At 62.2% G+C, this 56,422-nt stretch carries 50 protein-coding genes, 4 tRNA genes and 3 pseudogenes (2 of these 57 only partly in view); 44 read left to right on the forward strand and 13 right to left on the reverse strand.

Annotated elements, in window-relative coordinates; translation table 11 throughout:
- Both htpG and M1E16_RS07470 read left to right on the forward strand, forming a co-directional pair.
- On the forward strand, nt 1-1,810 hold the 3' portion of the coding sequence (gene htpG, locus M1E16_RS07465) for a molecular chaperone HtpG (RefSeq protein ID WP_458129551.1). Its footprint begins 95 nt before the window's first position; only the last 1,810 of its 1,905 coding nucleotides appear in the window; the start codon falls outside the window, past its left edge; it ends in the stop codon at nt 1,808-1,810.
- Nucleotides 1,811-1,880: 70 nt separating this feature from the next.
- Nucleotides 1,881-2,609 carry a dienelactone hydrolase family protein gene (locus M1E16_RS07470; protein ID WP_458129552.1) on the forward strand — a complete coding sequence of 243 codons (729 nt, stop codon included), beginning with the start codon at nt 1,881-1,883 and terminating at the stop codon, nt 2,607-2,609.
- A 142-nt stretch (nt 2,610-2,751) separates the two neighbouring features.
- Here M1E16_RS07470 and M1E16_RS07475 read toward each other — a convergent pair whose 3' ends face one another.
- Complete coding sequence (locus M1E16_RS07475) at nt 2,752-3,612, reverse strand: pirin family protein (protein ID WP_434653251.1); 861 nt, start codon at nt 3,610-3,612, stop codon at nt 2,752-2,754.
- Between the two features lie 119 nt (nt 3,613-3,731).
- Here M1E16_RS07475 and M1E16_RS07480 point away from each other — a divergent pair, with 119 nt between their 5' ends.
- A complete protein-coding gene (locus tag M1E16_RS07480) occupies nt 3,732-4,748 on the forward strand; it encodes an amidohydrolase family protein (RefSeq protein ID WP_458130288.1) in 1,017 nt (338 codons plus the stop codon).
- A 209-nt stretch (nt 4,749-4,957) separates the two neighbouring features.
- Nucleotides 4,958-5,422, forward strand: coding sequence for a DUF3859 domain-containing protein (locus M1E16_RS07485; protein ID WP_018610122.1), 465 nt, complete (start codon nt 4,958-4,960; stop codon nt 5,420-5,422).
- Nucleotides 5,423-5,615: 193 nt separating this feature from the next.
- Here the strand turns inward: M1E16_RS07485 and fabB are convergent, their stop codons facing one another.
- From fabB to M1E16_RS07510, 5 genes and pseudogenes are all read right to left on the reverse strand, one after another.
- The gene (gene fabB / locus M1E16_RS07490) at nt 5,616-6,836 is read right to left on the reverse strand and encodes a beta-ketoacyl-ACP synthase I (RefSeq protein ID WP_434569400.1); all 1,221 of its coding nucleotides are present in this window, start codon (nt 6,834-6,836) and stop codon (nt 5,616-5,618) included.
- Between the two features lie 11 nt (nt 6,837-6,847).
- Nucleotides 6,848-7,363, reverse strand: coding sequence for a 3-hydroxyacyl-[acyl-carrier-protein] dehydratase FabA (gene fabA, locus M1E16_RS07495; RefSeq protein WP_030138344.1), 516 nt, complete (start codon nt 7,361-7,363; stop codon nt 6,848-6,850).
- A 249-nt stretch (nt 7,364-7,612) separates the two neighbouring features.
- Complete coding sequence (locus M1E16_RS07500; RefSeq protein ID WP_434569399.1) at nt 7,613-9,514, reverse strand: ATP-binding protein; 1,902 nt, start codon at nt 9,512-9,514, stop codon at nt 7,613-7,615.
- Nucleotides 9,511-10,444, reverse strand: a pseudogene (locus M1E16_RS07505) (ABC transporter substrate-binding protein). The gene M1E16_RS07500 and the pseudogene M1E16_RS07505 overlap by 4 nt, the downstream one beginning before the upstream one ends.
- The gene (locus M1E16_RS07510) at nt 10,445-12,604 is read right to left on the reverse strand and encodes a TonB-dependent receptor plug domain-containing protein (RefSeq protein ID WP_434695523.1); all 2,160 of its coding nucleotides are present in this window, start codon (nt 12,602-12,604) and stop codon (nt 10,445-10,447) included. It abuts the pseudogene before it with no gap.
- Between the two features lie 164 nt (nt 12,605-12,768).
- On the opposite strand from M1E16_RS07510, the gene M1E16_RS07515 reads away from it, so the two are divergent.
- The 9 genes and pseudogenes from M1E16_RS07515 to pyrF all read left to right on the forward strand — a co-directional run bounded on the left by M1E16_RS07515 (nt 12,769) and on the right by pyrF (nt 19,932).
- Nucleotides 12,769-13,794: an NAD(P)H-dependent glycerol-3-phosphate dehydrogenase gene (locus M1E16_RS07515; RefSeq protein WP_434625219.1), complete on the forward strand. Its 1,026-nt coding sequence runs from the start codon at nt 12,769-12,771 to the stop codon at nt 13,792-13,794.
- 30 nt (nt 13,795-13,824) lie between these two features.
- The gene (locus M1E16_RS07520; RefSeq protein ID WP_434569395.1) at nt 13,825-14,172 is read left to right on the forward strand and encodes a DUF4389 domain-containing protein; all 348 of its coding nucleotides are present in this window, start codon (nt 13,825-13,827) and stop codon (nt 14,170-14,172) included.
- Nucleotides 14,169-14,621, forward strand: coding sequence for a phosphohistidine phosphatase SixA (gene sixA / locus M1E16_RS07525; protein WP_458129553.1), 453 nt, complete (start codon nt 14,169-14,171; stop codon nt 14,619-14,621). Before M1E16_RS07520 ends, sixA begins: the two co-directional genes overlap by 4 nt.
- 47 nt (nt 14,622-14,668) lie before the next feature.
- Complete coding sequence (locus M1E16_RS07530) at nt 14,669-15,112, forward strand: hotdog fold thioesterase (RefSeq protein WP_198798373.1); 444 nt, start codon at nt 14,669-14,671, stop codon at nt 15,110-15,112.
- A gap of 275 nt (nt 15,113-15,387) precedes the next feature.
- Nucleotides 15,388-16,183 (forward strand): annotated as a pseudogene (locus M1E16_RS07535) (alpha/beta fold hydrolase).
- Complete coding sequence (locus tag M1E16_RS07540) at nt 16,180-17,031, forward strand: alpha/beta hydrolase (RefSeq protein WP_434569391.1); 852 nt, start codon at nt 16,180-16,182, stop codon at nt 17,029-17,031. Before M1E16_RS07535 ends, M1E16_RS07540 begins: the two are co-directional and overlap by 4 nt.
- A gap of 147 nt (nt 17,032-17,178) precedes the next feature.
- Nucleotides 17,179-17,985: a DUF4892 domain-containing protein gene (locus tag M1E16_RS07545; protein WP_458129554.1), complete on the forward strand. Its 807-nt coding sequence runs from the start codon at nt 17,179-17,181 to the stop codon at nt 17,983-17,985.
- Nucleotides 17,986-18,045: 60 nt separating this feature from the next.
- Complete coding sequence (locus tag M1E16_RS07550) at nt 18,046-19,089, forward strand: AI-2E family transporter (protein WP_458129555.1); 1,044 nt, start codon at nt 18,046-18,048, stop codon at nt 19,087-19,089.
- A gap of 144 nt (nt 19,090-19,233) precedes the next feature.
- Nucleotides 19,234-19,932 carry an orotidine-5'-phosphate decarboxylase gene (pyrF, locus tag M1E16_RS07555; RefSeq protein WP_458129556.1) on the forward strand — a complete coding sequence of 233 codons (699 nt, stop codon included), beginning with the start codon at nt 19,234-19,236 and terminating at the stop codon, nt 19,930-19,932.
- 134 nt (nt 19,933-20,066) lie between these two features.
- On the opposite strand, the gene M1E16_RS07560 is transcribed toward pyrF, so the two are convergent.
- Nucleotides 20,067-21,071, reverse strand: a complete 1,005-nt coding sequence (locus M1E16_RS07560; RefSeq protein WP_458129557.1) for an NADP-dependent oxidoreductase — start codon at nt 21,069-21,071, stop codon at nt 20,067-20,069.
- A 224-nt stretch (nt 21,072-21,295) separates the two neighbouring features.
- Between M1E16_RS07560 and M1E16_RS07565 the strand changes: the two genes are divergently transcribed.
- The 4 genes and pseudogenes from M1E16_RS07565 to M1E16_RS07580 all read left to right on the forward strand — a co-directional run bounded on the left by M1E16_RS07565 (nt 21,296) and on the right by M1E16_RS07580 (nt 25,742).
- Complete coding sequence (locus tag M1E16_RS07565; protein ID WP_434625203.1) at nt 21,296-22,057, forward strand: SDR family oxidoreductase; 762 nt, start codon at nt 21,296-21,298, stop codon at nt 22,055-22,057.
- A gap of 209 nt (nt 22,058-22,266) precedes the next feature.
- Complete coding sequence (locus M1E16_RS07570) at nt 22,267-23,664, forward strand: aminotransferase-like domain-containing protein (RefSeq protein ID WP_458129558.1); 1,398 nt, start codon at nt 22,267-22,269, stop codon at nt 23,662-23,664.
- 1,022 nt (nt 23,665-24,686) lie between these two features.
- Nucleotides 24,687-24,833, forward strand: a pseudogene (locus M1E16_RS07575) (HAMP domain-containing protein); the annotation flags it as partial.
- A 204-nt stretch (nt 24,834-25,037) separates the two neighbouring features.
- Entirely contained in the window at nt 25,038-25,742 is a 705-nt protein-coding gene (locus M1E16_RS07580; RefSeq protein WP_458130289.1) for a methyl-accepting chemotaxis protein, read from the forward strand.
- A gap of 231 nt (nt 25,743-25,973) precedes the next feature.
- On the opposite strand, the gene M1E16_RS07585 is transcribed toward M1E16_RS07580, so the two are convergent.
- Nucleotides 25,974-26,732 carry a hypothetical protein gene (locus M1E16_RS07585; protein WP_305496076.1) on the reverse strand — a complete coding sequence of 253 codons (759 nt, stop codon included), beginning with the start codon at nt 26,730-26,732 and terminating at the stop codon, nt 25,974-25,976.
- A gap of 371 nt (nt 26,733-27,103) precedes the next feature.
- Between M1E16_RS07585 and M1E16_RS07590 the strand changes: the two genes are divergently transcribed.
- From M1E16_RS07590 to M1E16_RS07605, 4 genes are all read left to right on the forward strand, one after another.
- Nucleotides 27,104-27,179: transfer RNA gene (locus M1E16_RS07590), tRNA-Glu, on the forward strand.
- 2 nt (nt 27,180-27,181) lie between these two features.
- Nucleotides 27,182-27,257: transfer RNA gene (locus M1E16_RS07595), tRNA-Gly, on the forward strand.
- A 105-nt stretch (nt 27,258-27,362) separates the two neighbouring features.
- Nucleotides 27,363-27,438 (forward strand) — tRNA-Glu (locus tag M1E16_RS07600).
- 3 nt (nt 27,439-27,441) lie between these two features.
- Nucleotides 27,442-27,517 (forward strand) — tRNA-Gly (locus M1E16_RS07605).
- Nucleotides 27,518-27,690: 173 nt separating this feature from the next.
- Here the strand turns inward: M1E16_RS07605 and M1E16_RS07610 are convergent.
- Nucleotides 27,691-28,098, reverse strand: coding sequence for a PA2817 family protein (locus tag M1E16_RS07610; RefSeq protein ID WP_305496075.1), 408 nt, complete (start codon nt 28,096-28,098; stop codon nt 27,691-27,693).
- Nucleotides 28,099-28,186: 88 nt separating this feature from the next.
- Nucleotides 28,187-30,634, reverse strand: coding sequence for an acyl-CoA dehydrogenase (locus tag M1E16_RS07615; RefSeq protein ID WP_458129559.1), 2,448 nt, complete (start codon nt 30,632-30,634; stop codon nt 28,187-28,189).
- Nucleotides 30,635-30,911: 277 nt separating this feature from the next.
- Here M1E16_RS07615 and M1E16_RS07620 point away from each other — a divergent pair, with 277 nt between their 5' ends.
- The 3 genes from M1E16_RS07620 to M1E16_RS07630 all read left to right on the forward strand — a co-directional run bounded on the left by M1E16_RS07620 (nt 30,912) and on the right by M1E16_RS07630 (nt 33,384).
- Complete coding sequence (locus tag M1E16_RS07620; protein ID WP_434695515.1) at nt 30,912-31,535, forward strand: glutathione S-transferase family protein; 624 nt, start codon at nt 30,912-30,914, stop codon at nt 31,533-31,535.
- Between the two features lie 134 nt (nt 31,536-31,669).
- Nucleotides 31,670-32,602 (forward strand): ABC transporter ATP-binding protein, encoded by a 933-nt coding sequence (locus M1E16_RS07625; RefSeq protein ID WP_305496072.1) that lies wholly within the window; start codon nt 31,670-31,672, stop codon nt 32,600-32,602.
- Between the two features lie 2 nt (nt 32,603-32,604).
- The gene (locus M1E16_RS07630; RefSeq protein ID WP_434698036.1) at nt 32,605-33,384 is read left to right on the forward strand and encodes an ABC transporter permease; all 780 of its coding nucleotides are present in this window, start codon (nt 32,605-32,607) and stop codon (nt 33,382-33,384) included.
- 164 nt (nt 33,385-33,548) lie between these two features.
- On the opposite strand, the gene M1E16_RS07635 is transcribed toward M1E16_RS07630, so the two are convergent.
- Nucleotides 33,549-34,079 (reverse strand): DUF2062 domain-containing protein, encoded by a 531-nt coding sequence (locus tag M1E16_RS07635; protein WP_434569369.1) that lies wholly within the window; start codon nt 34,077-34,079, stop codon nt 33,549-33,551.
- Nucleotides 34,080-34,223: 144 nt separating this feature from the next.
- On the opposite strand from M1E16_RS07635, the gene M1E16_RS07640 reads away from it, so the two are divergent.
- The 12 genes from M1E16_RS07640 (at nt 34,224) to M1E16_RS07695 (ending at nt 45,715) form a co-directional block, all read left to right on the forward strand.
- Entirely contained in the window at nt 34,224-36,470 is a 2,247-nt protein-coding gene (locus tag M1E16_RS07640; protein WP_458129560.1) for a DNA internalization-related competence protein ComEC/Rec2, read from the forward strand.
- 95 nt (nt 36,471-36,565) lie between these two features.
- Nucleotides 36,566-37,201 carry a MotA/TolQ/ExbB proton channel family protein gene (locus M1E16_RS07645; RefSeq protein ID WP_305496069.1) on the forward strand — a complete coding sequence of 212 codons (636 nt, stop codon included), beginning with the start codon at nt 36,566-36,568 and terminating at the stop codon, nt 37,199-37,201.
- Complete coding sequence (locus tag M1E16_RS07650) at nt 37,198-37,626, forward strand: ExbD/TolR family protein (protein ID WP_434569368.1); 429 nt, start codon at nt 37,198-37,200, stop codon at nt 37,624-37,626. The genes M1E16_RS07645 and M1E16_RS07650 overlap by 4 nt, the downstream gene beginning before the upstream one ends.
- Complete coding sequence (gene lpxK / locus M1E16_RS07655) at nt 37,626-38,636, forward strand: tetraacyldisaccharide 4'-kinase (RefSeq protein ID WP_458129561.1); 1,011 nt, start codon at nt 37,626-37,628, stop codon at nt 38,634-38,636. The genes M1E16_RS07650 and lpxK overlap by 1 nt, the downstream gene beginning before the upstream one ends.
- A 23-nt stretch (nt 38,637-38,659) precedes the next feature.
- Entirely contained in the window at nt 38,660-38,845 is a 186-nt protein-coding gene (locus tag M1E16_RS07660) for a Trm112 family protein (RefSeq protein ID WP_003179363.1), read from the forward strand.
- Nucleotides 38,842-39,606: a 3-deoxy-manno-octulosonate cytidylyltransferase gene (kdsB, locus tag M1E16_RS07665; protein ID WP_458129562.1), complete on the forward strand. Its 765-nt coding sequence runs from the start codon at nt 38,842-38,844 to the stop codon at nt 39,604-39,606. Before M1E16_RS07660 ends, kdsB begins: the two co-directional genes overlap by 4 nt.
- On the forward strand, nt 39,606-40,070 hold the full coding sequence (locus M1E16_RS07670; protein ID WP_458129563.1) for a low molecular weight protein-tyrosine-phosphatase: 465 nt from the start codon (nt 39,606-39,608) through the stop codon (nt 40,068-40,070). The genes kdsB and M1E16_RS07670 overlap by 1 nt, the downstream gene beginning before the upstream one ends.
- On the forward strand, nt 40,067-41,086 hold the full coding sequence (gene murB / locus M1E16_RS07675) for a UDP-N-acetylmuramate dehydrogenase (protein WP_458129564.1): 1,020 nt from the start codon (nt 40,067-40,069) through the stop codon (nt 41,084-41,086). The genes M1E16_RS07670 and murB overlap by 4 nt, the downstream gene beginning before the upstream one ends.
- A gap of 268 nt (nt 41,087-41,354) precedes the next feature.
- Complete coding sequence (locus M1E16_RS07680) at nt 41,355-41,825, forward strand: (2Fe-2S)-binding protein (RefSeq protein WP_434574256.1); 471 nt, start codon at nt 41,355-41,357, stop codon at nt 41,823-41,825.
- Entirely contained in the window at nt 41,822-44,137 is a 2,316-nt protein-coding gene (locus M1E16_RS07685; RefSeq protein ID WP_458129565.1) for a molybdopterin cofactor-binding domain-containing protein, read from the forward strand. The genes M1E16_RS07680 and M1E16_RS07685 overlap by 4 nt, the downstream gene beginning before the upstream one ends.
- Nucleotides 44,137-45,108 carry an XdhC family protein gene (locus M1E16_RS07690; RefSeq protein ID WP_458129566.1) on the forward strand — a complete coding sequence of 324 codons (972 nt, stop codon included), beginning with the start codon at nt 44,137-44,139 and terminating at the stop codon, nt 45,106-45,108. The genes M1E16_RS07685 and M1E16_RS07690 overlap by 1 nt, the downstream gene beginning before the upstream one ends.
- A 16-nt stretch (nt 45,109-45,124) precedes the next feature.
- Nucleotides 45,125-45,715: a nucleotidyltransferase family protein gene (locus M1E16_RS07695; protein ID WP_458129567.1), complete on the forward strand. Its 591-nt coding sequence runs from the start codon at nt 45,125-45,127 to the stop codon at nt 45,713-45,715.
- A gap of 248 nt (nt 45,716-45,963) precedes the next feature.
- Here the strand turns inward: M1E16_RS07695 and rne are convergent, their stop codons facing one another.
- Entirely contained in the window at nt 45,964-49,173 is a 3,210-nt protein-coding gene (gene rne, locus M1E16_RS07700) for a ribonuclease E (protein WP_458129568.1), read from the reverse strand.
- 699 nt (nt 49,174-49,872) lie between these two features.
- On the opposite strand from rne, the gene rluC reads away from it, so the two are divergent.
- The 3 genes from rluC to M1E16_RS07715 are packed head-to-tail and all read left to right on the forward strand — an operon-like array spanning nt 49,873 to nt 52,492.
- Nucleotides 49,873-50,829, forward strand: a complete 957-nt coding sequence (gene rluC, locus M1E16_RS07705; protein WP_458129569.1) for a 23S rRNA pseudouridine(955/2504/2580) synthase RluC — start codon at nt 49,873-49,875, stop codon at nt 50,827-50,829.
- Entirely contained in the window at nt 50,819-51,481 is a 663-nt protein-coding gene (locus M1E16_RS07710) for an HAD-IIIA family hydrolase (RefSeq protein ID WP_458129570.1), read from the forward strand. Before rluC ends, M1E16_RS07710 begins: the two co-directional genes overlap by 11 nt.
- Before the next feature lie 21 nt (nt 51,482-51,502).
- On the forward strand, nt 51,503-52,492 hold the full coding sequence (locus M1E16_RS07715; protein ID WP_458129571.1) for a S49 family peptidase: 990 nt from the start codon (nt 51,503-51,505) through the stop codon (nt 52,490-52,492).
- Between the two features lie 126 nt (nt 52,493-52,618).
- On the opposite strand, the gene M1E16_RS07720 is transcribed toward M1E16_RS07715, so the two are convergent.
- Nucleotides 52,619-53,197 (reverse strand): Maf family protein, encoded by a 579-nt coding sequence (locus tag M1E16_RS07720; protein WP_434625169.1) that lies wholly within the window; start codon nt 53,195-53,197, stop codon nt 52,619-52,621.
- 105 nt (nt 53,198-53,302) lie between these two features.
- Here M1E16_RS07720 and M1E16_RS07725 point away from each other — a divergent pair, with 105 nt between their 5' ends.
- The 5 genes from M1E16_RS07725 to fabG all read left to right on the forward strand — a co-directional run.
- A complete protein-coding gene (locus M1E16_RS07725; protein ID WP_003204262.1) occupies nt 53,303-53,830 on the forward strand; it encodes a YceD family protein in 528 nt (175 codons plus the stop codon).
- A 13-nt stretch (nt 53,831-53,843) separates the two neighbouring features.
- A complete protein-coding gene (gene rpmF, locus M1E16_RS07730) occupies nt 53,844-54,026 on the forward strand; it encodes a 50S ribosomal protein L32 (protein ID WP_003179396.1) in 183 nt (60 codons plus the stop codon).
- A 4-nt stretch (nt 54,027-54,030) separates the two neighbouring features.
- A complete protein-coding gene (plsX, locus tag M1E16_RS07735) occupies nt 54,031-55,041 on the forward strand; it encodes a phosphate acyltransferase PlsX (RefSeq protein WP_458129572.1) in 1,011 nt (336 codons plus the stop codon).
- A 123-nt stretch (nt 55,042-55,164) separates the two neighbouring features.
- On the forward strand, nt 55,165-56,103 hold the full coding sequence (fabD, locus tag M1E16_RS07740; protein WP_434625165.1) for an ACP S-malonyltransferase: 939 nt from the start codon (nt 55,165-55,167) through the stop codon (nt 56,101-56,103).
- 15 nt (nt 56,104-56,118) lie between these two features.
- Nucleotides 56,119-56,422, forward strand: the beginning of a protein-coding gene (gene fabG, locus M1E16_RS07745; protein ID WP_018613558.1) for a 3-oxoacyl-ACP reductase FabG. The gene runs 440 nt beyond the window's last position; 304 of the gene's 744 nt are visible here — the first part of the coding sequence; its start codon is at nt 56,119-56,121; the stop codon falls past the right edge of the window.

Raw genomic sequence — 56,422 nt, forward strand, 5'->3', positions numbered from 1 at the left:
AATTTTTCTTCGCGAGCTGATCTCGAACGCCTCTGACGCAGTCGACAAATTACGTTTCGAAGCGCTGTCCAAGCCAGAACTGCTGGAAGGCGGCGCGGAGCTGAAAATCCGTGTGAGCTTCGACAAGGACGCGAAAACCGTCACCCTCGAAGACAACGGCATCGGCATGAGCCGCGACGAGGTGATCACGCACCTGGGCACCATCGCCAAGTCCGGTACCGCCGATTTCATGAAAAACCTGTCGGGCGACCAGAAGAAGGATTCCCATCTGATCGGTCAGTTCGGCGTCGGTTTTTATTCCGCGTTCATCGTTGCCGATCAGGTCGAAGTGTTCAGCCGCCGTGCCGGCCTCGCAGCGAGCGAAGGCGTGCACTGGTCCTCCAAGGGCGAAGGCGAATTTGAAGTCGCGACCATCGACAAGGCTGAGCGCGGTACCCGCATCGTCTTGCACCTGAAGTCCGGTGAAGAAGAGTTCGCCGATGGCTGGCGCCTGCGCAACATCATCAAGAAATACTCTGACCATATCGCGCTGCCGATCGAGTTGCCGAAGGAAGTCACCGCTGCCGAAGGCGAAGAAAAACCTGAAGTGGAATGGGAAACCGTCAACCGCGCCAGCGCCCTGTGGACCCGTCCTCGTACCGACATCAAGGACGAGGAATACCAGGAGTTCTACAAGCACATCGCCCACGACTACGAGAACCCGCTGAGCTGGAGCCATAACAAGGTCGAAGGCAAGCTGGAATACAGCTCGCTGCTGTACGTGCCGGCCCGTGCGCCATTCGACCTGTACCAGCGCGAAGCACCACGCGGGCTGAAGTTGTACGTGCAGCGCGTGTTCGTGATGGACCAGGCCGAATCGTTCCTGCCGCTGTACCTGCGCTTCATCAAGGGTGTGGTGGACTCCAACGACCTGTCGTTGAACGTTTCGCGGGAAATCCTGCAGAAAGATCCGATCATCGACTCCATGAAGTCGGCGCTGACCAAGCGCGTCCTCGACATGCTGGAAAAGCTGGCGAAGAGCGAGCCTGAGCAATACAAGAGCTTCTGGAAGAACTTCGGCCAGGTGATGAAAGAAGGCCCGGCCGAAGATTTCGCTAACAAAGAGAAGATCGCCGGCCTGCTGCGTTTCGCCTCGACCCAGAGTGACGACGGCGAGCAGAGCGTCAGCCTGGCCGATTACCTGGCCCGCGCCAAGGAAGGCCAGGACAAGATCTACTACCTGACCGGCGAAACCTATGCGCAGGTCAAGAACAGCCCGCACCTGGAAGTCTTCCGCAAGAAAGGCATCGAAGTGCTGCTGCTGACCGACCGCATCGACGAGTGGCTGATGAGCTACCTCAACGAGTTCGACGGCAAGAGCTTCGTCGATGTGGCCCGTGGCGACCTCGACCTTGGCAACCTGGATTCGGAAGAAGACAAGAAAGCCGCCGAAGAAGTCGCCAAGAGCAAGGAAGGCCTGGTCGAGCGGATCAAGACTGCGTTGGGCGATGCCGTCAGCGAAGTGCGTGTCTCGCACCGCCTGACCGACTCCCCGGCCATCCTGGCCATCGGCGAGCAGGACCTCGGCCTGCAGATGCGCCAGATCCTTGAGGCCAGCGGCCAGAAGGTGCCGGATTCCAAGCCGATCTTCGAATTCAACCCGGCTCACCCGCTGGTGGAAAAACTCGACAACGAGCAGAGCGAAGAGCGTTTTGGCGACCTCTCGCACATCTTGTTCGACCAGGCGGCCCTGGCGGCTGGCGACAGCCTGAAAGACCCGGCGGCCTATGTCCGGCGTTTGAACAAGCTGCTGGTTGAGCTGTCAGCTTGATCAAGTGAATACAAAACCCGCTCAGGCGGGTTTTGTCATTTCTGGTGTTCAGTCAATAAAGGAGTCCGTCATGAGTCAGGTTACGGTTCGTTCACTGGTGTATCAGATCGATGGGCAAAGCTATGAAGGTCGCCTGGCCTTCGACGTCAACCAGCAGGGCCCGCGTCCGGGGTTGCTGATGGCGCCGAACTGGATGGGCGTGGGGGCGGGGGCCGAGGACATTGCCAGGTTGGTGGCCGCCAACGGCTACGTGGTGCTGATCGCCGACCTGTACGGGCAGACGCTGCGCCCGAGCAACGCCGACGAGGCGGGAGCGGCAATGATGCCGCTCAAGAACGACCGGGCCTTGTTGCGCAAGCGCATGCAGGTAGCGCTGGAGCAATTGCAGAACCAGGGCGAAGCGCAGGTCGACACGGCCAAACTGGCCACGTTCGGCTTCTGCTTCGGTGGTTGCTGTTCACTGGAGCTGGCTCGCAGCGGCGCACCGCTCAAGGCTGCGATCTCGTTCCACGGGACCCTGGATACGCCGAACCCGGCCGATGCGCAGAATATCCAGGGCGCCGTCCTGGTGATGCATGGCGCTTCCGATCCGCTGGTGCCGAAAGAACAGTTGCCGGCTTTCGAGGAGGAGATGAACGCCGCTGGGGTGGACTGGCAATTGCTGAGTTATGGCGGCGCGGTGCATTCCTTCACCGATCCACAGGCCAATGTGCCGGGCAAGATGATGTACAACGCCAAGATCGCCGGGCGGGCGTTCCGGTCGATGCATAATTTGCTGGATGAGGTGTTCAAGGGCTGATTGCCCTGGCTTCTGTCATATTGCTTTCGCGAGCAGGCTCGCTCCCACATTGAACCGAGTTGTACGCGAGACCTGCGAACCGCGCCGATCCAGTGTGGGAGCGAGCCTGCTCGCGATGGCTGCATATGAGACACCCCTGAAATCAGGGCAATTCGATCCGCTCGCTTTCCCCCGGCACAGTCGGCCAGTCCCCGGCCGCCCAGCGCCGGCGGGCTTCATCGATACGGGCCGGGTCGCTGGCGACGAAATTCCAGTTCATCCGCCGTGGCCCGTCCAGCGGTGCCCCGCCGAACAGCACGGCATGGCAGTCGCTGCTGGCGAACAGGGCCATCTCTTCGCCGGCCGGCAGGATGACCAGCGAGTGAGGCTCCAGCGGCTCACCGTCCAGTTGCGCCTCGCCGCTCAATACATACAGTGCACGCTCTTCATGTTCGGTGGGAATCAACAATGTCGTCGCGGTTTGCAGGGTCAGTTCGGCATACAACGTAGGCGAGAGCACCGGTACCGGCGATTCCAGGCAAAAGCCTGACCCGGCAATCATGCGGATGCTGACGCCCAGGTTCTCGCTGACCGGCAGGGTCGGTGCCGGATGATGGCTGTAGTGCCCGGGCCCCTGCTCATGAGACTGGGGCGAGGCCAGCCAGACTTGCAGGCCATGCATCACAAAAGCGCTGCCCAGCAGCGATTGCGGAGTGCGCTCGACATGGGCGATCGCGCTGCCCGCCGTCATCCAGCTGACATCCCCGGCATCCACTACCTGGTCGGAACCCAGGCTGTCCTTGTGCTGGAGTTTTCCTTCGAACAGGTAGGTGAGGGTGGATAACCCGATGTGCGGGTGCTGGCGGATGTTCATGCCTTTGCCTGCCGGGTAGGTGGTTTGCAACATATGGTCGAAAAACACGAAAGGCCCGACGCTGCGGCATTTGGCGGACGGCAGCGGGCGAAGAATCGGCTGGCCCTCCACGTCTTCTGCGCGGGGACGAACGATCAGGGGAGCGGTCATGATGTCTTCCAGGTTGAACGACGAATGCGCAAAGCATAACCCGAGGCTACAGCGGACGGCAGCGCTGGCTGAACCCAGGCGGGACGGATGGGTCTATGCTGCTTATGGCTTTTCGGAGACTGCCTGTGCCTTTGACCCGTTTGATCTTCATTTGGCTGCTGGCTGTTTCGAGCACCGGCGCTGTGGCTCGCGAATACACCTACAGTGATGCGCACCTGCACTACGTCGATTTCTTCCAGGAAACGGCCGGCATGCCCAAGTTGCTCAAGGCCATGGCGGACAATCGCATCGAGCATGTGATGATCTCCGGCGTGCCGGTGGCCAAGAAATGGCATGAAGACGAACCCAAGCGCCCACGCTATTACGCCGGTGACGATGCCGACGCCTATTGGTACAGCGCCACCGATGTGATTGTGGCCGCCGCGGTAAACAAACTGTCCGCCGAACAGCGGCAGTACTTCCATCCGTTCCTGTCCGGCTTCAATCCCAATGACAAGAACTCCGACGCTCATATCCAGCGCATGCTCGACCTGTATCCGGGGCTGTGGCAAGGCATCGGCGAAGTCTTCACCCGCCATGATGACCTGACGGCGCTGACCTCCGGCGACACACCGCGCGCTAACAACGAAGCGATGACGCGGATCTATCACCTCGCGGCGGAAAATGACCTGCCGGTGATGCTGCATTCCAACATCACCTCCAAGCGGGAGAAAAATCCGCTGTACCTGGCGGAGGTCGAAGAGCCGTTGCGCAATCATCCCCATACGCGATTCATCTGGGCCCATGCCGGCACCAGCATGGAAATCCATCGGCACCAGACTCGGCTGGATTTCCTGTTGCCCACCCTGACGCGGATGCTTGAGTCTTATCCCAATCTGTTCATCGACCTGTCCTGGAGCATGCTCACGCCGTATTTGCTCGACGAGGCGGGTAAGCCCCGCGAGGAATGGGTAAAACTGGTGGAGCGCTTCCCGGAGCGCTTCATGGTCGGATCTGATGTGGTCGGACGCTTCAACAAGCTGGGCAAGGAGCTGCACAGCTTCGACCCGTTCCTTGATGCCTTGCCGGAAGATGTCGCGAGGAAAGTGGCGCGGGATAACTTCCTCTCGGTATTGCCGCGCTCAGTGACCCGCTAAGTCCGTTTTTGTGGCAAGGGAGCTTGCTCCCGCTGGGCTACGCAGTAGCCCCAAAATCTGGCGACTGCTGCGCAGCCGAGCGGGAGCAAGCTCCCTCGCCACAGGTCTGCCAATCCCTGGGCTATCGGTGGCGTGGCGAACATCGCTTTGTCATCAGGCTGTCACTCCCGCGTCATACCCTCGCGCTCATCTCAATCAAGGAGCGCACTATGCATCTCACCCGTTCAAGCGCACTGGTCGCGTTGTTGTTGACCTGCGGCCTGGCACAGGCCGAAGTCCGTGTCGAAGGTCCGGTGGAATACGGTGTCTTCGAAGGGCCGCAAGCCGAGTTGCAATCGGGCGAGCGGGTCTTGCGGCGCAGCAATGAGCAGATCCGCCAGACCGAGAGCGTACCGGCAAAGCTGGGCACCAAATTTGGCATGCGCTACCAGCTGGCCGGCAAGGTCGCGGATGACCAGCCGTTGACCCTGTTGTATTTCACCCCGGGCATCCGTACCCCCGATGGCGTGCGCCATGACAAATTCGAAGTCATCCAGAAGCTGGTGCCTGGCGCGCCGCAGGATGTGATGGCCTACGAATTCACCGAAAGCCACGAAGTGGTGCCGGGGGAGTGGCGATTCATGGTGTTCCAGGGTGATCGGTTGCTGACGCAGCAGCGGTTTGTCGTGCGCTGAACCTTCATTTGCGCAGATCAAAAATGTGGGAGCGAGCCTGCTCGCGAAGGCAGGGCGACAGTCAGGGAATCGTTGCCTGACACTCCGCTTTCGCGAGCAGGCTCGCTCCCACAATGAACCCAGGCACATTTGCCGGACAAAAAAACGCCCCGAACCAGTCGGGGCGTTTTTGTGTGCGGCGTAGCAGCGGGGCTTACTGGCCCTGCCAGCGCTTCATCACCAGGGTGGCGTTGGTGCCACCGAAGCCGAAGCTGTTGCTCATCACGGTGTTGATGGTGGCGTTTTCGCGAGTCTTGGTCAGGATCGGCAGGTCGGCCACTTCCGGGTCCAGCTCGTCGATGTTGGCCGAACCGGCCATGAAGTTGCCTTCCATCATCAGCATGCAGTAGATCGCTTCGTGAACGCCGGCGGCGCCCAGGGAGTGACCCGACAGGCTCTTGGTGGAACTGATGGCCGGGGCCTTGTCGCCGAACACTTCACGTACGCCTTTCATCTCCGCGACGTCGCCGACCGGAGTCGAGGTGCCGTGGGTGTTCAGGTAGTCGATTGGCGTATCGACGGTGGACATGGCCATCTGCATGCAGCGCACGGCACCTTCGCCGCTTGGCGCGACCATGTCGTAGCCGTCGGAAGTGGCGCCGTAGCCGACGATTTCCGCATAGATTTTCGCGCCACGGGCGAGGGCGTGTTCCAGCTCCTCGACCACGACCATGCCGCCACCGCCGGCGATGACAAAACCGTCGCGGTCGGCATCGTAGGCACGGGAAGCTGTCTGCGGAGAGTCGTTACGCTTGCTGGACAAGGCGCCCATCGCGTCGAACAGGAACGACTGGCTCCAATGTTCTTCTTCGCCGCCACCGGCGAAGACGATGTCCTGCTTGCCCATCTGGATCTGCTCGACCGCGGTGCCAATGCAGTGGGCACTGGTGGCGCAGGCGGAGGAGATCGAGTAGTTCAGGCCCTTGATCTTGAATGGCGTGGCCAGGCAGGCCGACACGGTGCTGCCCATGGTCCGCGTGACGCGGTACGGGCCGACACGCTTGACGCCTTTCTCGCGCAGGATGTCCAGCGCTTCCATCTGGTTCAGGGTCGACGCGCCACCGGAACCGGCGATCAGGCCGGTGCGCACGTTGGAAACCTGCTCGTCGGTCAGGCCGGAGTCAGCGATGGCGTCCTTCATGGCCAGGTAGGCATAAGCTGCCGCGTGGCCGACGAAACGGTAGATCTTGCGATCGATCAGCTCTTCGAGATTGAGGTCAATGGAGCCGGAAACCTGGCTACGCAGACCCATTTCGGCGTATTCCGGGTTGTACCGGATGCCAGGGCGACTTGCACGCAGGTTAGCGGAGACGGTCTCTTTGTCATTGCCCAGGCACGAAACGATGCCCAGACCAGTGATAACGACGCGGCGCATGCGGATAACCCTTAGAAGTTGTCAGTGGAGGTGAAAACGCCGACCCGAAGGCCTTCGGCGGTGTAGATCTCGCGACCGTCGACAGCCACCGAACCATCGGCAATGGCCATGTTCAGCTTGCCCTTGAGGACGCGTTTGATATGAATGTTATAGGTAATCTTCTTCGCGGTCGGCAGCACCTGACCGAAGAACTTCACTTCGCCCGAACCCAGGGCGCGACCGCGACCCGGCAGGCCCTGCCAGCCAAGGAAGAAGCCGACCAGTTGCCACATGGCATCAAGGCCCAGGCAGCCCGGCATCACCGGGTCACCTTCGAAATGGCAGGCGAAGAACCACAGGTCCGGAGTGATATCCAGCTCGGCGACCAATTCACCTTTGCCGTACTTGCCACCCTCGTCGCTGATATGGGTGATGCGATCCACCATCAGCATGTTCGGGGCGGGCAGTTGCGCGTTACCTGGGCCGAACAGCTCACCGCGACTGCAGCGCAGCAGATCTTCCCGAGTAAAGGCGTTTTGTTTGGTCATGCGAGCTCCTCAATAGTCCCATGCGGCAGGGTGGGGCAAATCTTCCCGGCCGATCGAAGCGTTCATGCCTCGAGTCGGCAGCCTACTCATAGACTATTGCGTTGTAGTGAAAGTCACAGCACACGGGAAAATGAATGTACACCTGTGCACTGAAATTGTTATTCGTTTCCCGATCGAGACTTGTCCGGGTGCTTAAGACTGCCGCACTTTCGCCTTTCACGCCAGTCACAGATGGTCCGGGGCCCCGGATCAACGTACCCAGCGCTGCAAAATCTGCTGCAGGTCAATTCTTTTGAATGGCTTGGCCAGGTAATCGTTCATGCCTGCGGCCAGGCAGGCTTCACGGTCGCCCTGCAACGCGTTGGCCGTCAGGGCGATGATTGGCACCTCGGCACAGCCCGGCAACTGACGGATCTGTCGCGTGGCTTCGTAGCCGTCGATCACCGGAAGCCGGCAGTCCATCAGGATCACTTCGAAAATCAGGCTTTCGGCGCTGCGCACGGCCTGGGCGCCATCGGTGGCGACGCTGACCGTGAAGCCCAGGCTGCGCAGCATGGCTTCGATCACGGTCTGGTTGACCGGATTGTCTTCCACCAGCAACACATTGCGGCCCTCGCCATCATTGCCGCCACCGGGCGCGCGCGGGGCCAGGGTCGGTGGAGACTGCCGCGACAGCGCGAGCGGGATTTCCAGGGTGAACACCGAACCTTGGCCTTCCACGCTCTGGGCCCGCAGTGTGCCGCCCATGCGTTCGGCCAGGGTACGCGCGATCGGCAGGCCCAGGCCCGTGCCGCCATAGCGCCGGGAAATCGAACTGTCGGCCTGCTGGAACGCATCGAACATGCGCTCCAGGCTGTCGGCCGGGATGCCGATCCCGCTGTCGCGTACCGTGCAGGTGAACCACAGCAGTTCATGATCCAGCGCCTGCCACTGGCATTGCACGGTGACGCGCCCCTGGTCGGTGAACTTCAGTGCGTTGCCGATCAGGTTGACCAGGATCTGGCGGATCCGCGTCGGGTCGCCTTGCACTTGCAGGGCCCGCATGTCGTCGGGGATCAGCAGGTCCAGGCCCAGCTTGCGTTGCGCGGCGCTGTGCTGGAACGACTGGGCGCAGCTGCCGACCAGTTCCGCCAGGTTGAAAGCGATATGTTCCAGTTCCAGGGCCGAACGTTCGATGCGCGAGAAGTCGAGAATGTCGTTGATCACCTTCAGCAGGTGCTCGGTGGATTCCGAAGCCAGCGCGGTGTACTCGTGCTGCTCGTCGGTCATCTGGGTGGTTTCCAGCAACTGCAACATGCCCAGGACGCCATTCATGGGCGTGCGCAGTTCATGGCTCATCATGGCCAGGAATTCCGATTTGGCGCTGTTGGCCTTCTCCGCTTCCTCGCGGGTCTGGATCAACTGCGCCATGGCTTGCTGCTGTTCGCGGCTGGCCTGTTCGAGGCCGTCGGCCAGATTGTTGATGTGCCGCGACAGAGCGCCCAGTTCGCCGTCGTCGACGATCGGCAGCGGGGTGCTGTAGTCGCCTTGCTGGATCGCCTTGACCGCATTGCCGATGTCGCGGATCGGCTGTGACAGGCTGGCGGCCAGTCGGCGCGCCACCAGGAAGGTAAAGAGCAGGGCGAACAACGCCAGGATCGCGGCCTTGAGCAGGATCTCCTGCTGGCGCTCGCTGAAGGCATCACTGGACATGCCGACGATCACGCGGCCCAGGTAGTCTTCGCCGGGCGCCTCGGTGGACGGGCTGGTGCCTTGCAGGAAGTCATTGTTCAGCGCAATGCGTTGCAGGCGAACCGGAGCCTGGAACACCTCCACCTGCCGCGAGTGGTTGCGCGTCTGCGCCGGTTGCTCGACGTACACGAGGATCCGCTCCGTGCGGTCCTGGACTTCCAGGAAGCGTACATGAGGGGTGGCCAGGGTGGCGGTGAGCAAACTTTCCAGCACCTCGTTGTTACCGGAAATCACCCCGTATTCCGCAGCCGGAGCCAGCTGGTTGGCGATCAGTTGCCCGGTGTGGTTGAGCTCCTGGCGCAAGTCCTGGATTCGCACGAAGGTAAAGAAGCTGATCAACAGCACGGTCAGCAACAATGCCGGGCCGAGGGCAATGAGCTGGGTGCGGGTATTGATATCCCAACGTCGACGCAAGGTCATGGGCGGTGTTCTCCTTCTGCCAACTGCGCAGCGACGGCTTCGGCATCAATCGGTTCAATGCCCAGCGAGCGGGCGACCTGCTGGTTACTCATGACTTTGAAACGGACCGGATACAGCGTGCGCGGCCAGCTGGCGGTGGGACGGTCGAGCAATTCGTCGAGGATCGCCAGCCAGTCGTCCTGGTCGCTGTAGGTGCTGGCCAGGCTGCCGGCCCTGACAAAAGCGGCGCTTGGCCCGATCAGCGCGCGTTGCCGGGCGTAGCTGCTGAGCAGCAGATTCTTCACGGTCTTGGGGTTGTAGAGGTCGGGGTCATCGAGGCCCAGCAGTACGTCGCTGCGGCCCAGCAGGTTCTGCAAGGGACGGTTGTCACTGCTGTCGTCCCAGCGTTCGCTGACGATTTCCAGGCCCAGCGGCCTGGCTGCCTGCTGGATGTCCTTGAGCAGGAATTCGCTGTGCCGGTCGAACAGCACGCCGACCCGCCGCACTTGCGGCAGCACCCTGCGGATCAGTTGCAGTTGCCGCGCCATGGGCGGATCGCTCCACAGCAGGCTCAGACGCTCAGGCGTTGCCTCGCCCAGGCGTTCGTATGCCTGCAAGCGACTGATGCGCAGGACCAGCGTGGCCGGGCCGTGGTTTTTTTTGCAGGCGCCAGTCGAGGCTTGGCGGATCAAGCAGGACCAGGCGCACATCGCCGGGCAGACGGTCCGGCGACGGCAGGCTGGCCAATGGCGCGAACCGCACGTTGTCTTGCGGGCGTCGGGCTTGCAGGGCCTGGGCGAACGATTGCACGCCGGGGCTATCCTGGGCGCCGGTCAAGAGAATCTCGGCGGCCCGGGCATCGAGGGTCGTCAGCAGACTGACAAACGCCAGGCACAGGAGTAGCGGCAGGCGGCCGCGGAGGGGCGTCTTGCGCGGTTGGTCCGCAGACATCTAGAACGACAGCTCCGCGCTGAAATACAGGACGTGACGGGCGTCGTAGCGATTGTCGGCGAACGTGGTCGGCTGGTTATCGAGGCGCTGCTGCACGATACCCGCCAGCTCCAGGCTGGCCTTGCCCAGGGGGATCCGCCTGGCGACGCGGGTATCGACCCGCTCGTAGCGGTAGCCATTGAGATCGTCGGCCCCGTAATAGAAAACCGCGCTGTTCCAGCCCTGGCCCCAGTCGTGCAGCCATCCGGCCGAGCCGCTGTTGCGGGCGGTCAGTTGTTCGTCGAGAGGATTGCTGGCCTGGGCATCGACGTAGGCATAGGTCAGGCGCAGGCGATCGGCGCTGGTCAGGCGCCAGTCGAGCTGGGTCTCGGCACCGTCGAACTGCGAGTCGTTGGCATTGCTGGCGATGTACTGGTTGTTGCGCAGCGGTTCGCTGATCATGCCGGTGATTTCGTCATGGAACAGCTTCACATCCACCGTCAGGCCCAGGTCCATGAAATAACCGTTGTAGCCCAGCTCTCGCGAGCGCATGTGCTCCTGCTCGAGGTTCCCCGGGCCGCGCGTGCGGACGAAATAGCGCGCGCTGTCCTGGCCGAACGCGGCGGGCCGCAGGTTGGTGACCTGGTAGCTCCAGTTGACGTTGTTCTCGAACATGTCTGGCGAGCGCACCGCTTCGGAGTACACCGCCCGAAGCCCGTGTCGCGGGTTGATCAGGTAATTGACCGCGACTCGCGGGGTCAGTGAGCTGCCGGTCAGGCGGGTGTCTTCGAACATCGCCCCACCCTGCAGCAGCCAATGCTCGCTGGCGCGCCATTCGAGTTGGCCGAACAGACGCCAGGTGGTGTCGTCCAGCGTGCCGTTGAAGTACGTCTCGGAGTCGGCCCGGTCGTAGCGATAATTCGCCCCGGTGACCAGGCGCAGGCTATCGGACAGGCTCAGGGTGTCCTGGATTTCCAGGTCGTAACGTGACTCCCGGGCGCTCTGGTCGATGTCTCCGCACAGGGTTCGCGAGGCACCGTTGCGCCATTGATCGATCACCTGGTTGGCCAGCGCCTGTTCCTGCGCCGTGCCGGCAGGTGCCCCTGTGCCAAGGAAGCTTGGAATATTGCGCGCCAGCTTCTCGGCGTAATTCGGGTTGAGCTGCCAGAGGTCGGTCAGTTGCGGGCTGAAGGACACCTCGGCATCGCAGGCGCGCCAGGTCTGCTGGCGATCCCAATGCTGGATCGAGCCTTGTACATAAAGACTGTGGTTGGGGTCCAGGTCGAGGTTCCAGCGCAACGAACCGGCGTAGTCCTTGGCGATGACATCGGAGTTGTCCCCGGCCGCGGTTATCCCGGCGAAAACCGGGCGATAGGTATAGGGCCGCTGGTTGCTGCCCTCCTTGGCGCTCAGTTGCCAATCGATGCTCTGCCATTCGTCCAGGGCCTGGCTGACGGAGAGGTTGATGCGGTTCAGGCGCCGACTGTCGCGGTAGTCCGCGCCGTTGCGGTCACTGTCGAAACCGTCGTCTTCCTGGCCGGACAAGGACAGGCGCATATCGCCATTTTCCCAACCGCTGCCCTGGCTGGCGTACCAGTCGCTGATGCCACGCTGGCCCCGGGTCATTTTCAACCGGGTGCCGTGGCTACCTGCCGGGGCGCGGGTGATGATATTGACGACTGCCATCAGCGCGTTGGCGCCGTAGCTGACGGTGTTGGGGCCGCGGAAGACTTCGATCCGGTCGATGTCTTCCATGGCGACCGGAATGTCACTCCAGTCCACCGTGGCGAGGCCGGCGCGGTACACCGAGCGGCCGTCGATCAGCACTTGCATGCGTCGCGCTTCGCTGGCGTTGGTGCCGTGGTAGTTCACCGTGGCCTGGTTGCCGCTGAGGTTGCCGACCATCATGCCCGGCACCAGGCGCAACAGTTCGCTGATGTCCCGGGCACCGCTGGCCTTGATCAACTCGCTGTCAAGCACGGTCATGCTGCCCGGCACCGCCGCCGGCGACTGTTTCAGGCGCGTGGCGGTAAGTACCTGGGGCAGGGGCTGGTTGTCCACGAACAGATCATCGGCCACCACGGAGGGGCTGATGACCAGCGCCAACAGCAGTGATGAACCTGGACGGGAAGGGCCAACGAACACGGCACAGCCTTTGATTGAAGGAGGGATGGCGGGCATGTTAACCGAGCCGTGCGACTTTTCCATTCACGTTGGCAGCATTTTCCTCGCAATTGATTGTCAGCTTGCTACTGCCATCGGTAATTGCTGACGGGGCTGGTCGCGGTTCGGCTGCTCCGTATAATGCCGGGCATTGCCACTTGGTATGGAAGAGCGGATTGCATATGACTGAACAGCGCCCGATCGCGGTCCTGGGAGGCGGGAGTTTCGGCACCGCCGTGGCTAACCTGCTGGCGGAGAACGGCCACGCGGTGCGCCAGTGGATGCGTGACCCGGAGCAGGCCGAGGCCATCCGGCTCAACCGGGAGAATCCGCGTTACCTCAAAGGCATCAAGGTTCGCCCTGAAGTGGAGCCGGTCACCGATTTGCAGGCCACGCTCGAGGGCAGCGATCTGTTCTTCGTTGCCTTGCCTTCCAGCGCCCTGCGCTCGGTGCTGGCGTCCCACGCCGAACGCCTGAGCGGCAAGTTGCTGGTGAGCCTGACCAAAGGCATCGAGGCGCAGACCTTCAAGCTGATGAGCGAGATTCTTGAGGAAATCGCCCCCAAGGCGCGCATCGGCGTGATTTCCGGGCCGAACCTGGCGCGGGAAATCGCCGAGCATGCGCTGACTGCCACCGTGGTCGCCAGTGAAGACGAGGAGCTTTGCCAGCGGGTCCAGGCCGCCCTTCATGGCCGAACCTTCCGGGTCTATGCCAGCGCCGATCGTTTCGGCGTGGAGCTGGGCGGGGCGCTGAAGAACGTCTACGCGATCATCGCCGGCATGGCGGTCGCGCTGGGCATGGGCGAAAACACCAAGAGCATGCTCATCACCCGGGCGCTGGCGGAGATGACCCGTTTTGCCGTCAGCCAGGGAGCCAACCCGATGACATTCCTCGGGCTGGCTGGGGTGGGCGACCTGATTGTCACCTGCTCTTCGCCCAAGAGTCGCAACTACCAGGTCGGCTTCGCCCTCGGCCAGGGCCTGAGCCTGGACGAGGCCGTGTCGCGCCTGGGTGAAGTGGCGGAAGGGGTCAATACCCTCAAGGTCCTCAAGGCCAAGTCCCAGGAGACCGGGGTGTATATGCCGCTGGTCGCGGGATTGCACGCCATTCTGTTTGAAGGGCGCACGCTGGAGCAGGTCATCGAACTGTTGATGCGTGGCGAACCGAAGACCGATGTCGATTTCATTTCCACCAGCGGTTTCAACTGATTCCGTATCGACCGCAAGCAGGAGCGAACCATGAACGATCCGAAAGGGCAGCCACAATACGAATCCATCCTGCTGCGTGTGCTGTGGATGGTGATCTACCTGCTGGTCTGGCAGGTGGCGCAATTCATCCTCGGCGCCGTGGTGCTGGTGCAATTGGTTTATCGACTGATCTACGGCGCACCCAGCGCCAGCCTGATGAATTTTGGCGACAGCCTGAGCCAGTTTCTCGCGCAGATCGGCCGCTTCGGCACTTTCCACAGCGACCAGAAACCCTGGCCCTTCGCTGACTGGCCGACCCCGCGGACGCCGGAAGGCGAAGCGCCTCACACCGTGGCGCCAGCGCCGCACCCGGTCCGTGACGAGGAGCCGAAACTATGAAGCTGTGGGTATTGCGTCACGGTGAAGCAGAGCCGCACGGGGCGCGTCCGGACCCTGAGCGGGTATTGACGGTCCATGGCCGTGAAGAGGTGCTGCGCAGCGCCGGGCAGTTGGTGACTGAGCCGTTGCGGGCCATTTATGCCAGTCCCTACGTGCGTGCTCAGCAAACCGCGCAACTGGTGCGTGAAGCCCTGGGGTTCGAGCCTGAGTTGATCACGGTCGACTGGCTCACCCCGGAGACCCGGCCGGCCGATGTGTTGAAACATCTGGAGGACCAGGACGACGTGCTGCTGGTCAGCCACAACCCGCTGGTGGGCAGCCTGTTGGGCTTGTTGCAGCACGGCCACCTGCAGCAACCTGAACAGGTGCAAACGGCTGGTCTGGCAGAGCTGGAAGGCGACCTGCCGTTGGCCGGCTCGATGAACCTCAAGAGCCTCAGGCATCCCTGAGAAACCGCTTCCGGGCGGGCAACAAAAAATCACGAAGGAAGGGCACGATGAGTCTTTGGCGCACCACCCCCAATATCGAACAACTGAACGCCGCCGGTAAAAATACCATCAGCGAAGTGCTGGACATCCGTTTCGAATCCTTCGATGACGAATCCCTGACCGCGAGCATGGTGGTGGATCACCGTACCCACCAACCGTTCGGGTTGCTGCACGGCGGCGCGTCGGTGGTGCTGGCCGAAACGGTCGGGTCCATGGCCGCCTACCTGTGCGTGGACACCAGCAAGTTCTATTGCGTCGGCCTGGAAATCAACGCCAACCACCTGCGCGGCGTGCGCAGCGGGCGGGTCACCGCGACGGCGCGCTCGGTTCACCTGGGCCGCACCACGCAGGTCTGGGACATCCGCCTGGTCAACGATGACGGCAAGGTCAACTGTGTATCGCGCCTGACCATGGCGGTGGTGCCGCTGGGCGAGCAGCCGCCGGCGCGTTGATTGCCTACGGGGACGTCTTCGTGGCGAGGGAGCTTGCTCCCGCTGGGCCGCAAAGCGGCCCCCGGTCAATTGACTCGCGCAGCCTGACATACCGCGTCGCCTGGCTTCGGGCCTGCTGCGCAGGCCAGCGGGAGCAAGCTCCCTCGCCACGGGTGCAGCGGGGCAGGGCGCCATATCCCAACCCCGACTGTCATCATTCCTGTCAGTTACGGTCATTGCCGGGCTATCGGGTTCTGCGGACAATCGGTGGCAGTTCTCGCAACGGATCGGCCAACATGTCGCAACAGGTGTTTTTCGCCCACGCCAATGGTTTCCCCTCGGCCACCTACGGCAAGCTGTTCGCCGCGCTGGCGCCGCAATATGAGGTCGCGCACCTCGAACTGCACGGTCACGACCCACGGTTTCCGGTGGACGACAACTGGAACAACCTGGTGGACGAGCTGATTCATCACCTGGAGCAGCAACCGGAACCGGTGTGGGGCGTCGGGCATTCCCTGGGCGGTGTGTTGCACTTGCACGCGGCGTTGCGTTGCCCTCGGTTGTATCGCGGCGTGGTCATGCTCGATTCCCCGGTGCTGACCCGCGCCGACCGATGGCTGATCCTGGCCGCCAAGCGCATGGGGTTCATTGATCGCCTGACCCCGGCCGGGCGGACCCTGGGACGGCGCGAGGAATTCAGCGACCTGGCGTCGGCGCGGGCCTATTTTGCCGGAAAAAACGCTGTTTCGCGGTTTCGACCCGGAATGCTTTGAAGCTTATCTGCAACATGGCTTGCAAGCCGTCGGTGACCGGTTGCGGCTGCGCTTCGACCCGGCCACGGAGATCAGCATCTACCGTGGCGTGCCCCATACCCGCCCCGCGAGGGCTGGAACACTCCAGGTTCCGCTGGCGGTAGTGCGGGGCCGGCAGAGTCGCGTGGTGATGCGTCATCACACGCGTGTGGTGGGGCGCATGCCGCAGGGTGAATCCCTGACCATGCCCGGTGGCCACATGTTTCCCCTCGAATATCCCCAGGACACGGCGAACCTGCTCAAGGACCTGCTTCAGCGCTGGCAAGGGCCTGACGCATGAACGCCGTCGAAGAGGTTCGCCTGAGCTTGCCCCATATCGAACTCGCCGCCCACCTCTTCGGACCGGAGGATGGCCGGCCGGTGATCGCGCTGCATGGCTGGCTGGACAACGCCAACAGCTTCGCCCGGCTCGCCCCACGGCTGGAGGGTGTGCGGGTGATTGCCCTGGACATGGCCGGCCACGGTCATTCCGGACACCGCCCGCCCGGGGCCGGTTACGCCCTGTGGGACTACGCCCATGATGTGCTGCAAGTGGCCGAGCAATTGGGTTTGAAACGTTTCGCGCTGTTGGGGCACTCGATGGGCGCCATCGTTTCGCTGGTGCTGGCCGGCTCCCTGCCGGAGCGGATCACGCACCTGGGCCTGATCGACGGCGTGATTCCGCCTACGGCCAAGGGCGACAATGCGGCGGAGCGGATGGGCATGGCCCTGCAGGCGCAGCTGGATTTGCAGGAAAAGCGCAAGCCGGTCTACACAACCCTCGACCGAGCCATCGAAGCGCGCATGAAAGGGCTGGTGGCGGTCAGTCGCGAGGCCGCCGAGTTGCTCGCCCAGCGCGGTCTGATGCCAGTGTCGGGCGGCTATACCTGGCGCACCGACAACCGCCTGACCTTGCCATCGCCACTGCGCCTGACCGATGAACAGGCCATGGCGTTCGTGGCCCGAGTCGCCTGTCCAGCGCACCTGGTGGTGGCAGCTGACGGCATGCTGGCCCAGCATCCGGAGTTGCTGGAACGGCTACCCTTCAGTCATGAGCGGTTGCCTGGCGGTCATCATTTGCACCTGAACGATGAGGTCGGTGCGGCTCTTGTAGCAGACTGTTTCAATCGGTTCTTCAGCGTTTCTTGACTTGCGCCGGGCAACTGTCGAGGCTTGGCGGGTGGAAAGGGAGCCAACCATGACAGAAAACCGTACATTCGCCTTGCTGCGCATCAGCATTAAAAGACGCCTTCGCGTCGCGCGGGTCCAGGCACAGTCGATCCGATGAAACTATCCATGTATTCATTCGCCCTGCTGGCGCTGGCCGCTTTCGGTCCGGCCGCCCTGGCCGCCGATGTGCCCGGCAGCCAGGACCTGGCGCGCGTGCCGCGAATGCCCGACGCGCAAATCGTCGATTACAAGCAAACCAGCGACCTTGAGCGTATCTACCCGATGGGCTCGATCCGCAGGATCAGCGGCCAGCTGCGCTTCGATGGGCAGGTCGACGCCCGTGGCAACGTCACGTCGGTCACCTATGAATTACCGCCGGAGCACACCGCCACCCAGGCTTTTACCGCTGCTCGCGAAGCACTGCAGAAGCAGGACGCCGAGCTGCTTTTCTGGTGCCAGGCGCGTGATTGCGGTGAGAGCAGCCTGTGGGCCAACCAGGTGTTTGGCAATGCCAAGCTCTATGGTGCCGACAGCGGCCAGGCCTATCTGCTGTTGCGCCTGGCGCCGCCGGCGGACAACACGCTGATCGCGCTGTATGCCATCACCCGCGGCAACCGCAAGGCCTACCTGCACGTCGAACAGTTCGAAGCGAACGCTCCCCTGGGAGATCTGCTGCCGACATCTGCGACGTTGCTGCGCCAGCTCAAGGACACCGGCGTGCTGGATCTGCCGCGTCTTGCCGGCGAGCCGGACGACGCCTGGCTGCGCTTGCTCTCCCGGGCGCTGAACCTGGACACCGGCCTTCGGGTCAGCATCGCCGGCCCGCAGGCCGAGGTGTGGCGCCAGGCCCTCATTGGCCAGGGTGTGCGGGCCGCGCGCATGGAGACGGCCAGCGATGACGCGAAGGGTCTGCACCTTGAACTGTTGCGATAAGCTGTTTCAGGGATGCACCCCACGCCGTTGACCGGCCCCGTTAATTTTTCGAGACCTTTCATGCTCAATAACGATCGGCTATTGGTGCAGATCCTGCTGTTGGTGTTGTTCGGCGCAAGCCTCTGGGTGATGGCGCCATTCTGGTCGGCGCTGTTCTGGGGCGCCGTGCTGGCTTTCGCCAGCTGGCCGCTGATGCGCTTGCTGACCCGCTGGGTCAACGGGCGTGAATCCCTCGCCGCGGCTTTGCTGACGGTCGGCTGGATGTTACTCGTGGCGGTGCCGCTGGTGTGGCTGGGATTCAACCTGGCCGATCATGTGCGCGATGCCACGGCGTTCATCAGGGATGTCCAGGTCGACGGCCTGCCCGCAGCGCCGGAATGGCTGGCTGGTGTGCCGCTGGTAGGCGGGCGGCTGGTGACGCTCTGGGACAGCATCGACCAACAGGGCGCGGCGATGATGGTGTCCATCAAGCCATACCTCGGAAGGGTCGGCAATTGGTTGCTGGCCCGTAGCGCGCAAGTAGGCGGCGGTATTCTCGAACTGACGTTGAGCATCGTGTTCGTGTTCTTTTTCTACCGTGACGGCCCGCGCCTGGCGGCCTTTGTCCAAGGCTTGCTGGAGCGGTTGATTGGTGACCGTGCCGGGTACTACGTCGACCTGGTGGCCGGTACGGTGCAGCGGGTGGTCAACGGCGTGATCGGTACCGCGGCGGCCCAGGCCGTGCTCGCGCTGATCGGGTTCCTGATCGCGGGCGTGCCGGGAGCACTGGTGCTTGGTATTGTCACTTTCCTGCTCAGCCTGATTCCCATGGGCCCGCCGCTGGTCTGGATCCCCGCCACGGCCTGGCTGGCGTGGAAGGGCGAATACGGGATGGCGGTGTTCCTCGGTATATGGGGCACCTTCATCATCAGCGGCGTGGATAACGTGCTCAAGCCTTACCTGATCAGCCGCGGCGGAAACCTGCCGCTGGTCATCGTGCTGCTGGGGGTTTTCGGCGGGTTGATCGCCTTTGGTTTCATCGGCCTGTTCATCGGTCCGACGCTGTTGGCGGTGGCGTACAGCTTGCTGACGGATTGGAGTAAGAGCCACGCGCGTCAGGACTGAAGGTCACCTGTGGCGTGGGGCGTTAATCAGCCCGTTGATGGAGAACAAAGCCGGGACCGGAGACGATTTACGATCATCGGGTCCCGCACAGGCGTTGGTTCCGCTACAATGCGCGCCGATTTCGACTTGCCTGAGAGCCCGCTCATGTCCGCCTGCCAGACGCCTATCATCGTCGCCCTGGATTTCCCTACCCGTGACGCCGCCCTGAAGCTGGCCGACCAGTTGGACCCCAAGCTCTGCCGGGTCAAAGTCGGCAAGGAACTGTTCACCAGTTGTGCTGCGGAAATCGTCGGTACCCTGCGGGACAAGGGCTTCGAGGTCTTCCTCGACCTGAAATTCCACGACATCCCCAACACCACCGCCATGGCCGTCAAGGCCGCTGCGGAGATGGGTGTGTGGATGGTCAACGTGCACTGCTCCGGTGGCCTGCGCATGATGGCGGCTTGCCGGGAAGTGCTGGACCAGCGCAACGGTCCGAAACCGCTGCTGATCGGCGTGACCGTGCTGACCAGCATGGAGCGTGAGGACCTGGCGGGAATCGGCCTGGACATCGAGCCCCAGGAGCAGGTGTTGCGTCTGGCGGCGCTGGCGCAGAAGGCCGGCATGGACGGTCTGGTCTGTTCGGCCCTGGAAGCCGGCGCCCTGAAGACTGCCCATCCGTCGCTGCAACTGGTGACCCCGGGGATTCGTCCTGCGGGCAGCGCCCAGGACGACCAGCGTCGTATCCTGACGCCGCGCCAGGCACTGGATGCCGGTTCTGACTATCTGGTGATCGGCCGTCCGATCAGCCAGGCCGCCGATCCGGCCAAGGCCTTGGCGGCGGTGGTGGCCGAACTGGCCTGACGCCCACCTATGGTTCAAATCTGCTCACCCCATCTGTGGGAGCGAGCCTGCTCGCGAAAGCGGTATGTCAGTCAAGCTGATATTGACTGACACGGCCCCTTCGCGAGCAGGCTCGCTCCCACAGTTGCTTCCTGTCAGACCTTCAACACCAACTTCCCGAAGTTCTCCCCGCTGAACAGCTTGGTCAGCGTCTCGGGGAAGGTCTCCAGCCCTTCGACGATGTCTTCCTTGCTCTTGAGCTGCCCCTTGGCCATCCAGCCGGCCATTTCCTGCCCGGCGGCGGCGAATTGCGCGGCGTAGTCCATGACCACGAAGCCTTCCATGCGTGCGCGATTGACCAGTAGCGACAGGTAGTTGGCCGGTCCTTTCACCGCTTCCTTGTTGTTGTATTGGCTGATCGCACCGCAAATCACCACGCGGGCCTTCATGTTCAGGCGGCTGAGCACCGCATCGAGGATGTCGCCGCCAACGTTGTCGAAATACACATCCACGCCTTTCGGGCATTCGCGCTTGAGGCCGGCGTGGACGTCTTCGCTCTTGTAGTCGATGGCGCCGTCAAAGCCCAGCTCATCAATGAGAAACCGGCATTTATCGGCACCGCCGGCAATGCCGACCACGCGGCAGCCTTTGATCTTGGCGATCTGCCCGGCGATGCTGCCCACCGCCCCGGCGGCTCCCGAGAGCACTACGGTTTCGCCGGCCTTGGGGGCGCCGACATCCAGCAGGGCGAAATAGGCGGTCATGCCGGTCATGCCCAGCGCGGACAAATAACGCGGCAGCGGCGCCAGTTTCGGATCTACCTTGTAGAAACCTCGTGGCTCGCCGAGAAAATAATCCTGCACGCCCAATGCACCGTTGACGTAGTCCCCGACCGCAAAGCCCGGATTATTCGACGCGACCACCTGGCCTACGCCCAAGGCTCGCATGACTTCACCGATGCCGACCGGCGGGATATAGGACTTACCCTCGTTCAACCAGCCACGCATGGCCGGGTCCAGAGACAGGTATTCGTTCTTCACCAGGATCTGACCGGCTGCCGGTTCGCCGACCGGCACTTGTTGATAAGTGAATGTCTCGCGGGTCGCGGCGCCTACCGGGCGTTTGGCGAGCAGGAACTGGCGATTGATCTGAGCAGTCATGGCTGGGACTCAAGATGAATGAAGCCTTGTTGATAGACCCTCGGCGGGTTGACCGCAAGGTTTGCCGACACAGCGAATGCACGTCGATCCAACCCGGTGATGATGCGGGCGGGGCTGTTATCACTGGCATCCATGGATATCCAACCGGCATTTGCATAGTGCTGCCGTAGTAGCGCGGACGATGACTATATTCAGTGCTCCCGTAATTCTTCGAGGCATTGACGATGAGCATGACGTTTTCCGGACAGGTTGCCGTGGTGACGGGCGCGGCGGCAGGCATTGGCCGCGCCACCGCCCAGGCGTTCGCGGCGCAAGGTCTGAAAGTGGTCGCGGCGGACCTGGACATGGCGGGCGGCGAGGGTACGGTGCAGTTGATTCGCGATGCCGGTGGCGAGGCGGTGTTCGTGCGCTGTGACGTGACCGTGGAAAGCGATGTGCAACGTCTGATGGACGAGGTGATCAGTGCTTACGGTCGCCTGGATTACGCATTCAACAACGCCGGCATCGAGATCGAGAAGGGCAAGCTGGCCGATGGCACGCTGGACGAGTTCGACGCGATCATGGGGGTCAACGTCAAAGGCGTCTGGCTGTGCATGAAGTATCAATTGCCGTTGCTGCTGGCCCAAGGGGGCGGCGCTATCGTTAATACGGCCTCGGTGGCCGGGCTAGGGGCCGCGCCGAAAATGAGCATTTATGCAGCGTCCAAGCACGCGGTGATCGGCCTGACCAAGTCGGCTGCCATCGAATACGCCAAGAAGAAAATCCGTGTGAACGCCGTTTGCCCGGCGGTCATCGACACCGATATGTTCCGGCGCGCCTACGAGGCGGACCCGAAGAAAGGCGAGTTCGCCAATGCGATGCACCCCGTGGGGCGTATTGGCAAGGTCGAGGAGATCGCCAGCGCGGTGCTGTACCTGTGCAGCGACGGGGCGGCATTCACTACAGGGCATTCGCTGGCCGTGGACGGCGGGGTCACGGCGTTCTGATCGTCATGGTTGCAACCCTGCATGCAGGACGAAGCCCGCACTGGATGCGGGCTTCGTTTTTTTCGGAGGCAGGTGCGCTCGATTGACCGACCAATGTATTTCAAAGGATGAGAAACAGGCGTTTTCACGTCTTTGGCTTACATCGTCCGACTCGGCCCTGTGCTTAACTCTTTCGAACGTAAAACATTCGCTTAGGAGCTTGGTTACTCATGGAGTTGAGAATCGACCGGCAGGCCCTGGTGCCTGTCGTGCAGCAAATTGTCGACGCGCTGGCCAGCCGGATCCGCCAGGGTGTGGTGCCGCCAGGGGCCCGCCTGCCATCGATCCGGCGGCTCGCGCGGGAAAACCTGCTAAGCCAGGCGAGTGTCCACGAAGCCTGCCAGCGGCTGGTGACCCAGGGGCTGCTGGCCTCTCGTCATGGCTCAGGTTTTCTGGTCGCCTCAGGCCCTTTGGCATGGCATGAGCCGGTCGATCAGTTTTGGCCCCCGGGCATTCCTTGCCAGCAGGCGGGGTTGGGGGACGGTTCGCCAGGGGCTCTGGAACTGGGGGGCGGCGGGTTGCCCGAGAGCTGGCGTGAAAGCGACGACCTTGGTTATGCGATCCGCCAGGTTACCCGCACCGATATGGCGGGGTTGTTCGACTACAGCACGCCGATGGGGCTGCCGGCCTTGCGCGAGCAATTGTCCAGGCGCCTGAAACAGTTCGATATCGATGCCGATGAAAACCTGATCCTGACCACGACGGGGGTAAGCCACGGGCTGGACCTGATCGTGCGCACACTGCTGCAACCAGGGAGCTGCGTCGTGGTGGAAAGCCCGGGTTATTCGAAGCTGTTCGACCTGCTCAGGCTGCACAGGATCGACATGATCGAACTGCCGAGAACACCGCACGGCCCGGACATCGCTGCGCTCGAATGTCTGTTGGCGATGCATCGCCCCAACGCCCTGTTCATCAACAGTGCCTGCCACAACCCTACCGGCAGCAATCTTTCCCTGGCTGTAGCCCAGCGTTTGCTTGAGTTGGCGAAAGAGCACGCCATGCTGGTTATCGAGGACGATGTCTATGCCGATTTCCAGGGTTCGACGCGAGTCCGCCTGGCCGCTCTGGATGCCGATGTGATCTACCTCGGCAGTTTCTCGAAAACCCTCAGCAGTTCGTTACGAGTCGGCTTCGTGGTGGCCGGGCCCTGCGTTATCGCGCGATTGAGCGAGGTCAAGGGAATAACCAGCATGGGCGGGTCGCGATTCTCTGAAGCGGTACTGACCAATCTGTTGGCCAACGGTGCCTACCGAAAACTGGTCCAGCGCCAGCGGCAGCGGCTGAATGCCGATATGGCCATGACGTTGCAGTTGCTCGACGAGGCCGACTGGGAAGTTTTTGGCAAACCGGCAGGGGGGCTGTTCATTTGGGCGCGCCCGCCCATTTGCGACTACGGCAGGTTGCAGCGTCTGGCCAGGTACTCCGGCATCCAGCTGTCCTCGCGTACGGCGTTCAGTCCTTCAGGCACCGACACTGACTGGTTGCGGATCAACGTGGCCCATGCCCGAGACCCCAAGGCGTTGGCGTTTTTCCATGCCACGGCTCTGGATCGACCTCAAGTGTCCTGAAAACGACGCGGCTGTAGCTTTTTGCCATTATTCCGACGCAGGCATCTTGTGTTGCGAGGTGTCTCGTTGCGAATCTGCAAGCAACACACACTGGCAGAGGACTGGGCGCAATGATTACGGCCGTGCAAGGACGTTTCGCCAACCTCGGTATGGCGAAAAAACTGGGCATCGGGTTTTTCCTGGTGTTGCTGCTCACTGCGTTGGTGGCGGCCATCGGTGTCTGGTCCCTGCAAACCATCAGTCAGCGTTTCGATGGTTTGAAACAGATGTCGTCCCTTAACAGCGGGTTGCTCAAGGTCCGGTTACTTGAGCAGGAATACGCCTCGCGCTCCGACCCCAAGACGGCCGATGCCTTGCGCCAGGGTGTCGATGCATTGGTTGCCCTGGCGAATGAGCTCAAGGTGCAATCGGCTGCCAATGTACCGGTGATGAATGAAGTGGAGCAGGCTCTGGCGGCGTATCGCAAGGCATTCGATGAGTTTGTGGATCTGAGCCAGGGCAAGGACCTGGCCCTGGAAATGGCCAGTTGGTCGGTTTCCAGTGTCGCCAACAACCTGGATGTGTTGCAGGCGGGTCTGGCCGATGACGGCGCCTATACCTTGAAAGAGTCCGAAGGCAAGGACGGTGCGGAATTCATCGAGCAGGCCAACCAGGTCAGCGAGGTCTCGCGGCTGATGCTGCAGGCCATGAACGAAGCGCGGGTTCGCCTGGACCAGAGCCGTAAAGGCAGCGAGGAGAACGCCGGGCAAGGCAACATCGAACAGGCCGAGCAGGCCATGAAACTGGCCGAAGTACTCAAGGGTGCGGTCAAGGATCCGGGTTACCAGACCGTACTCAACGAAGTTGCCGGGCACATCGGCGGATTTAATCAGCAGTTGGCCGAATACACCGGTTTGCTGGCCAAGGAGAAAACCGTCTACCAGCAATTGCATGAGCGTGCCGACCAGGTTGTGGCGCGGGTCGACCAAGCCTACAACGCCGAAGACAGTGCAATGCAGGCGGAGCTGAAGAAAAATTCGCTGATGATCGTCGGTTCGTCGGCCCTGGCCCTGCTGGTGGGATTGATCGCTGCCTGGCTCATCACCCGGCTGATCGTTACGCCGCTGCGCAGTGTCATTCGCGTCGCCCAACAGATTGCTTCAGGTGACTTGAGTGCCAAGGTCGATGTGACACGTCGGGATGAGATCGGCCAGTTGATGCTGGCCATGCAGCAGATGGCGGCCGGCTTGAGCAGCATCGTCAGCGGTTTGCAGGCCGGCATCGAGCAACTGGCCAGCTCGGCACAGTCGCTGTCGTCCGTGACCGAGCAGACCAACCTTGAAGTCAGCAGCCAGAAGGAGGAAACCGAGCAGGTGGCCACGGCCATGAACCAGATGACCGCCACCGTGCATGACGTGGCGCGCAACGCCGAAGAGGCCGCGCGAGCAGCCCAGACCGCCGACGACAAGGTTGAAAGCGGCCAGCGGGTGGTGCGCCAGAGCATGGTGCGTATCGAACAACTGGCTGATTCGGCGACGTCGGCCAGCACCAGCATCGAAAGTCTCAGCGCCGAGATACAGAACATCGGCACGGTGCTGAACGTGATCAAGAGCGTCGCCGAACAAACCAACCTGCTGGCGCTCAACGCCGCTATCGAGGCGGCCAGGGCGGGCGAGCAGGGCAGGGGTTTCGCCGTGGTGGCCGATGAGGTACGAGCCCTGGCCAAGCGTACGCAACAGTCCACCGAGGAAATCGAGCGATTGGTCAGCGCCCTGCGCTCGGCCGCCCAGACCTCCGTACAACAGATCCAGAGCAGCGGCGAATTGGTGAAAATGGCCGTCAGCGATGCGCTGCAGACTGAAAGCGCACTGGGCAGCATCGCGGCGGCGGTGTCGTTGATCCAGCAGATGAACCAACAGATCGCGGCGGCAGCCGAGCAACAGAGTTCGGTGGCTGAAGAGATCAACCGCAGTGTTACCAGTATCCGTGCCAGCGCCGATCAATCGTCCATGGCCATGCAGGGCAATGCCGCTTCAAGCATTGAGCTGGCACAGCTGGGGAGCGAGTTGAAGGGGATGGTGGGGCATTTCAGGTTGTGAGTGTGGGGCTGCACTGAGCGCCTTCGCGAGCAGGCTCGCTCCTACATTGAATCTTCGGTATGCGCTGCATCATGTGCGACACCAGACCCTGTGGGAGCGAGCCTGCTCGCGAAGGCGGCGTGTCAGGCGCTGAGATGCTGGATGTGCTGGCCTCTTCGCGAGCAGGCTCGCTCCCGCCCACCCACAGAGAAATGGGTTTGCACAAGAAACGGGCGGGCTATCAGTCCGAACTCAATCGTAGACTTTCTTCTTCTTCCACTCGTCGTTCGCTTCGTCTTCCTTCAACCCTTCAGTCAACTGGTTAACCTCGCCCTCGACCGGCTGGGTGCTGGCCAGGACCTGGGCGTTGGCGCGGGCCAGAAGCTTCTCCAGATAAGCCAACTGTTCGGCATAGACCTGCGGCTCCTGCTGTTTGCGCAGGTATTGCACGCCTCGCTCGAATGCCAGGCGGGCCTGCCCCGGTTGCTCCTGTTGCAAGGCTTGCTGACCGAGATTGTTGAAGAACTCGATGTGCAGCAGCACCAGCAGGTGCCGCACTTCACGGATCCAGCGCTTGGCCTCGTTGGGCGGCAGGAAGCCATCCTGCGCGGCGCGGGTGATCTGGCCGTGCAACGCTTCGAGCAGAAACCGCACATCCTTGGCCTTGGCCTCGGTTTGTATCGGTGCCGGCGGGTTGCTTACCGGAATCGACTCACCCTGAGCAGCCAATGCGGACAGTTCATCCAGGCGAGCCTTGACCGCAGCGTTGGACTTTTCAAGATTGAGCAAGCGCTGGCAGACATTCATCTCCAGGCGCGTCATCAGCAACTTCAGGGCCGGGGTCATCAACTGGCCGGGGAAAGTTTCCGTGAGCTCGCCGCAACGCCGCAAGCGGTCGTTGAGTTCGACTTTGGTGCGGGCCTTTTCCAGCTTGTTGTTTTCCACCACATGGTTCATGTAGCCAATGGCGATCAACAGTGCGATCCCGGCTACGACGAGCAGGGTGATCATGAGTGGTGTCACCGGTAAGACCTCTTTATTAGCGTTCGCATGTCATGAGTGTAGTGGCTTGGCTTTTAAGCGCATAGGCCCGAGCGACGCGATTAGACGGGCGACGTACTGTTCACGCGGCGCGTAGCGGAGTAGATGCACATTGCCACTATTTGTCGGGCGCGACTATAACCCCTTGGCGGGCGACAGAATATAGGCGCCAGAGAGCGGACGGGGAAAATCCGCGAATCCTCCTCAAACCGGGCGAAGTCATTGATTTAAATAAATTTATATTCGGGGGTTGACGACCCTCCAATCCATCCATAGAATGCGCGCCACTTACAGCGTAAAGCACTCAGCCAAACGCGATAAGCAGTGAATGTTGTACGTGTGTCCCCTTCGTCTAGTGGCCTAGGACACCGCCCTTTCACGGCGGTAACAGGGGTTCGAGTCCCCTAGGGGACGCCAATGCGGGAATAGCTCAGTTGGTAGAGCACGACCTTGCCAAGGTCGGGGTCGCGAGTTCGAGTCTCGTTTCCCGCTCCAATTTTAAACAGCGTTGCTTTCGGGCAGGGCTGAGTGAAACCAGAGCCGACATCTTCGGATGCGGATTTGGGCACTGGGATACACACCATGTGTTCCAGTTAGCGTGTCCCCTTCGTCTAGTGGCCTAGGACACCGCCCTTTCACGGCGGTAACAGGGGTTCGAGTCCCCTAGGGGACGCCATTTGCGGGAATAGCTCAGTTGGTAGAGCACGACCTTGCCAAGGTCGGGGTCGCGAGTTCGAGTCTCGTTTCCCGCTCCAAGTTCAAAAAAACGCCGCTCATCGAGCGGCGTTTTTTTATGCGCGTAGGAAAAGTCTGTCTCAACTTTAAGGCTAAGTATCACGCGCGCACTGCCAAACCTGGCTCGATTAAAGAGCAAAAAAAGACCCGCAGAGTTTTTAAGCCATGCGGGTCTTTGTCGTGCTGTTTGCAATCAGTGCTTGCTGTCCTGATCAGACATGGCCAGCAATTGTTTTTCCTGGTTCCAGTCGAACGGCTCGTCGTTTTGCTCGGCTTCGAAACGACGCTCCTCGAGGGCCTGGTACAGGGCGATCTCTTCGTCGGGCATGTAGTGCAGGCAATCGCCGCCGAAATACCACAGCAGGTCTCGGGGCACCAGATGGGCGATCTGTGGATAACGCACGATCACCTGGCACAGCAGGTCCTGGCCAAGGTACTGGCTTTCGATCGGGTCGACTGGCAGTTGCGCGCGCAATTCGTCAAAGCGCTCCAGGAACAGCGCATGGCTTTCTTCGGGAACCTGTTCGGCCTCACCCACGGCGACCAGGATGCTGCGCAAGTGGTCAAGCAAGACGAGGTGATCGGCAACGACGTTGGACACGAGATAAGTCCTCAAGAGCAAAACGGGCGCAGGAGTATAAAGCCCCTGCGCCCGCTTTTACATGCTATCGATCAGATCGCTGCCAGCATCACCGCACCTTGGCCTCGGCGAGGGTCAGTTCCTCCTTGTCGAAATCATCCACATCGATGACCTTGCGGCGTGCCGCTTCGGCTGCGCGCAGGGTCTGCGCCTCACCGGCTTGCAGGATACCCGCCTCCAGGGCCGCATCGATGATAGGTTCGCCGGGCGCAGGGTTGAGTTGGCCCTGCTTGAACGCTCCATGGAGCTTTTTGTGAAGCGGCTGGGCGGCGGCCAGCAGGTCAGTGGCATGTTGCAGCGCACCCACCGGGTCCTCTTCCGACTGCGGGCGATAACAGCCTTGGAGCAGCTCTTCCAGAGTCGGATCGCCCTTGGCGCGGCCGATAACGGCGGCCACCTCGGCGTCCAGCCTGTCGCTCGGTCCCTTGTGACGGCGGCCGAATGGAAACACCACCACTCGCAAGAGGCCGCCCAGCAGCCGATTCGGGAAGTTGACCAGCAGTTCGTCCAGTGCCCGCTCCGATTGTCCCAGGCTTTCCTCCATGGCCCAGCGAAACAGCGGCGCCATATGGTCTGGCGAGTCAAGGTCGTGATAGCGCTTGAGCGCCGCCGAGGCCAGGTAAAGGTTGCTCAATACATCCCCCAGGCGGGCCGACAGGCGTTCGCGACGTTTGAGTTCGCCACCCAGCAGCATCATGCTCAGGTCCGCCAGCAAGGCGAACGCCGCCGCCTGCCGGTTGAGGGCACGGAAATACCCTTGGCTCAGGGCATTGCCCGGCACGTTGTCGAAGTGCCCCAGGCCGAGGTTCAGGACCAGGGTGCTGGCGGCGTTGCCGATGGCAAAACCGATGTGCTTGAGCAGCAACCCGTCGAATTCGACCAATGCCTGGTCTTTGTCTTCTCGGGTTGCCAGGGCCATTTCCTTCAATACGAACGGATGGCAGCGAATCGCCCCCTGGCCGAAGATCATCAGGTTGCGCGAGAGGATATTCGCGCCTTCGACCGTGATGAAGATCGGCGCGCCTTGCCAACTGCGGCCCAGGTAATTGTTCGGCCCCATGATGATGCCCTTGCCGCCGTGCACGTCCATGGCGTGGCTGATGCACTCGCGGCCGCGCTCGGTCAGGTGGTACTTGAGGATGGCCGAGAGTACCGAGGGTTTTTCGCCGAGGTCCACCGCGTTGGCGGTCAGCATGCGTGCGGCGTCCATCAACCAGGCATTGCCGCCGATACGTGCCATGGCTTCCTGGATGCCCTCGAAGGCGGACAACGGCACGTTGAATTGTTCCCTTACCTGGGCGTACTGGCCGGTGACCAGGCTGGTGAACTTCGCCGCGCCGGTCCCTACCGCTGGCAGGGAAATCGAGCGTCCGACCGACAGGCAATTCATCAGCATCATCCAACCCTTGCCGAGCATGGCCTGGCCGCCAATGAGGCAGTCCAGCGGAATGAACACGTCCTTGCCCCAGTTCGGTCCGTTCATGAAGGCGGCGCCAAGAGGCAGGTGACGGCGGCCGATGTTGACACCAGGTGTATCCGTGGGGATCAGCGCCAGGCTGATCCCCAGGTCTTCTTCGTCGCCCAGCAGGTGGTCGGGATCATAGGCTTTGAAGGCCAGGCCGAGGAGGGTGGCGACGGGGCCGAGGGTGATGTAGCGTTTTTCCCAGTTCAAGCGCAGGCCGATGGTTTCCTGGCCTTGCCATTCGCCCTTGCAAATAATCCCGGTGTCGGGCATCGCCCCCGCATCGGAGCCAGCCAGCGGCCCGGTCAGGGCGAAGCAGGGAATATCGTCACCCCGGGCCAGTCGCGGCAGATAATGGTTGCGTTGTTCATCGGTGCCGTAGTGCAGCAGCAGTTCCGCCGGGCCGAGGGAGTTGGGGACCATCACGGTGGACGCCAGGTCGCCACTGCGGGTGGCAAGTTTCATCGCCACCTGGGAGTGGGCATAGGCGGAAAATCCCTTGCCGCCGTATTCCTTCGGAATGATCAGGGCGAAGAAACCATGTTCCTTGATATGGGCCCAGGCTTCGGGCGGCAGGTCCATGGCCTGGCCGATCTGCCAGTCGCTGACCATCGCGCAGAGTTCTTCGGTCGGACCGTCGAGAAATGCCTGCTCTTCGTCAGTCAGTTTCACTTTTGGGTAGGCCAGCAGCATGTCCCAGTCCGGCCGACCGCTGAATAATTCCCCGTCCCACCACACCGTGCCGGCATCAATGGCATCGCGCTCGGTCTCGGACATCGGTGGCAAGGTTTTCTGGAACCAGTCGAACATCGGCGCGCTGAAATATCTGCGGCGCAGGTCAGGTAGCAACAGCGGGGCTGCAACGGCGGCGAGTACCAGCCATAGGACAAGCAGCAGCCACCCGGGCGCATGGCTGAAGATCCCCATCGCCAACAGGTAGACCGCAACGATGCCCAGCGCTGGCAGTGGGGCGGTGCGGCGGTGAGCCAGCCAGGCTATCCCGACGACCAGAACCAGTATCCACAACAACAGCATAAATAATCCTCCGTGAACCAGGGCAAGACCGACCCTCAGAGCTTAGACGTCCTCTGTAAAACCGGCGGTCGGCGCGATGTGATTGATTTCGTGGGAAACCTTGGATGCATAACGCCAGTCTGGTTGGCAACACCGGTAGGAAATCGTTCGTTGGTCAGGTGAGAAAACGCCATTGTTTGGCTGAAACGCCGTTATTGCTCGGCGACGTGCAGGGTGATTTGAGTCGCGGTTGATCCGGCGTATGCTGCTGCGGCATTTATCCATTGAGGAAGCCGTGATGCTGAAGATCTGGGGTCGGAAGAATTCGTCGAACGTGCGCAAGGCGCTGTGGTGTGCTGAAGAGCTGGGGCTGGCCTACGAGGCCATCGACGCGGGCGGCGCGTTTGGCGTGGTGGATACGCCCGAGTACCGCGCGAAAAATCCCAACGGCCGGGTTCCGATGATAGAAGACGACGGCTTCGTGCTCTGGGAATCCAATACCATCGTGCGTTACCTGGCGGCTCGCCATGCCTCAGGCTCGGCCTGGTATCCCGATGACATACAGGCCCGCGCCAGCGCTGAAAAATGGATGGACTGGACCACGTCCAGCTTTGCCGCTCCGTTTCGCACGGTGTTCTGGGGCGTGCTGCGCACCCCGGCCGAGCAACAGGACTGGCCGGCCATCAATGCGGCAATCAAGGAGTGCGACCAGTTGCTGGCAATGGTGGAGCAAGCCCTGGGCGAACAGCCTTACCTCTGCGGTGACGAAATCGGCATGGGCGACATTCCCTTGGGCAGTTTCATTTATGCCTGGTTCGAGATGCCCATCGAGCGCGCCGCATTGCCTCGGCTGGAGGCCTGGTACGCGCGGCTCCAGCAGCGTCCGGCTTATCGCAAGGCCGTCATGACCGCGTTGACTTAATACTTACTATCGACACACTTCACTGTACTTGTGCGGCGACGCCACGCACCATTGCCTTCATGCGCCGTGGTTGTATTGCTCGCCGCCGGCCCTTATCTATTCTTCTTCCTCCCCTTCTTGGTGCGTAATCCGATATGAGTTCCGCTCTGTCCATACGGCAGCTAACCAAAACCTACGGCAACGGTTTCCAGGCCCTGAGTGGTATCGATCTGGATGTCGCCGAAGGTGATTTTTTTGCCTTGCTGGGCCCCAACGGTGCCGGCAAATCCACCACCATCGGCATTCTTTCCACGCTGGTGAACAAATCCGGCGGGACGGTGAACGTCTTCGGCCATGACCTGGACCGCGAGCCCGCGGCGCTCAAGCGCTGCATCGGCGTGGTGCCCCAGGAATTCAACTTCAACCAGTTCGAAAAGACCTTCGACATCGTCGTGACCCAGGCCGGCTACTACGGCATCCCGCCGAAGATCGCCAACGAGCGCGCCGAGCAGTATCTGACCCAGCTTGGCTTGTGGGACAAGCGCGATGTGCCGTCCCGTTCGTTGTCCGGCGGCATGAAGCGACGCCTGATGATTGCCCGCGCGCTGGTGCATGAACCGCGCCTGCTGATCCTCGACGAACCCACCGCCGGCGTGGACATCGAGCTGCGTCGTTCGATGTGGACCTTCCTCACCGAGCTGAACCAGAAAGGCATCACCATCATCCTCACCACGCACTACCTGGAAGAGGCCGAGCAGCTGTGCCGCAACATCGGCATCATCGACCACGGCACCATCGTCGAGAACACCAGCATGCGGCAGTTGCTGAGTCAGCTGCATGTAGAAACCTTCCTGCTGGATCTCAAGCATGACCTGAGCGCCGCGCCGCAGCTGGTGGGTTATCCGGCTCGCCTGCTCGACGGCCATACCCTGGAAGTCCAGGTCGACAAGTCCGCTGGTATCACCGGGCTGTTCACCCAGCTGGCCGTGCAAAACATCGAAGTGCTGAGCCTGCGCAACAAGACCAATCGCCTTGAGGAGTTGTTCGTGTCCCTGGTGGAAAAAAACCTGGCGAAGGTGGCGGTATGAGTATGAGTTCGGAACTGCGCCCCAACCTCATCGCCCTCAATACCATTGTTTATCGTGAAGTCCGACGCTTCATGCGGATCTGGCCGCAGACCCTGCTGCCCCCGGCGATCACCATGGTCCTGTACTTCGTGATTTTCGGTAACCTGATCGGCCGGCAGATCGGCGACATGGGCGGTTTCACGTACATGGACTACATTGTGCCGGGGCTGATCATGATGTCGGTGATCACCAACTCCTACGGCAACGTGGTATCGAGTTTCTTCGGCAGCAAGTTCCAGCGCTCCATCGAAGAGCTGATGGTTTCACCGGTTTCACCCCATACGATCCTGATCGGCTTCACCCTGGGTGGCGTGCTGCGCGGGCTGGCGGTCGGCCTGATCGTGACGCTGCTGTCGCTGTTCTTCACTAATCTGCAGGTGCATCACCTGGGGGTGACGATCCTGGTGGTGGTCCTGACGGCGACGATCTTTTCGCTGCTGGGCTTCATCAACGCGGTGTTCGCGCGAAACTTCGATGACATCTCCATCATCCCGACGTTCGTGCTCACGCCGCTGACGTATCTGGGCGGGGTGTTCTACTCGATTTCCCTGCTGCCACCGTTCTGGCAGACCGTATCGCTGGCCAACCCGGTGCTGCATATGGTCAATGCTTTCCGCTACGGGATCCTTGGCGTTTCGGACATTCGCATCAGTATTGCAATTACCTTCATGCTAGTGGCGACCGTGATGCTTTATGTGAGCTGTGCACGGTTGCTGGTGAGTGGGCGAGGGATGCGTACCTGACACTGTCCGTGTCTGAAGTGTCGTACCTGTGGGAGCGAGCCTGCTCGCGAAGGCTAAACATCATCCGATGCAGATGTCGGATGTGATGGTCTCTTCGCGAGCAGGCTCGCTCCCACAAGGACTTCGGATTACCCCCGAATGTCGTGTCTGGGGGTGAAACGCGGTCAGTCCAGCTTTTCTCTCATCCGGCTGCGCTTGCGCCGCCGCCACTGCCTGGCAACCCACCATCGCCAATACGCCATGGTGACGAAATAAGCCAAGACTCCAAGCACCAACCCAGTGACCACCGACCCCAGCAAAAACGGCTGCCACAACGTTGACAGCTGGTTGGTGATCCACTCCCAGGTCAATTCGTCCGGCAGCGTCCGGGCTGGAACGTCCATCAGCCAGGCGCCGGTCTGATAGGTGCAGAAGAATACCGCGGGCATGGTGATGGGGTTGGTCAGCCAGACCAGGCTTACCGCGATCGGGATGTTGCCGCGAACCGTGACGGCCAGCGCGGCGGCCAGGAGCATTTGCAGCGGTATCGGCAGAAAAGCGGCGAACAGGCCAACGGCCATCGCCCGCGCCACCGAATGACGATTGAGGTGCCAGAGGTTGGGATCGTGCAGCAGGGTGCCGAGAAAGCGTAAGGATTTATGTTCCCGAATGCTCGCGGGGTCAGGCATGTAACGTTTGAATAATCGCCGGGGCATAAGGCTTCTCGGTCGGGTCAAAGCTGTAAGGCCGCAAGTATGTCCGGATTCTACAACCGGGAGATTCAGACTTTGTGACAATTGTTAACGCCCACGGTGCCCCGCACCGGCTAAGCCTGGAGAGGGACTCTCAAGGATGGGCTTATGCGCACGGCAATGGTCGCGCTTGCACTGGGGCTGCTGGCCCCGGTTTTTCTACCGGTACTGCCGTCGCCATGGCTGATCGCAGCCATGGCGACGCTGGCGTTGATGGTACTGCCGTTTCGCCTGTACCCGGCGGGTTGCTTCCTCTTCGGGCTGGTCTGGGCGAGCCTCGCCGCACACCATGCACTGGACGGACGGTTGCCCTTCGCACTGGACGGCGAGACGCGCTGGGTCAAAGGGCGGGTCGTCGGTTTGCCGCAACACGGCGATGGAACGGTGCGTTTCGAATTGGCCGATATCCAGTCAAGGCGCACGCGCTTGCCAACCTCGATGCGCCTGGCCTGGTATGGCGGGCCGCCGGTCAGCAGCGGTGAGAAATGGCGCCTGGCGGTGAAGCTCAAGCGACCCGCGGGGCTGCTCAATCCCCATGGCTTCGACTATGAGGCGTGGCTGTTGAGCCGCGGCATTGGCGCGACCGGCAGCGTCAAGCAAGGGCGACGCCTGCAACCGGCCCAGGGCGCCTGGCGCGACGGGGTGCGCCAGGCATTGGCGAAAGTCGATGCCCAAGGGCGTTCCGGGGCGCTGATGGCATTGGTCCTTGGCGATGGCTCCGGGTTGAGTCGCGAAGATTGGCAGGTGCTGCAAGACACCGGCACGATCCATCTGCTGGTCATTTCCGGGCAGCACATCGGCCTGTTCGCCGGCCTCGTATACCTGCTGGTCGCCGGCGCGGCGCGTCATGGTGTCTGGCCGGCGTGGTTGCCATGGCTGCCTTGGGCGTGCGTGCTGGCGTTCACCGCGGCGCTGGGTTACGGCCTGCTCGCCGGTTTCGAAGTGCCGGTGCGGCGGGCCTGTGTGATGATCGGACTGGTGCTGCTGTGGCGCTTGCGCTTTCGCCAGGCCGATCCTTGGAAAGCCTGGCTGTTGGCGCTCCTGGCGGTGCTGCTGCTCAATCCGCTGGCGAGCCTGCGGCCGGGGTTCTGGTTGTCGTTCGCCGCGGTGGCCATTCTGATGTTTACCTTCGGCGGTCGCCTGGGCCCCTGGCGCTGGTGGCAGACCTGGACCCGCGCCCAGTGGCTGATTGCTCTCGGGTTGTGCCCGCTACTCTTGATCCTCGGGCTGCCGGTCAGCCTCAGCGGTCCGTTGGTCAACCTGCTGGCGGTGCCCTGGATCAGTCTGCTGGTGTTGCCTTCGGCCTTGCTTGGCACCGCGTTGCTACCGATACCGTCCATAGGCGAGAGCCTTCTCTGGATTGCCGGCGGCTTGCTCGATCTGCTGTTCAAGGCGCTCGCGCTGGCAGCAGGGCAGATGCCAGCCTGGGTGCCTCCCGCGGTGCCGCTGTGGGCCTGGTGCGTGGCGGCGCTCGGCACTGCATTGCTGTTGCTGCCCAAGGGCGTACCGCTGCGGATCCTCGGCTGGCCGATGCTGATGCTGATGGTTTTTCCTCCACGGGAAGAAGTACCCTACGGGCAAGCCGAAATCTGGCAACTGGACGTCGGCCAGGGGCTGGCGATCCTCGTGCGCACCCAGCGGCACGTCTTGCTTTATGACGCGGGGCCGCGTTTTGGCGACGCCGATGCGGGCGAGCGCGTGGTGGTGCCGACCTTGCACAGGCTCGGTGTGCGTACCTTGGACATGCTGCTGCTCAGTCACGCCGATGCCGATCACGCCGGCGGTGCACAAGCCGTACGCAACGGATTGCCGACCCGTCGGGTGGTCAGCGGCGATCCCGAGGCGCTGCCCGTCGATCTGCAGGCAGGTGCGTGCGATAGCGGCGAAAGCTGGGAATGGGACGGGGTCAGGTTCGAACTGTGGCGCTGGGCATCGGCTGTCGAGAGCAACCAGAAATCCTGTGTCTTGCTGGTCGAGGCCGGTGGCGAGCGGTTGCTGCTGACCGGAGATATCGATACCCATGCCGAACGGGCCTTGCTCGACAGTCCCCTGGCGATGCCGACCCAGTGGCTGGCAGCGCCGCACCATGGCAGCCGCAGCTCATCGTCGATGGCGCTGCTGGCGCGCCTCGAGCCCCATTCGGTATTGATTTCCCGGGGGCGCAACAATGCGTTCGGCCATCCCCATCCGTGGGTGATGGAGCGTTATCGACGCTTGGGCATGGCGATCTACGACAGTGCCGAACAAGGTGCCATTCGTCTGCAACTCGGCGCCTTTACACCTGCGCTTGGCCAGGCGGGCATTCGCCGTTACTGGCGTGATCCGCCGCCCGCCGGGCCAGCGTCGGAGCATTGATCTGGCGCAGCGTTATTGCCGGGTTGTCGGCAGGGCGGGCCTGCACAGCGAGTCTGTATGATAAAGTGGCGCACTTTTTCGAGGGGGCTGTCACTGTGTGGGAATTGGTCAAATCCGGCGGCTGGATGATGTTGCCGATCATTCTGAGTTCCATCGCGGCACTGGGTATCGTTGCCGAACGCCTGTGGACCCTGCGGGCCAGCCGCGTGACCCCGGAGCATCTGCTCGGGCAGGTCTGGGTCTGGATCAAGGACAAGCAGCTGAACAAGGACAAGCTCAAGGAACTGCGAGCCAGCTCGCCGCTGGGGGAGATCCTCGCGGCAGGCCTGGCGAATTCCAAGCATGGTCGCGAGATCATGAAGGAGTGCATCGAGGAGGCCGCCGCGCGCGTCATCCATGACCTGGAACGCTACATCAATGCCCTTGGGACCATCGCGGCCATGTCGCCATTGCTGGGCCTGTTGGGCACGGTCCTGGGCATGATCGACATTTTCAGCGCGTTCACCGGTTCCGGCATGACGACCAATGCCGCCGTGCTGGCGGGCGGTATTTCCAAGGCACTGATCACCACCGCCGCGGGCCTGATGGTGGGCATCCCGGCCGTGTTCTTCCATCGCTTCCTGCAACGCCGCGTCGACGAGCTGGTGGTGGGCATGGAGCAGGAAGCCATCAAGCTGGTCGAGGTGGTGCAGGGCGACCGTGACGTGGACCTGGCCGGGGGCAAGAAGTGAAATTCCGCCGCAAACCACGGGAAAATATCGAGATCAACCTGGCGTCGCTGATCGACGTGGTGTTCATCCTGCTGCTGTTTTTCGTCGTGACCACCACCTTCACCCGGGAAACCCAGTTGAAGGTTGAGCTGCCGCAAGCGGTGAGTGGCTCGCCGGCCGAGGACCAGCAGTTGAAAAACCTGGAAGTCACCATCAGCGCCGAGGGCGCGTTCTCGGTGAACAACCAGTTGCTGCCCAAGAGCGACCTGGCGAGCCTGATCGAGGCCCTGCAAAGGGAGTCGGGCGGTGATACCAACCTGCCGCTAGCTATCAGCGCCGACGGCAAGACGCCTCATCAATCGGTCATCACCGCCATGGACGCGGCTGGCAAGCTCGGCTTCAGCCACCTGCGCATGACCACGATCGAGGCGGCGCCGGCACCTTGATGGCCATGTCCGATCGATTGCTTGCCGCGTGGTACAAGGGGCATCCCGCCCTGGTGCTGCTGCGCCCGCTTGAATGGCTGTACCGACGCGTAGTGATCGGCAAGCGCGAGCGCTTCCTGGCGGGCGAGGGCGAGATCTACCAGCCGCCGGTGCCGCTGATTGTGGTGGGTAACATTACCGTCGGCGGCACCGGCAAGACGCCGTTGATCCTCTGGATGATCGAGCATTGCCAGCGCAGTGGCCTGCGGGTCGGCGTGGTCAGCCGGGGTTACGGCGCCAGGCCGCCGCAATTGCCATGGCGAGTCGAGGCCGAGCAGGGCGCCGACGTCGCGGGCGACGAACCGCTGCTCATCGTCCAGCGCAGCGGCGTGCCGTTGATGATCGATCCTGATCGCAGCCGCGCTGTCCGGGCGCTGCTGGACGCCGAGCCGCTGGACCTGATCCTGTCCGACGACGGTATGCAGCATTACCGCCTGGCCCGTGACCTCGAACTGGTATTGATCGACAGCGCCCGTGGCCTGGGCAACCGCCGTTGCCTGCCGGCCGGCCCGTTGCGCGAGCCGGTGGAGCGCCTGCGCTCGGTCGACGCCGTGCTGTTCAATGGCGCCAGCGCTGATCGCGAGGACGGCTTCGCGTTCGAGTTGCGGCCCACCGCGCTGATCAACCTGGCCAGTGGCGAACGGCGCCCTCTCGACCATTTTCAACCTGGCCAGGCCCTGCATGCCGTGGCCGGTATCGGCAACCCCCAGCGTTTCTTCAATACCCTTGAAACGCTACACTGGCGGCCTGTACCGCACGGGTTTGCCGATCATGCCGAATACAGTGCCCAGGCCTTCGATTTCGAACCGTCATTGCCAGTGGTCATGACGGAAAAGGACGCGGTCAAATGCCGTGCCTTCGCCGCGCCCGACTGGTGGTACCTCGCGGTTGACGCAGCGCCTTCGCCAGCCTTCGCGGCCTGGTTCGATACGCAGTTGATGCGCCTGTTGCCGGATCGGCTCTTGCCTTAAAACGTTATACCCAGGGGAATTTCATGGACACCAAACTGCTCGATATCCTGGCTTGCCCGGTCTGCAAAGGCCCGCTCAAGCTCAGTGCCGACAAGACCGAGCTGATCAGCAAGGGCGCCGGCCTGGCCTATCCGATTCGCGACGGCATCCCGGTGATGCTCGAAAGCGAAGCCCGTACCCTGACCACCGACGAGCGCCTGGATAAATGAATACAGCGTTTACTGTTGTCATTCCGTCGCGCTTTGCCTCCACGCGCTTGCCCGGTAAACCGTTGCTGCTGATCGCCGGCAAGCCGATGATCCAGCATGTCTGGGAGCAGGCTTGCAAGAGCAGCGCCCAGCGTGTGGTGGTGGCAACGGACGACGCGCGCATCGTGGAGGCCTGCCAGGGCTTTGGCGCCGAAGTGGTGATGACTCGCGAGGATCACAACTCCGGTACTGACCGCCTGGCGGAAGTGGCTGGGAAACTCGGTCTGGCGCCCGACGCAATCGTCGTCAACGTGCAGGGCGACGAGCCGCTGATCCCGCCGAGCGTGATTGATCAGGTCGCGGCGAACCTGGCGGCGCACCCAGAGGCGCGCATGGCCACCCTGGCCGAGCCGATCGAGGACGTGCAGACCCTGTTCAATCCCAACGTGGTCAAGGTGGTCAGCGACCTCGACGGCCTGGCGCTGACGTTCAGTCGTGCCACTTTGCCTTGGGCCCGAGAGGCATTCGCTCAGGACCGCGACGTGTTGCCCGAAGGCGTGCCGTACCGTCGCCATATCGGTATCTATGCCTACCGCGCCGGTTTCCTTCAGGACTTCGTCGCTTGGGGCCCGTGCTGGCTGGAAAACACCGAAGCCCTCGAGCAACTTCGGGCGTTGTGGCATGGCGTGCGGATCCATGTCGCCGATGCGCTGATCGCGCCGCCGACCGGTGTAGACACTCCCGAAGACCTCGAGCGCGTTCGTCGCCTGCTGGAGGTTTGATGCGGGTTCTGTTCGTCTGCCTTGGCAACATTTGTCGCTCGCCCACCGCCGAAGGCATTTTGCGCCATAAGCTGCGCGAGGCCGGGCTGGAGGGGCAAGTGGAAGTCGCCTCTGCCGGTACCGGTGACTGGCACGTCGGCAAGGCCCCGGATAAACGCAGCATGGCCGCGGCCCTGCGACGTGGCTACGATCTGTCGGCCCAGCGGGCCCGGCAAGTCACCCGCGCCGATTTCGCCGCCTATGACCTGATCCTGGCGATGGACAGCAACAACCTGCGCAACCTCAAGGCACTGCAACCGGCCAGTGGCAAGGCCGAGCTTGATCTGTTCCTGCGTCGCTACGAGGCTGAGCTCGATGATGTCCCAGATCCGTACTACGACGGCGAACAGGGTTTCGAGCAGGTGCTCGACCTGATCGAACGTGCCACGTTTCGTCTGGTCATCGAATTGAAGGGGCGGTTATGACCTTGCATGTCCAGGCCGGCGTCAGTCTCAAGCCGTTCAACAGCTTTGGCGTGGACGTCGCCGCACGGTTGTTCGCCGAGGCCCACAGCGATGCCGATGTCCGCGAGGCGCTGGCCTATGCCGCCGGGCATGATCTGCCGTTGCTGGTGATCGGCGGCGGCAGCAACCTGCTATTGACCGACGACATCGACGCGTTGGTGTTGCGCATGGCCAGTCGGGGGATCCGCCTGCTCAGCGACGACGGCGAACGCGTGGTGATCGAGGCCGAGGCCGGGGAGCCCTGGCATCCTTTTGTCCAGCACACGCTGGCGCAAGGTTGGTCGGGGCTGGAGAACCTCAGCCTGATTCCCGGTACGGTAGGGGCGGCACCGATGCAGAATATCGGTGCCTACGGCGTGGAGATAAAGGATGTCTTCGCCGGCCTTACCGCGCTGGATCGCCACACCGGCGAGTTGCGCGACTTCACCCTTGAAGAGTGCGCCTTCGCCTACCGCGACAGCCTGTTCAAGCAGCAGGCGGGGCGCTGGCTGATCCTGCGGGTACGTTTTGCCCTCAGTCGCGTCGCGCATCTGCACCTGGAATACGGCCCGGTCCGCCAGCGCCTGAGCGAGCAAGGCATCGATCAGGCAACGCCTTCGGACGTCAGCCGGGCTATCTGCAGCATCCGCAGCGAAAAACTTCCGGACCCCGCCGTACTCGGCAACGCCGGCAGCTTCTTCAAGAACCCGTTGGTGCACGCCACCCATGTGGCCCATCTCAAGCTGCAATACCCCGACCTGGTGGCTTATCCACAGCCTGGGGGGCAGATGAAAATCGCTGCCGGCTGGTTGATCGAACGCGCCGGCTGGAAGGGCTTTCGCGAGGGCGACGCTGGCGTGCACAAGTTGCAGGCACTGGTGCTGGTCAATTATGGCAACGCCACGGGCCTGCAATTGCTGGACCTGGCTCAACGGATCCAGAAGGACATTGCCGAACGTTTCCAGGTCGATCTGGAGATGGAGCCGAATCGGTACTGACGGGCGCTTGGCCCTGCGTGAACAAAAAAACGCCCTGCATGACCTGCACACGCTCATTCGTGCAGGATTGTGCAGGGCGTTTTGCTTGTTCCTGGGTTAATTTAATTGGCTGACGATGCGAGCATACGCATCCCCAAGGCCCGGTGCAGACGCTGTTGACGTGTGCACAAGAGAGCCGGATCAGCCTGAGCCAGTCTGCGACACCGAACCGATCACCAAACGGCAGATTGCTCGACCCCCATAACTCGAAACGAATGCGGGCGTGCCCATGATTACCCTGAAACTCAATGGAACAGATCATCAACTGGATGTCACCGAGGACATGCCGCTGCTGTGGGCAATCCGCGATGTGGCCGGTTACAACGGCACCAAGTTCGGCTGCGGCATGGGCCTGTGCGGCGCGTGCACGATCCACATCGATGGCGCCCCGGCGCGCAGTTGCATCACGCCGATCGGCTCGGTGAAAGGCCAGAACGTCAGCACGATTGATGCGCTGCACGTCGACCCGGTCGGCCAGGTTGTGCAGAAGGCCTGGCTGGACACCGCCGTGGCCCAGTGTGGTTTTTGCCAGGGCGGGCAGATCATGTCCGCCACGGCATTGCTCAAGACCAATCCCAACCCGACGGATGAACAGATCGAGGAGGCCATGGTCGGCAACCTCTGCCGTTGCGGCACCTACAACCGGATCAAGACCGCGATCCGCCAGGCCTCCACTCACCTGAAGGAGGCCAAGGCATGAGCCGCTTGCCGAATGATTTTGTGCTGAGCAACCTCAGTCGTCGGGGTTTCCTCAAGGGGGCCAGCGCCACGGGCGTGCTGGTGCTGGCCGCCAGCTGGGGGCTGCCGGAGGCCTTTGCCGAAGAGAAGAAGTTTGGCGCCGAGGGCATGCCCCATGGTGCAGTCGACGACCCCAAGGTCTACGTGAGCATTGCCGCTGACGGCAGCGTCACGGTGATCTGCAACCGTTCGGAAATGGGCCAGGGGGTGCGCACCAGCCTGAGCATGGTGGTGGCCGACGAACTTGACGCCGACTGGGCGCTCGTCAAGGTCAGGCAGGCGCCGGCTGATGAGGCGCGCTTCGGCAACCAGGACACCGACGGCTCGCGCAGCATGCGTCACTGGTACGAGCCGATGCGCCGCTGCGGTGCCGCCGCCCGGACCATGCTTGAATTGGCCGCCGCTGCCCAGTGGAAAGTGCCGGTGGGCGAATGCCGCGCGCAACTGCATAAAGTGGTGCATCAGCCTTCGGGGCGCGAACTGGGTTATGGCGAGTTGGCCGCCGCCGCCGCGGCCTTGCCGGTTCCGGCCCGCGACAGCCTGCGCCTCAAGCAGCCGTCGGAGTTTCGTTACATTGGCAAGGAAGCGAGCCGTGCCATCGACGGTGCGGACATCGTCAACGGCCGAGCGGTGTTCGGTGCCGACGTGCATTTCGACGGCATGCTCTACGCCGTCGTGGCCCGCCCACGGGTCTATGGTGGCAAGGTCAGGAGCGTGGACAGCAGCGCGGCGTTGAAGGTGCCGGGCGTAATCAAGGTGGTGCAGATCGAAGGACGCCCTTTGCCCTCCGAATTCCAGCCGCTGGGCGGCGTGGCGGTGGTAGCGAAAAACACCTGGGCGGCGATCAAGGGCCGCGAAGCGTTGAAAATCGAATGGGACGATGGCCCGAACGCCGGCTATGACTCCATCGCCTACCGCAAGGAACTGCAAGCGGCTGCTCTGAAACCAGGCAAAGTCCTGCATAGCACTGGCGACCTTGACGACGCATTGGCCAAGGCCGATTCGACGTTGGAGGCTGCCTACTACCTGCCGCACCTGTCCCAGTCACCGATGGAGCCGATGGTCGCGGTCGCCCGCTTCAAGGACGGTCAATGCGAAGCCTGGGCACCGAGCCAGGCACCCCAGGTCACCCGCGAGCGTGTCGCCGAGCGCCTGGGCATCCCTTTCGAGAAGGTCACGATAAACATCACATTGCTGGGCGGCGGTTTCGGACGCAAGTCCAAACCCGATTTCGTCGTCGAGGCGGCGGTGCTCTCCAAGGAATTCCCCGGCCAGGCGGTTCGGGTGCAATGGACCCGCGAGGACGATATTCATCACTCGTATTTCCATACCGTATCGGCCGAATACCTGAAGGCCGGCCTGAACAAGGACGGGCTGCCCTCCGCTTGGCTGCATCGCACCGTGGCCCCGACCATCACCGCGCTGTTCGCGCCGGGCATGACCCACGAAGCGCCGTTCGAAGTGGGCATGGGCGTGACCAACATGGCCTATGCCATTCCCAACCTGCGCCTGGAGAACCCCGAGGCGGTGGCCCATACCCGGGTTGGCTGGTACCGCTCGGTGTCGAACATTCCCCATGGTTTTGCGATCCAGAGCTTCATCGACGAACTGGCCCACAAGGCCGGCCAGGACCCGCTCAAGTACCATCTGAAGTTGCTGGGCCCGGACCGCAAGATCAACCCCAACAGCCAGAATGACAGCTGGAACTACGGCGAATCGCCCGAGCGTTATCCCATCGATACGGCGCGGATCCGCACCGTGCTGGAGACTGCCGCGAAGGCCGCTGGCTGGGGCCGTGAATTGCCCAAGGGCCGAGGCTTGGGGCTGGCGGTGCACTACAGCTTCGTCACCTATGTGGCCGCGGCAATTGAGGTCGAGGTCAAGGATGACGGCACGATAATCGTGCACAAGGCAGACATTGCCGTGGACTGTGGGCCGCAGATCAATCCCGAGCGTATCCGCTCGCAGTTCGAAGGCGCCTGCGTGATGGGCCTGGGCAACGCGATGGTCGGGGAGATCAGCTTCAAGGACGGCAAGGTCCAGCAGGACAATTTCCACATGTACGAAGTGGCGCGCATGTCCCTGGCACCCAAGGAAGTAGCCGTGCACCTGGTCACTCCGCCGGGCGAAGTGCCGCTGGGGGGCGTTGGTGAACCGGGCGTGCCGCCGATCGCGCCAGCGCTGTGCAACGCAATCTTCGCCGCCACCGGCAAGCGCATCCGTGATCTGCCTGTGCGTTACCAGTTGCAAGGCTGGCAGCAGGCCAAAGCCTGATGGACAGCGTTGATCTGAACGTGCTGCGCAGCGTGCTGGAATGGCGTCGCGCCGGGCAGCGGGTGGTGCTGTTCACCGTGGTCCAGACTTGGGGCACCGCGCCGAGACCTCCGGGGGCCATGCTGGCCCTGCGCGAAGACGGCGTAGTGATCGGTTCGGTATCGGGCGGTTGTGTCGAGGATGACCTGATCGCCCGGCTGCACGACGGCCGGATTCCGGCGGATGGCCCGCCCGTGCAGCTCATCACCTACGGTGTCACCCGCGAGGAAGCGGCGCGTTTCGGCTTGCCGTGCGGCGGCACCTTGCGCCTGACGGAGGAACGAGTCGGCGATCCAGGCTGGGTCGCCGAGTTGCTGGCGCGGTGCGAGGCCCACGAAATAGTTGCCCGGGAATTGACCATCGCGACCGGCGCTGTGGTGCTGACACCAGCGAGCAAAAGCGATGCCTTGGTGTTCGATGGCGAAACGCTGCGGGCGATTTATGGCCCGCGCTGGCGGCTGTTGCTGATCGGCGCCGGACAGCTGTCGCGTTACGTGGCGGAAATGGCCCGGTTGCTGGATTTCGAGGTGTTGATCTGTGACCCGCGCAAGGAATTCGTCTACGGTTGGGAAGAGCAGCATGGCCGCTTTGTTCCGGGCATGCCCGACGAGGCGGTGCTGAGCATCGAGACCGATGAGCGCACCGCGATCGTTGCCCTGACCCATGACCCGCGCCTGGACGACATGGCCTTGCTCACCGCCCTGGATTCCAAGGCTTTTTATGTGGGCGCCCTCGGCTCACGGGTCAACAGTCAGAAGCGCCGGGACAACCTCGCTCAGCTAGGCTTGTCAGCACAAGCCATTGAGCGGCTGCACGGGCCCATCGGCTTGCACATCGGCAGCCACACCCCGGCGGAAATCGCCTTGTCGCTGCTGGCGGAAATCGTCGCGATCAAGAATGGCGTCGAATTGCGCCAAAAGAAACCGCTGTAGTCCAGGAGGGAAGGGTATGTCTGAGTCCATTGGCGTGATCATCCTCGCGGCTGGCTCGGGCCGCCGTTTCCGCCAGGTCGCCGGGCCTGACAAGGACAAGCTGCTGACTGATTGCATAGGACGTGACGGCGCGGTGCGCTCGGTAATCGAACACGTGCTGGTCAATCTGCCGGCCTCGCTGGACAAGCGCGTGCTGGTCACCTGCAATGACCGTCCGCAGGCCATTCGCATGGCCCAGGCCTACGGGTGCGATTTCGTCGAGCTGGATTCGCCTGGCCTGGGCGACAGCATTGCCGCCGGCGTCCGGGCCTGTCCGGAGGTGGCTGGCTGGCTGATCGTGCTGGGCGACATGCCGTTTGTCCTGCCGTCGAGCATCGAAAAGGTGGCGGCAGGGATTCGCGAGGATGGCATCAGCGTGCCGGTTCTTGCCGGGGAGTATGGGCATCCGGTGGGATTTGGTCGTGGGTTTGGCCCGCAGTTGATGGCGTTGGCCGGTGATCGTGGTGCGAAGGTGTTATTCGCCGGGGCCCAAGTGGTCGAGGTGCCGGTGGACGATCCTGGTGTGACCTGGGACATTGATGTGCCGGAGGCATTGATCTTCAGATAGATTTCTTGAAGGATTGTAAAATTTATGGTGGTTGCAATTCCCCTGTGGGAGCGAGCTTGCTCGCGAAAGCGGTCTGATATTAACAGTGATGCAAGCTGATCCACCGCCTTCGCGAGCAAGCTCGCTCCCACATGGGCTTTTCAGCGGATATAGATCTCGTGCCAGGCTCTCATAGGGACCTGCAAATCGAAGGCATAAAAAAGCCCCGCCTGGCATCACCAGGCGGGGCTTTTTACTGGGCGGGGGAATCAGGCGTGAGGTTTAGGCTCGTGCTCTTTTTCCAGGGCTTCAGTGTGACGCGGAGCGACTTCTTCTTCAGCACCGTGCTGAGGTTCGTCGATCACCGGGGCCGATTCAGTCGGGGCTTCAGCTACCGGGGCAGGGGCTGCCTCGGCGACTTCTTCCACGACCGGAGCCGGTTCGGCGGCAGGCGGCGCTTGAGTGGCAGCTGCGGCGGCCAGTTCAGCTTCCTTCTGCAGACGCTCGGCTTCACGCTTGCGACGACGCACTTCGCGTGGATCGTTCGGGGCGCGGCCGTTAGGGGTCAGGGCACTGACCGGTGCAGGCGCTTCAACCGGGGCTGGGGCTTCGGCAACCACAGGCGCTTCGACCACTGGCGCAGGCTCGACCACTTGCGGTTCGACGGTTACTACCGGCTCAGGTTCAGCAACCGGCGCTGGTGCGGCTGGCTCTGCGTTCCAGTTGAAAGCAGTCTGCTCTTCGCGTACTGGCTCTGGTGCGGTTTCCTCGGCAGGCATTTCAGCGGCAGAAACTTCAACGGCAGGTTCAGCGGCTACCACCGGCTGCTCGACGACCGGGGCAGGCTCGGCGGCGGCTTCGGCTTGCGGCTCGGCTTCACGAACCGGTGCGAGTTCCACCTCTGGCGAAGCAGTGATTTCTACCGGAGTGGTCGCTTCGACAACTGGCGCTTCGACCGCTGCCTCTTCCACCGCAGCGGTGGCCCGTTCGGCCTGCTCGTGTGCCTGGGCCTCGGCTGGGGCGCTGATCGCGCTGCTGGCAACTGCCGCGGTGACGGCCAGGCCGGCGGCCAGGTCGGCAGCGCTAGGCGCTTCGGCGTTCTCGCCGGCTTCGGACTCTTCCGAGCCTTCGATCACGTTGCCGTTGGCATCGCGTTGACGCTCGCGACGGTTGCTGCGACGACGCTGGCCGCGGGAACGACGACGTGGACGATCGCCCTCGGCGCTGTCCTGACCGTCTTCCTGCAACTGCTCCTCGGTGTTCAGTACTTCCTCTTCGCTGGCTTCGGCGGCTGCCTGCTCGGCGCGCGGCTGACGCTCTTCACGCGGCGGACGCGGTGCACGCTCTTCGCGAGGCTGGCGAGCCGGGCGTTCTGCTGCCGGAGTCGCAGGAGTTGCAGCAGCAGCCGGTGCGGCGTCCAGAGGCTCGCGCAGTTCGCGAACACGCTCTTCACGCTCGCCACGCGGCTTGCGATCTTCACGTGGTGCGCGTGGCTGGCGCTCTTCGCGAGGCGGACGCGGTGCGCGTTCTTCGCGGGCTACCGCTGGAACTTCCTCACGGGCTTCGCGTGGTTGACGCTCTTCACGCGGCTCACGGGGGGCGCGCTCTTCACGCGGGGCACGTTCTTCGCGCGGCTTGCGCTCTTCGTCGCGACGACCGTTGCGGTTGCGGGTCTGCTGGCGACCGTTGCGGCGTTCTTCGTTGCGGGCCGGACGCTCGGTAGCGGCAGGCTTGGCGACAACGGCCGGGGCGGCAGGCTCTTCCTTGGTGGCGAACAGGCTGACCAGGGACTTCACCAAGCCTTTGAACAGGCTAGGTTCCGGGGCTGCGGCTGGGGCGGCAACCGGTGCGGCGGCTTCGGTCGGGACCGGAGCGTTGGCACGGGCCGGCGCGGTCTTGACTGCCGCTTCCTGACGAACCAGGGTGCGGGTGGCGGCAGCTGGCTGGACGTCTTCGACTTCGGCGGCGGCCGCGGCGATTTCGTAGCTGGACTGGTTGGTGTGAGCCTCGGGGCTGTCATCACGCAGGCGCTGCACTTCGAAGTGCGGCGTCTCGAGGTGGTCGTTCGGCAGGATCACGATGCGGGCGCGGGTGCGCAGTTCGATCTTGGTGATCGAGTTGCGTTTTTCGTTGAGCAGGAACGCGGCCACCGGGATCGGCACCTGGGCACGAACTTCAGCGGTGCGGTCCTTCAGGGCTTCTTCTTCGATCAGACGCAGGATCGCCAGGGACAACGACTCGACGTCACGGATGATGCCGGTGCCGTTGCAGCGCGGGCAAACGATGCCGCTGCTTTCGCCCAGGGATGGACGCAGGCGCTGACGGGACATTTCCAGCAGGCCGAAGCGCGAGATACGACCGACCTGTACGCGGGCGCGGTCGGCTTCCAGGCATTCACGGACTTTTTCTTCCACGGCGCGCTGGTTCTTGGCCGGGGTCATGTCGATGAAGTCGATGACGATCAGGCCGCCGATGTCGCGCAGGCGCAACTGGCGGGCGATTTCTTCGGCGGCTTCAAGGTTGGTCTGCAGGGCGGTTTCTTCGATGTCGCTGCCTTTGGTGGCGCGCGCCGAGTTGATGTCGATGGACACCAGGGCTTCGGTCGGGTCGATGACGATGGAGCCGCCCGACGGCAGTTCGACGACGCGCTGGAAGGCGGTCTCGATCTGGCTTTCGATCTGGAAACGATTGAACAGCGGAACGCTGTCTTCGTAGAGTTTGATCTTGCTGGCGTACTGCGGCATCACCTGGCGAATGAAGGTCAGGGCTTCGTCCTGGGCTTCGACGCTGTCGATCAGCACTTCGCCGATGTCCTGGCGCAGGTAGTCGCGGATGGCGCGGATGATCACGTTGCTTTCCTGGTAGATCAGGAAAGGTGCGGAACGATCCAGCGAGGCTTCCTTGATCGCGGTCCAGAGTTGCAGCAGGTAGTCGAGGTCCCACTGCATTTCTTCGCTGCTGCGGCCCAGGCCGGCAGTGCGCACGATCAGGCCCATGTCGGCGGGTGCGACCAGGCCGTTCAGGGCTTCGCGCAGTTCGTTGCGCTCTTCGCCTTCGATGCGGCGGGAGATACCGCCGGCACGTGGGTTGTTCGGCATCAGGACCAGGTAGCGGCCGGCGAGGCTGATGAAGGTGGTCAGGGCGGCGCCCTTGTTGCCACGTTCTTCTTTTTCGACCTGGACGATGACTTCCTGGCCTTCGCTCAGGACGTCCTTGATGTTGACGCGGCCTTCGGGGGCCTTCTTGAAGTATTCGCGGGAGATTTCTTTGAGGGGCAGGAAGCCGTGGCGCTCGGAGCCGAAATCGACAAAGGCAGCCTCAAGGCTTGGTTCGATGCGAGTAATCCGGCCTTTATAGATGTTGGCCTTCTTCTGCTCGCGTGCACCGGATTCGATATCCAGGTCGTAGAGGCGCTGGCCGTCTACCAGTGCAACACGCAACTCTTCGGGTTGAGTTGCGTTAATCAGCATTCTTTTCATGTAGTACCGTCGGTTTCCGGGCTGCCGGAAACGGCGTTCGGCACACACGACTTCTCACGGTCGGTGTCAGGTGCGTCCTGGCGATGGCGGGGCCATTCCAGTGTCCAGCGAGTTCGACCCAATGATGGCGAAGTCGCGACGGACGCGTCCTGCTTGCTGGTACTCAAGCACTCAGTCAGGAGGAGGAATCAACCGGCGCCTGTGGACGAGATGAAGCGTCTAAATATAAGCCTAGTGCTACACAGTCCGACGGTTGTACATCTCCACCCTACACGTATCCCTGATAATTCGGGTGCTGCCGCGCGCAGAATCCGCAGCGGGTTGGCATTTACCGTGAGCTCCGGAAGGGGAGGTCACGCATCATGGCTCATTTAGGCGTTGTTTCCGAAGCTCTCGCTCGGGGTCGTCTGCGGGCGACTGCACTTTGTGAACTGGCCGTGAATGTGGCGCGCAAGGCGAGTCAAGACTCTGCTTTGCGGCGTATTTCAGGCCTCATGTCACCTGCGCTCGTTACACCTGCGAACTCTACCGTTACGTAGCAAGAGCCCCGTAGGACGGCCTCTCGTCCTCGTGAATTGCGTTGGTCAGGGCCGGTTTTTGACCGCTGGTCCGCTGTCCAGCCACTTTTGGCGGCGTTCGCGACTATAGCAGCAATGATTAAGTGCTTCAATTCCATAAAAAATTGTTATCATCGCCGCCATGACAACTACTGCCCCTTCGACCCCAGGCGTTCAACTGCTTGAGGTCTCGCCGGAATATGCCGGCCAACGAATTGATAATTTCCTGCTTGCCCGGCTCAAAGGCGTGCCCAAGACCTTGATCTATCGCATTTTGCGCAAAGGCGAAGTGCGGGTGAACAAAGGTCGGATCAAGCCCGAATACAAGCTCCAGGCGGGCGACGTCGTGCGCGTACCGCCGGTTCGCGTGCCCGAGCGCGATGAGCCGGTGCCACTGGCACAAGGCTTGTTGCAACGCCTGGAAGTCGCCATCGTCTTCGAAGACAAGGCGCTGATCGTGGTCAACAAGCCCGCGGGCATCGCGGTCCACGGCGGCAGCGGCCTGAGTTTCGGCGTGATCGAAGCCTTTCGTCAGCTGCGTCCGGATGCCAAGGAGTTGGAACTGGTCCATCGCCTGGATCGGGACACCTCCGGGCTGCTGATGATCGCCAAGAAGCGCAGCATGTTGCGCCATCTGCACGAACAGTTGCGCGGCGACGGCGTCGACAAGCGCTACATGGCGCTGGTCCGCGGTCGTTGGGAAACATCCGTCAAGCAGGTCCGCGCGCCGCTGCTCAAGAGCAACCTGCGCTCCGGCGAGCGCATGGTGGAAGTCAACGAAGAAGGCAAGGAAGCGCTGACCGTGTTCAAGGTGCTGCGCCGTTTCGGCGACTTCGCCACCATGGTCGAGGCCAAGCCGGTGACCGGCCGGACCCACCAGATCCGCGTCCACACCCTGCATGCCGGGCATTGCATCGCCGGTGACAGCAAGTATGGGGACGATGACTTCAGCAAGGAAATCCGTGACCTGGGCGGCAAGCGCCTGTTCCTCCATGCCTACATGCTGACCGTGCCGTTGCCGGACGGCGGCGAGCTGAAATTGCAGGCCCCCGTGGATGACATGTGGGCCAAGACCGTGGAGCGGTTGAGTGCATCCTGACTACAAGCTGCTGATATTCGATTGGGACGGCACTCTGGCGAACTCCATCGGTCGGATTGTCGAGTCGATGCACGTCGCGTCGGACCGTACGGGTTTTGCTCGGCGGGATGATTTTGCGGTGAAGGGCATTATCGGCCTTGGGCTGCCGGAAGCGATTCGCAGCCTGTACCCGGAAATCGCTGATGATGAGTTGAGCGTTTTTCGCCAGCATTATGCCGACCACTACATCGCGCTGGAGGCCGAGCCTTCGCCGCTGTTTGACGGCGTGGCGGACACGCTCCAGACCCTGCGGGACGAGGGCTATCACCTGGCTGTCGCGACCGGCAAGGCTCGACGCGGGCTGGATCGGGTGCTGAAGTCCCATGGCTGGGACAATTATTTCGACATCACCCGCGCCGCCGACGAAACTGCCAGCAAGCCGCATCCGCTGATGCTGGAGCAAATCCTGGCCCACTGTAATGTGCGGCCCGAGCAGGCGCTGATGGTCGGGGATTCGTCTTTCGACCTGCAGATGGCGCGTAATGCCGGCATGGGCTCTGTCGCTGTCAGTTATGGCGCGCAGACGATCGAGGCGCTTCGGGCGTTTGAACCGTGCCTGGCGATTGACCATTTTCCCGAATTGCACGCGTGGCTGAGCCAGCGTGCCGGTTGACGTTTTGATGGGGATGCATGCATGACCGATGAATGGAAAGCACCGGCCAAGGCAGATGCCGAGAGCGGTGATGGAAAAAGCTGGAAGCTGTTGGAAAAAACCCTGCTGGCCAGCGTGCAAGAGCAGCGTCGGTCGCGCCGCTGGGGGATCTTCTTCAAGCTGCTGACCTTTGTTTATCTTTTCGTTGCGCTGCTGCTGTTTACGCCGTTGATGAGTATCGAAAAAGGTGCGGTCAGTGGTTCGGCGTATACCGCGTTGATCGACATTGAAGGTGTGATCGCCGACAAGGAGCCAGCCAGTGCGGATAACATCGTCGGCAGTCTGCGGGCTGCCTTCGAAGATCCGAAGGTCAAGGGCGTGGTGCTGCGCATCAACAGCCCGGGCGGCAGTCCGGTGCAGTCGGGTTACGTCTACGACGAGATCGTCCGGTTGCGCGCGCTTCACCCGAACACCAAGGTCTATGCAGTCATCGCCGATCTCGGCGCGTCGGGTGCCTATTACATTGCCAGCGCCGCGGACCAGATCTATGCCGACAAGGCCAGCCTGGTCGGCTCCATTGGCGTGACGGCGGCCGGTTATGGTTTTGTCGGGACCATGGAGAAGCTCGGTGTGGAGCGGCGGGTCTATACCTCCGGCGAGCACAAGTCGTTCCTTGATCCGTTCCAGCCGCAAAAGCCTGAAGAAACCGCGTTCTGGCAGGGCGTACTCGACACGACTCACAAGCAATTCATTGCCAGCGTCAAGAAAGGCCGCGGCGAGCGCTTGAAGGATAAGGAGCATCCGGAATTGTTTTCCGGGTTGGTCTGGTCCGGGGAACAGGCTTTGCCCCTGGGTCTGATTGATGGCCTGGGCAGCGCCAGTTCGGTGGCTCGGGATGTGATCGGTCAGAAGGACCTGGTGGACTTCACCATCGAAGAATCGCCGTTTGACCGCTTCTCGAAGAAGCTGGGCGCAAGCATCGCCGAGCATCTAGCGATGTGGATGGGCTTCCAGGGCCCGGCGTTGCGCTGATTCAAGCGTGACGCATTTGCCCTTGTGGCGAGGGAGCTTGCTCCCGCTGGGCTGCGCAGCGGCCCCAGATTTTTGCGGTCGCTGCGCAACCGAGCGGGAGCAAGCTCCCTCGCCACGGAGGGCGGTTCAGGGAACCTCCACACCCTCCACCAGCAACATGTCCACAAGACGAATCAGCGGCAGGCCGACCAGGCTGGTGGCGTCCGGCCCTTCGGTGCGCTGGAACAGGCTCACGCCCAGGCCTTCGGCCTTGAAGCTGCCGGCGCAGTCGTACGGTTGCTCGGTGCGCAGATAGCGCTCCACGCGAGCCTGATCCAATGTCCGCATGGTTACGGTAAACGGAACGCAATCGACCTGGCAGGCGCCGGTCTGGCTGTTGAGCAGTGCCAGGCCGGTCAGGAAGGTTACCTTGGTCCCGCTGGCGGCCAGCAGTTGCTCGCGGGCGTTCTCGAAGGTGTGGGGCTTGCCCAGGATGCGCTCGCCGAGCACGGCGACCTGGTCCGAGCCAATGATCAGGTGTGCCGGGTAACGGTCCGCCAGGGCGAAGGCTTTTTCCCGGGCCAGGCGTTTCACCAGTTCGAGCGCGGCCTCGCCGGCGCGATGGCTTTCGTCGATGTCCGGTGAGTCGCAGACGAACGGCAGCCCCAGGCGGGCAAGCAGTTCCCGACGGTAGACCGAGCTTGAGGCAAGTAATAAAGGCAGCATTGGCGTCTCCAGGAGGCAGGAGAGGATTCTAGCGAGGCGTGCAAGTGACGGACAGGGCTGAATTTCCTTTGACATGGCCCGGTGCATCCCTATAATGCTGCGCCTATGTTGAATGACCCGATTCCACCTCACGTTGACCCGCGCAAATTGGCTGACCGTGGCACCACCCTTCAAGGTGAATTGCTGCTGGCCGATTTGAAGAGACTCTGCGACCCGCTTTCCGACGATGTCGGTACGGTCCAGGCCAAATTCGTTTTTGAACGAGATGAACGTAAATCTGTGGTGATCCACAGCTTTATCGACACTGAAGTCAAAATGGTTTGCCAGCGTTGTCTTGAGCTGGTCACCCTGCCGATCCACAGCGAATGCAGTTACGCCGTGGTGAAGGAGGGTGCGAATACCCAGTCGTTGCCGAAAGGTTATGACGTGCTGGAACTGGGCGAAGATCCATTGGATCTGCAGTCACTGATCGAGGAGGAGCTTCTGCTCGCCTTGCCCATTGTGCCTGCTCATCATCCGGAAGAATGCCAGCAGCCGGCGGGAGCAGATGAGCCCGAACCGAGCGAGGACGAGGTAACGCGGTCCAACCCGTTCAGTGTATTGGCGCAGTTAAAGCGTGACCCAAACGTTTAGGAGTTAATCAATTATGGCTGTTCAGCAGAACAAAAAATCCCGCTCTGCCCGTGACATGCGCCGTTCGCACGACGCTCTCGAGGCTAGCACCCTGTCTGTAGAAAAAACCACCGGTGAAGTTCACCTGCGTCACCACGTATCGCCAGAAGGCGTATACCGTGGCCGTAAAGTGATCGACAAGGGCGCCGACGAGTAATCACTTGTCCGCTCAAGTCATCGCGATTGACGCAATGGGCGGGGACTTCGGTCCCCGCAGCATTGTTCAGGCCAGCCTCGCTTGCCTGAATGCTACGCCCTCGCTGCACCTGACCCTCGTCGGTCAACCCTCCCTCCTGGAAGAATTGCTCAGTGGTTATCCTGCTGCGGATCGCGCGCGCCTGACGATTACCCCGGCGTCCGAAGTCATCGCCATGGACGAGAAGCCTGCCCAGGCTCTGCGCGGCAAGCCCGACGCCTCGATGCGCGTGGCGTTGGAGCTGCTGCGCGACGACAAGGTCCAGGCGTGTGTCAGTGCGGGTAATACCGGGGCGTTGATGGCGCTGTCCCGCTACGTGCTGAAAACCCTGCCGGGGATCGATCGGCCCGCCATGGTCGCGGCGATCCCGACCCAGCGCGGTTTCTGCCAGCTATTGGACCTGGGCGCCAATGTCGACTGCAGCGCCGAGCATTTGCTGCAGTTCGCGGTGATGGGCTCGGTCGCGGCTGAAACCCTCGGCATCGCTCGCCCTCGCGTGGCACTGCTGAATATCGGCACCGAAGACATCAAGGGTAATCAGCAGGTCAAGCTCGCGGCCACATTGTTGCAAAGCGCCCGGGGCATCAATTACATCGGTTTTGTCGAGGGTGACGGGCTATATCGCGGCGAGGCTGACGTGGTGGTATGCGACGGTTTTGTCGGCAATATCCTGCTCAAGTCCAGCGAAGGCCTGGCGACCATGATTGGCGGCCGCATCGATGCCCTGTTCAAGCAGAACCTGGCTTCCAGGGCGGTGGGTGCGCTGGCATTGCCGCTGATGCGTCGTCTGCAGGCGGATCTGGCCCCGGCGCGGCACAATGGTGCGAGTTTTCTCGGGCTGCAGGGCATCGTGATCAAGAGTCATGGTTCGGCTGGGGTGCAGGGCTTTCAGAGTGCAATCAACCGGGCGGTGATCGAAATCGAGGAAAACCTGCCTGAGCGTCTGCATGGCCGTCTTGAAGATTTGTTAACTTAGGCGTTTTCGTCCGACAATGCTTAAATGTGACCGGTCGGTTCAACCCGCCATCCAACTGTCAGTTTCCTAGCGCCCCCAGGGGCGTCAATTTTTGACGACAAGATCATTAGGGGCTTTGTTTTCATGTCTGCTTCCCTCGCATTCGTCTTTCCAGGACAGGGCTCGCAGTCCCTCGGCATGCTGGCCGAGCTGGGCGCGCAATACCCGTTGATCCTGGAAACATTCAAAGAAGCATCCGATGCACTCGGCTACGACTTGTGGGCACTGACCCAGCAAGGGCCGGAAGAGCAACTCAACCAGACCGACAAGACCCAACCCGCGATCCTGACCGCCTCCATTGCGCTGTGGCGCTTGTGGCTGGCTGAAGGCGGCGCGCGTCCGGCGTTTGTCGCCGGTCACAGCCTGGGTGAGTACAGCGCCCTGGTGGCGGCTGGCAGCCTGAGCCTTGGCGACGCGGTCAAGCTGGTGGAGCGGCGTGGCCAGTTGATGCAAGAGGCGGTTCCGGCCGGGCAGGGTGGCATGGCCGCTATCCTCGGCCTGGAAGACGCCGATGTGTTGGCAGCCTGTGCCGAAGCGGCGCAAGGCGATGTGGTCAGCGCGGTGAATTTCAATTCGCCGGGCCAGGTGGTCATTGCCGGCGCCAAGGCGGCTGTCGAGCGCGCGATCGAAGGTTGCAAGGCCCGTGGCGCCAAGCGCGCGATGCCCTTGCCGGTCAGCGTTCCGTCGCACTGCGAGCTGATGCGCCCGGCCGCCGAGCGGTTTGCCGAATCCATCGCCGCCATCGACTGGCAGGCGCCGCAGATTCCCGTGGTTCAGAATGTCAGCGCCAACGTGGCGCCGGATCTCGAGACCCTCAAGCGCGATCTGCTGGAACAACTCTACAAGCCGGTTCGCTGGGTCGAATCGGTACAGACCCTGGCAGCCAAGGGCGCGACCGAACTGGTCGAGTGCGGCCCTGGCAAGGTGCTGGCAGGGCTGAACAAACGCTGCGCCGAAGGCGTGTCGACTTCCAATCTCAACACCCCAGACGCTTTCGCTGCCGCTCGTGCAGCGCAAGCCTGAACAGGAGAAGCTTGCATGAGTCTGCAAGGTAAAGTTGCACTGGTGACCGGTGCAAGCCGCGGCATCGGCCAGGCTATCGCACTGGAATTGGGTCGCCAAGGCGCCATTGTCATCGGCACCGCGACTTCCGCTTCAGGCGCCGAGCGTATCGCCGCGACCTTGAAGGAAAACGGTATCCAAGGCACCGGCCTTGAGCTGAATGTCACCAGCGACGAATCTGTTGCTGCGGTTCTGGCAAGCATCCAGGAGCAGTTCGGCGCTCCGGCGATCCTGGTCAATAATGCCGGCATCACTCGCGATAACCTGATGATGCGCATGA

Source organism: Pseudomonas sp. Z2-11, from assembly GCF_054161305.1.

What these genes read in the sequence shown, in the direction of transcription:
- M1E16_RS07470 (WP_458129552.1), top strand. Translation starts at nt 1,881, where the DNA reads ATGAGTCAGGTTACGGTTCGTTCACTGGTGTATCAGATCGATGGGCAA.
- M1E16_RS07475 (WP_434653251.1), bottom strand. Translation starts at nt 3,612, where the DNA reads ATGACCGCTCCCCTGATCGTTCGTCCCCGCGCAGAAGACGTGGAGGGC.
- M1E16_RS07485 (WP_018610122.1), top strand. Translation starts at nt 4,958, where the DNA reads ATGCATCTCACCCGTTCAAGCGCACTGGTCGCGTTGTTGTTGACCTGC.
- fabB (WP_434569400.1), bottom strand. Translation starts at nt 6,836, where the DNA reads ATGCGCCGCGTCGTTATCACTGGTCTGGGCATCGTTTCGTGCCTGGGC.
- fabA (WP_030138344.1), bottom strand. Translation starts at nt 7,363, where the DNA reads ATGACCAAACAAAACGCCTTTACTCGGGAAGATCTGCTGCGCTGCAGT.
- M1E16_RS07500 (WP_434569399.1), bottom strand. Translation starts at nt 9,514, where the DNA reads ATGACCTTGCGTCGACGTTGGGATATCAATACCCGCACCCAGCTCATT.
- M1E16_RS07510 (WP_434695523.1), bottom strand. Translation starts at nt 12,604, where the DNA reads ATGCCCGCCATCCCTCCTTCAATCAAAGGCTGTGCCGTGTTCGTTGGC.
- M1E16_RS07515 (WP_434625219.1), top strand. Translation starts at nt 12,769, where the DNA reads ATGACTGAACAGCGCCCGATCGCGGTCCTGGGAGGCGGGAGTTTCGGC.
- M1E16_RS07520 (WP_434569395.1), top strand. Translation starts at nt 13,825, where the DNA reads ATGAACGATCCGAAAGGGCAGCCACAATACGAATCCATCCTGCTGCGT.
- sixA (WP_458129553.1), top strand. Translation starts at nt 14,169, where the DNA reads ATGAAGCTGTGGGTATTGCGTCACGGTGAAGCAGAGCCGCACGGGGCG.
- M1E16_RS07530 (WP_198798373.1), top strand. Translation starts at nt 14,669, where the DNA reads ATGAGTCTTTGGCGCACCACCCCCAATATCGAACAACTGAACGCCGCC.
- M1E16_RS07540 (WP_434569391.1), top strand. Translation starts at nt 16,180, where the DNA reads ATGAACGCCGTCGAAGAGGTTCGCCTGAGCTTGCCCCATATCGAACTC.
- M1E16_RS07545 (WP_458129554.1), top strand. Translation starts at nt 17,179, where the DNA reads ATGTATTCATTCGCCCTGCTGGCGCTGGCCGCTTTCGGTCCGGCCGCC.
- M1E16_RS07550 (WP_458129555.1), top strand. Translation starts at nt 18,046, where the DNA reads ATGCTCAATAACGATCGGCTATTGGTGCAGATCCTGCTGTTGGTGTTG.
- pyrF (WP_458129556.1), top strand. Translation starts at nt 19,234, where the DNA reads ATGTCCGCCTGCCAGACGCCTATCATCGTCGCCCTGGATTTCCCTACC.
- M1E16_RS07560 (WP_458129557.1), bottom strand. Translation starts at nt 21,071, where the DNA reads ATGACTGCTCAGATCAATCGCCAGTTCCTGCTCGCCAAACGCCCGGTA.
- M1E16_RS07565 (WP_434625203.1), top strand. Translation starts at nt 21,296, where the DNA reads ATGAGCATGACGTTTTCCGGACAGGTTGCCGTGGTGACGGGCGCGGCG.
- M1E16_RS07570 (WP_458129558.1), top strand. Translation starts at nt 22,267, where the DNA reads ATGGAGTTGAGAATCGACCGGCAGGCCCTGGTGCCTGTCGTGCAGCAA.
- M1E16_RS07580 (WP_458130289.1), top strand. Translation starts at nt 25,038, where the DNA reads ATGACCGCCACCGTGCATGACGTGGCGCGCAACGCCGAAGAGGCCGCG.
- M1E16_RS07585 (WP_305496076.1), bottom strand. Translation starts at nt 26,732, where the DNA reads ATGATCACCCTGCTCGTCGTAGCCGGGATCGCACTGTTGATCGCCATT.
- M1E16_RS07615 (WP_458129559.1), bottom strand. Translation starts at nt 30,634, where the DNA reads ATGCTGTTGTTGTGGATACTGGTTCTGGTCGTCGGGATAGCCTGGCTG.
- M1E16_RS07620 (WP_434695515.1), top strand. Translation starts at nt 30,912, where the DNA reads ATGCTGAAGATCTGGGGTCGGAAGAATTCGTCGAACGTGCGCAAGGCG.
- M1E16_RS07625 (WP_305496072.1), top strand. Translation starts at nt 31,670, where the DNA reads ATGAGTTCCGCTCTGTCCATACGGCAGCTAACCAAAACCTACGGCAAC.
- M1E16_RS07630 (WP_434698036.1), top strand. Translation starts at nt 32,605, where the DNA reads ATGAGTTCGGAACTGCGCCCCAACCTCATCGCCCTCAATACCATTGTT.
- M1E16_RS07635 (WP_434569369.1), bottom strand. Translation starts at nt 34,079, where the DNA reads ATGCCCCGGCGATTATTCAAACGTTACATGCCTGACCCCGCGAGCATT.
- M1E16_RS07640 (WP_458129560.1), top strand. Translation starts at nt 34,224, where the DNA reads ATGCGCACGGCAATGGTCGCGCTTGCACTGGGGCTGCTGGCCCCGGTT.
- lpxK (WP_458129561.1), top strand. Translation starts at nt 37,626, where the DNA reads ATGGCCATGTCCGATCGATTGCTTGCCGCGTGGTACAAGGGGCATCCC.
- M1E16_RS07660 (WP_003179363.1), top strand. Translation starts at nt 38,660, where the DNA reads ATGGACACCAAACTGCTCGATATCCTGGCTTGCCCGGTCTGCAAAGGC.
- kdsB (WP_458129562.1), top strand. Translation starts at nt 38,842, where the DNA reads ATGAATACAGCGTTTACTGTTGTCATTCCGTCGCGCTTTGCCTCCACG.
- M1E16_RS07670 (WP_458129563.1), top strand. Translation starts at nt 39,606, where the DNA reads ATGCGGGTTCTGTTCGTCTGCCTTGGCAACATTTGTCGCTCGCCCACC.
- murB (WP_458129564.1), top strand. Translation starts at nt 40,067, where the DNA reads ATGACCTTGCATGTCCAGGCCGGCGTCAGTCTCAAGCCGTTCAACAGC.
- M1E16_RS07680 (WP_434574256.1), top strand. Translation starts at nt 41,355, where the DNA reads ATGATTACCCTGAAACTCAATGGAACAGATCATCAACTGGATGTCACC.
- M1E16_RS07685 (WP_458129565.1), top strand. Translation starts at nt 41,822, where the DNA reads ATGAGCCGCTTGCCGAATGATTTTGTGCTGAGCAACCTCAGTCGTCGG.
- M1E16_RS07690 (WP_458129566.1), top strand. Translation starts at nt 44,137, where the DNA reads ATGGACAGCGTTGATCTGAACGTGCTGCGCAGCGTGCTGGAATGGCGT.
- M1E16_RS07695 (WP_458129567.1), top strand. Translation starts at nt 45,125, where the DNA reads ATGTCTGAGTCCATTGGCGTGATCATCCTCGCGGCTGGCTCGGGCCGC.
- rne (WP_458129568.1), bottom strand. Translation starts at nt 49,173, where the DNA reads ATGAAAAGAATGCTGATTAACGCAACTCAACCCGAAGAGTTGCGTGTT.
- rluC (WP_458129569.1), top strand. Translation starts at nt 49,873, where the DNA reads ATGACAACTACTGCCCCTTCGACCCCAGGCGTTCAACTGCTTGAGGTC.
- M1E16_RS07715 (WP_458129571.1), top strand. Translation starts at nt 51,503, where the DNA reads ATGACCGATGAATGGAAAGCACCGGCCAAGGCAGATGCCGAGAGCGGT.
- M1E16_RS07720 (WP_434625169.1), bottom strand. Translation starts at nt 53,197, where the DNA reads ATGCTGCCTTTATTACTTGCCTCAAGCTCGGTCTACCGTCGGGAACTG.
- M1E16_RS07725 (WP_003204262.1), top strand. Translation starts at nt 53,303, where the DNA reads ATGTTGAATGACCCGATTCCACCTCACGTTGACCCGCGCAAATTGGCT.
- rpmF (WP_003179396.1), top strand. Translation starts at nt 53,844, where the DNA reads ATGGCTGTTCAGCAGAACAAAAAATCCCGCTCTGCCCGTGACATGCGC.
- fabD (WP_434625165.1), top strand. Translation starts at nt 55,165, where the DNA reads ATGTCTGCTTCCCTCGCATTCGTCTTTCCAGGACAGGGCTCGCAGTCC.